This window comes from Confluentibacter citreus (assembly GCF_002807055.1).
In the GTDB taxonomy this organism is placed as follows: domain Bacteria; phylum Bacteroidota; class Bacteroidia; order Flavobacteriales; family Flavobacteriaceae; genus Confluentibacter; species Confluentibacter citreus.
On sequence record NZ_NIXN01000002.1, the window covers coordinates 346,028 to 403,698 of the forward strand.

At 34.5% G+C, this 57,671-nt stretch carries 47 protein-coding genes (2 of these 47 running past the window's edge); 30 read left to right on the forward strand and 17 right to left on the reverse strand.

The features are described 5' to 3' along the window. From CDH49_RS07295 to CDH49_RS07320, 6 genes are all read left to right on the forward strand, one after another. On the forward strand, positions 1-666 hold the 3' portion of the coding sequence (locus tag CDH49_RS07295) for an ABC transporter ATP-binding protein (protein WP_100614831.1). 129 nt of this gene lie to the left of the window's left edge; only the last 666 of its 795 coding nucleotides appear in the window; its start codon lies beyond the left edge, outside the window; the stop codon is at positions 664-666. 102 nt (positions 667-768) lie between these two features. Then, complete coding sequence (gene rmuC / locus CDH49_RS07300) at positions 769-2,091, forward strand: DNA recombination protein RmuC (protein ID WP_100614832.1); 1,323 nt, start codon at positions 769-771, stop codon at positions 2,089-2,091. A gap of 13 nt (positions 2,092-2,104) precedes the next feature. Continuing rightward, entirely contained in the window at positions 2,105-2,449 is a 345-nt protein-coding gene (locus CDH49_RS07305; protein ID WP_100614833.1) for a 6-phosphogluconate dehydrogenase, read from the forward strand. A gap of 101 nt (positions 2,450-2,550) precedes the next feature. Beyond that, on the forward strand, positions 2,551-3,162 hold the full coding sequence (locus CDH49_RS07310; RefSeq protein ID WP_100614834.1) for a transcriptional regulator: 612 nt from the start codon (positions 2,551-2,553) through the stop codon (positions 3,160-3,162). Continuing rightward, entirely contained in the window at positions 3,159-3,872 is a 714-nt protein-coding gene (locus CDH49_RS07315; protein WP_100614835.1) for a DUF3307 domain-containing protein, read from the forward strand. The genes CDH49_RS07310 and CDH49_RS07315 overlap by 4 nt, the downstream gene beginning before the upstream one ends. After that, entirely contained in the window at positions 3,865-4,404 is a 540-nt protein-coding gene (locus tag CDH49_RS07320) for an acyl-CoA thioesterase (RefSeq protein WP_100614836.1), read from the forward strand. The genes CDH49_RS07315 and CDH49_RS07320 overlap by 8 nt, the downstream gene beginning before the upstream one ends. A gap of 248 nt (positions 4,405-4,652) precedes the next feature. Here CDH49_RS07320 and carB read toward each other — a convergent pair whose 3' ends face one another. Both carB and rpmH read right to left on the reverse strand, forming a co-directional pair. Continuing rightward, the gene (carB, locus tag CDH49_RS07325; protein WP_100614837.1) at positions 4,653-7,505 is read right to left on the reverse strand and encodes a carbamoyl-phosphate synthase large subunit; all 2,853 of its coding nucleotides are present in this window, start codon (positions 7,503-7,505) and stop codon (positions 4,653-4,655) included. 112 nt (positions 7,506-7,617) lie between these two features. After that, complete coding sequence (gene rpmH, locus CDH49_RS07330; RefSeq protein WP_038527912.1) at positions 7,618-7,779, reverse strand: 50S ribosomal protein L34; 162 nt, start codon at positions 7,777-7,779, stop codon at positions 7,618-7,620. 250 nt (positions 7,780-8,029) lie between these two features. Between rpmH and CDH49_RS07335 the strand changes: the two genes are divergently transcribed. From CDH49_RS07335 to CDH49_RS07345, 3 genes are all read left to right on the forward strand, one after another. Then, positions 8,030-8,929: a DUF6263 family protein gene (locus CDH49_RS07335; RefSeq protein WP_100614838.1), complete on the forward strand. Its 900-nt coding sequence runs from the start codon at positions 8,030-8,032 to the stop codon at positions 8,927-8,929. Continuing rightward, entirely contained in the window at positions 8,919-9,494 is a 576-nt protein-coding gene (locus CDH49_RS07340; RefSeq protein WP_100614839.1) for a hypothetical protein, read from the forward strand. The genes CDH49_RS07335 and CDH49_RS07340 overlap by 11 nt, the downstream gene beginning before the upstream one ends. Before the next feature lie 248 nt (positions 9,495-9,742). Then, on the forward strand, positions 9,743-10,882 hold the full coding sequence (locus CDH49_RS07345) for a PepSY-associated TM helix domain-containing protein (RefSeq protein ID WP_100614840.1): 1,140 nt from the start codon (positions 9,743-9,745) through the stop codon (positions 10,880-10,882). A 66-nt stretch (positions 10,883-10,948) separates the two neighbouring features. On the opposite strand, the gene CDH49_RS07350 is transcribed toward CDH49_RS07345, so the two are convergent. The 3 genes from CDH49_RS07350 to CDH49_RS07360 are packed head-to-tail and all read right to left on the reverse strand — an operon-like array spanning position 10,949 to position 13,314. Beyond that, positions 10,949-11,620 carry an STING domain-containing protein gene (locus CDH49_RS07350; RefSeq protein ID WP_100614841.1) on the reverse strand — a complete coding sequence of 224 codons (672 nt, stop codon included), beginning with the start codon at positions 11,618-11,620 and terminating at the stop codon, positions 10,949-10,951. A 57-nt stretch (positions 11,621-11,677) separates the two neighbouring features. Beyond that, entirely contained in the window at positions 11,678-12,598 is a 921-nt protein-coding gene (locus CDH49_RS07355; protein WP_100614842.1) for a lytic transglycosylase domain-containing protein, read from the reverse strand. 50 nt (positions 12,599-12,648) lie between these two features. Further along, complete coding sequence (locus CDH49_RS07360) at positions 12,649-13,314, reverse strand: alpha/beta hydrolase family protein (RefSeq protein ID WP_100614843.1); 666 nt, start codon at positions 13,312-13,314, stop codon at positions 12,649-12,651. Between the two features lie 115 nt (positions 13,315-13,429). Here CDH49_RS07360 and CDH49_RS07365 point away from each other — a divergent pair, with 115 nt between their 5' ends. Beyond that, positions 13,430-13,726, forward strand: a complete 297-nt coding sequence (locus CDH49_RS07365; protein ID WP_100614844.1) for an N-acetyltransferase — start codon at positions 13,430-13,432, stop codon at positions 13,724-13,726. 58 nt (positions 13,727-13,784) lie between these two features. On the opposite strand, the gene mtaB is transcribed toward CDH49_RS07365, so the two are convergent. Then, positions 13,785-15,110 carry a tRNA (N(6)-L-threonylcarbamoyladenosine(37)-C(2))-methylthiotransferase MtaB gene (gene mtaB / locus CDH49_RS07370; protein WP_100614925.1) on the reverse strand — a complete coding sequence of 442 codons (1,326 nt, stop codon included), beginning with the start codon at positions 15,108-15,110 and terminating at the stop codon, positions 13,785-13,787. An 85-nt stretch (positions 15,111-15,195) separates the two neighbouring features. Between mtaB and CDH49_RS07375 the strand changes: the two genes are divergently transcribed. Further along, positions 15,196-16,815: an ABC transporter substrate-binding protein gene (locus CDH49_RS07375; RefSeq protein WP_100614845.1), complete on the forward strand. Its 1,620-nt coding sequence runs from the start codon at positions 15,196-15,198 to the stop codon at positions 16,813-16,815. A gap of 59 nt (positions 16,816-16,874) precedes the next feature. Here CDH49_RS07375 and CDH49_RS07380 read toward each other — a convergent pair whose 3' ends face one another. Both CDH49_RS07380 and CDH49_RS07385 read right to left on the reverse strand, forming a co-directional pair. After that, positions 16,875-18,050 carry a GlmU family protein gene (locus CDH49_RS07380; RefSeq protein ID WP_100614846.1) on the reverse strand — a complete coding sequence of 392 codons (1,176 nt, stop codon included), beginning with the start codon at positions 18,048-18,050 and terminating at the stop codon, positions 16,875-16,877. A gap of 146 nt (positions 18,051-18,196) precedes the next feature. Continuing rightward, a complete protein-coding gene (locus CDH49_RS07385; protein ID WP_100614847.1) occupies positions 18,197-18,448 on the reverse strand; it encodes a type B 50S ribosomal protein L31 in 252 nt (83 codons plus the stop codon). Between the two features lie 158 nt (positions 18,449-18,606). On the opposite strand from CDH49_RS07385, the gene CDH49_RS07390 reads away from it, so the two are divergent. The 7 genes from CDH49_RS07390 to CDH49_RS07420 all read left to right on the forward strand — a co-directional run bounded on the left by CDH49_RS07390 (position 18,607) and on the right by CDH49_RS07420 (position 25,662). Continuing rightward, a complete protein-coding gene (locus CDH49_RS07390) occupies positions 18,607-19,128 on the forward strand; it encodes a DUF4199 domain-containing protein (RefSeq protein ID WP_100614848.1) in 522 nt (173 codons plus the stop codon). Between the two features lie 50 nt (positions 19,129-19,178). After that, positions 19,179-20,129, forward strand: a complete 951-nt coding sequence (locus CDH49_RS07395) for a glycosyltransferase family 2 protein (protein ID WP_100614849.1) — start codon at positions 19,179-19,181, stop codon at positions 20,127-20,129. A gap of 150 nt (positions 20,130-20,279) precedes the next feature. Continuing rightward, positions 20,280-22,010 carry a phospho-sugar mutase gene (locus tag CDH49_RS07400; protein ID WP_193434719.1) on the forward strand — a complete coding sequence of 577 codons (1,731 nt, stop codon included), beginning with the start codon at positions 20,280-20,282 and terminating at the stop codon, positions 22,008-22,010. Further along, a complete protein-coding gene (locus CDH49_RS07405) occupies positions 22,010-23,845 on the forward strand; it encodes an ABC transporter ATP-binding protein (RefSeq protein ID WP_100614850.1) in 1,836 nt (611 codons plus the stop codon). The genes CDH49_RS07400 and CDH49_RS07405 overlap by 1 nt, the downstream gene beginning before the upstream one ends. 299 nt (positions 23,846-24,144) lie before the next feature. Next, positions 24,145-24,687: an RNA polymerase sigma factor gene (locus tag CDH49_RS07410; protein WP_100614851.1), complete on the forward strand. Its 543-nt coding sequence runs from the start codon at positions 24,145-24,147 to the stop codon at positions 24,685-24,687. 30 nt (positions 24,688-24,717) lie between these two features. Then, complete coding sequence (locus CDH49_RS07415; RefSeq protein WP_100614852.1) at positions 24,718-25,212, forward strand: hypothetical protein; 495 nt, start codon at positions 24,718-24,720, stop codon at positions 25,210-25,212. A gap of 12 nt (positions 25,213-25,224) precedes the next feature. Beyond that, complete coding sequence (locus CDH49_RS07420) at positions 25,225-25,662, forward strand: sensor of ECF-type sigma factor (RefSeq protein WP_100614853.1); 438 nt, start codon at positions 25,225-25,227, stop codon at positions 25,660-25,662. 38 nt (positions 25,663-25,700) lie between these two features. Here the strand turns inward: CDH49_RS07420 and CDH49_RS07425 are convergent, their stop codons facing one another. After that, the gene (locus CDH49_RS07425; RefSeq protein WP_317044385.1) at positions 25,701-26,627 is read right to left on the reverse strand and encodes a WD40/YVTN/BNR-like repeat-containing protein; all 927 of its coding nucleotides are present in this window, start codon (positions 26,625-26,627) and stop codon (positions 25,701-25,703) included. Between the two features lie 223 nt (positions 26,628-26,850). Here CDH49_RS07425 and CDH49_RS07430 point away from each other — a divergent pair, with 223 nt between their 5' ends. Continuing rightward, positions 26,851-28,065 carry an RsmB/NOP family class I SAM-dependent RNA methyltransferase gene (locus CDH49_RS07430; RefSeq protein ID WP_100614855.1) on the forward strand — a complete coding sequence of 405 codons (1,215 nt, stop codon included), beginning with the start codon at positions 26,851-26,853 and terminating at the stop codon, positions 28,063-28,065. 139 nt (positions 28,066-28,204) lie between these two features. Next, a complete protein-coding gene (purL, locus tag CDH49_RS07435) occupies positions 28,205-31,873 on the forward strand; it encodes a phosphoribosylformylglycinamidine synthase (protein WP_100614856.1) in 3,669 nt (1,222 codons plus the stop codon). A gap of 77 nt (positions 31,874-31,950) precedes the next feature. Here the strand turns inward: purL and ppdK are convergent, their stop codons facing one another. Beyond that, a complete protein-coding gene (ppdK, locus tag CDH49_RS07440; RefSeq protein WP_100614857.1) occupies positions 31,951-34,680 on the reverse strand; it encodes a pyruvate, phosphate dikinase in 2,730 nt (909 codons plus the stop codon). Between the two features lie 231 nt (positions 34,681-34,911). Here ppdK and CDH49_RS07445 point away from each other — a divergent pair, with 231 nt between their 5' ends. The 8 genes from CDH49_RS07445 (at position 34,912) to CDH49_RS07480 (ending at position 46,715) form a co-directional block, all read left to right on the forward strand. Further along, complete coding sequence (locus tag CDH49_RS07445) at positions 34,912-36,678, forward strand: AMP-dependent synthetase/ligase (RefSeq protein WP_100614858.1); 1,767 nt, start codon at positions 34,912-34,914, stop codon at positions 36,676-36,678. Between the two features lie 204 nt (positions 36,679-36,882). Beyond that, positions 36,883-37,320, forward strand: a complete 438-nt coding sequence (locus tag CDH49_RS07450; protein WP_100614859.1) for a MarR family winged helix-turn-helix transcriptional regulator — start codon at positions 36,883-36,885, stop codon at positions 37,318-37,320. A 23-nt stretch (positions 37,321-37,343) separates the two neighbouring features. Then, entirely contained in the window at positions 37,344-39,737 is a 2,394-nt protein-coding gene (locus CDH49_RS07455; RefSeq protein WP_100614860.1) for a 3-hydroxyacyl-CoA dehydrogenase/enoyl-CoA hydratase family protein, read from the forward strand. Positions 39,738-39,816: 79 nt separating this feature from the next. After that, a complete protein-coding gene (locus CDH49_RS07460) occupies positions 39,817-41,007 on the forward strand; it encodes an acetyl-CoA C-acyltransferase (RefSeq protein WP_100614861.1) in 1,191 nt (396 codons plus the stop codon). 227 nt (positions 41,008-41,234) lie between these two features. Next, positions 41,235-43,046, forward strand: coding sequence for an acyl-CoA dehydrogenase family protein (locus CDH49_RS07465; RefSeq protein WP_100614862.1), 1,812 nt, complete (start codon positions 41,235-41,237; stop codon positions 43,044-43,046). A 99-nt stretch (positions 43,047-43,145) separates the two neighbouring features. Beyond that, complete coding sequence (locus CDH49_RS07470) at positions 43,146-44,474, forward strand: M28 family peptidase (RefSeq protein ID WP_100614863.1); 1,329 nt, start codon at positions 43,146-43,148, stop codon at positions 44,472-44,474. 20 nt (positions 44,475-44,494) lie between these two features. Further along, positions 44,495-46,144: a M1 family metallopeptidase gene (locus tag CDH49_RS07475; RefSeq protein ID WP_100614864.1), complete on the forward strand. Its 1,650-nt coding sequence runs from the start codon at positions 44,495-44,497 to the stop codon at positions 46,142-46,144. A 4-nt stretch (positions 46,145-46,148) separates the two neighbouring features. Next, positions 46,149-46,715, forward strand: coding sequence for a YdeI/OmpD-associated family protein (locus CDH49_RS07480; RefSeq protein WP_100614865.1), 567 nt, complete (start codon positions 46,149-46,151; stop codon positions 46,713-46,715). Positions 46,716-46,732: 17 nt separating this feature from the next. On the opposite strand, the gene CDH49_RS07485 is transcribed toward CDH49_RS07480, so the two are convergent. The 7 genes from CDH49_RS07485 to CDH49_RS07515 form a co-directional block, all read right to left on the reverse strand. Further along, complete coding sequence (locus CDH49_RS07485) at positions 46,733-48,193, reverse strand: magnesium chelatase (protein ID WP_100614866.1); 1,461 nt, start codon at positions 48,191-48,193, stop codon at positions 46,733-46,735. Positions 48,194-48,280: 87 nt separating this feature from the next. Continuing rightward, a complete protein-coding gene (locus CDH49_RS07490) occupies positions 48,281-49,411 on the reverse strand; it encodes a vWA domain-containing protein (protein ID WP_100614867.1) in 1,131 nt (376 codons plus the stop codon). An 89-nt stretch (positions 49,412-49,500) separates the two neighbouring features. Next, positions 49,501-50,082 (reverse strand): Crp/Fnr family transcriptional regulator, encoded by a 582-nt coding sequence (locus tag CDH49_RS07495; RefSeq protein WP_317044386.1) that lies wholly within the window; start codon positions 50,080-50,082, stop codon positions 49,501-49,503. Positions 50,083-50,221: 139 nt separating this feature from the next. After that, positions 50,222-51,061 (reverse strand): universal stress protein, encoded by an 840-nt coding sequence (locus CDH49_RS07500; protein WP_100614869.1) that lies wholly within the window; start codon positions 51,059-51,061, stop codon positions 50,222-50,224. 87 nt (positions 51,062-51,148) lie between these two features. Further along, entirely contained in the window at positions 51,149-52,198 is a 1,050-nt protein-coding gene (locus tag CDH49_RS07505) for a response regulator (protein ID WP_100614870.1), read from the reverse strand. A 95-nt stretch (positions 52,199-52,293) separates the two neighbouring features. Further along, the gene (locus tag CDH49_RS07510) at positions 52,294-53,538 is read right to left on the reverse strand and encodes a PAS domain-containing sensor histidine kinase (protein ID WP_100614871.1); all 1,245 of its coding nucleotides are present in this window, start codon (positions 53,536-53,538) and stop codon (positions 52,294-52,296) included. A gap of 123 nt (positions 53,539-53,661) precedes the next feature. Beyond that, entirely contained in the window at positions 53,662-54,627 is a 966-nt protein-coding gene (locus CDH49_RS07515) for an App1 family protein (RefSeq protein WP_239970612.1), read from the reverse strand. A 62-nt stretch (positions 54,628-54,689) separates the two neighbouring features. Here CDH49_RS07515 and CDH49_RS07520 point away from each other — a divergent pair, with 62 nt between their 5' ends. Both CDH49_RS07520 and CDH49_RS07525 read left to right on the forward strand, forming a co-directional pair. Further along, positions 54,690-55,577, forward strand: a complete 888-nt coding sequence (locus tag CDH49_RS07520; RefSeq protein WP_100614872.1) for a diacylglycerol/lipid kinase family protein — start codon at positions 54,690-54,692, stop codon at positions 55,575-55,577. A 113-nt stretch (positions 55,578-55,690) separates the two neighbouring features. After that, positions 55,691-57,671, forward strand: partial view of a heavy metal translocating P-type ATPase gene (locus CDH49_RS07525; RefSeq protein WP_100614873.1) — the 5' portion only. It continues 395 nt past the right edge of the window; the window shows 1,981 of its 2,376 coding nt (coding positions 1-1,981); it begins with the start codon at positions 55,691-55,693; its stop codon lies off the right edge, out of view.

The window sequence follows — 57,671 nt, forward strand, 5'->3', positions numbered from 1 at the left end:
TTGGTTGGGGTGAATGGTGTTGGGAAATCGACGCTTTTAAGAACATTAACCAACGTTCAAAATGGTTTGGGTGGTGATATTTTTATTAATGACAAAAACATCAAGCACTATGCGGCACTCGATTTAGCTAAAGTATTAAGTCTGGTTTTGACCGAACAACTCATGTCTAAAAATTTGTCGGTTTTTGAAATTGTTGCGTTGGGCAGACAACCTTATACTAATTGGGTTGGTAATTTATCTGAAAACGATTTAACCATTATAAATACAGCTATCATACAAACCAATATATCCGACTTAAAACATAAAAGATGTTTTGAATTAAGCGATGGACAATTACAAAAAGTCATGATTGCTCGGGCATTGGCTCAAGATACCGATTTGATTATTTTAGATGAACCCACCACGCATTTAGATATTTACCACAAAGTATACACCTTAAAATTGCTGCAAAAATTAGCAAAGGAAACCAATAAAACCATCTTGTTTTCGTCGCACGAAATAGATTTAGCCATTCAATTATGTGACAAATTAATTGTTATGACGCCCAACCAAGTAGTATCTGATATGCCATGTAATTTAATTCTAAATGGTACTTTTAAATCTTTATTTCCAGAAGATTTAATTGCTTTTGATGAAAAAACGGGGAGTTTTCGGGTGAAGAAATGATTAAGTTTCAGTCGCAGTTTTCAGTTTTCTGTTAAAAACTTCAGGCTACTATATTCCTTCTTCAGCCTAAAAAATATATCTTTGGATAAACTCTTAATTTAAATGAACGACAACCTCATTCTTATTCTCTCCATTCTAATTTCTGGAGGCATTGGTGCTTATATTGGCATGACCATTACCAAACTTAAAAGCAAAAGCGAACAAAGCACTTTAGAGGAACGTCAAAACCAAATGACCAACATTATTAATGAGCTAAAACAAAATCTTAGTAAAATTGAAGACGAGCGTGAAATCATAAGAAAAGAAAAAGACTTTTTAAATGCGGAATTAACCAGAAAACAAGCTGATTTTGAAAATTTAAAGCTTAAAAATGAAGAGCAAAAAATAGAAGTTGAAAAGCTTCAAGAAAAATTCACAAAGGAATTTGAAAATCTCGCGAATAAGATTTTAGACGAAAATTCTAAAAAATTCACGGTTCAAAATAAAGATAATATAGATGCTATTTTAAAACCGCTGCAAGATAAAATCCAGAATTTCGAAAAAAGGGTTGAAGAAACCAATAAAGAAGACATTAATAGAAGTGCCGATTTACGAAGACAAATTATTGGTCTAAAAGAGCTTAATGAACAAATGACCAAAGAGACCACCAACCTTACAAAAGCATTAAAAGGCGATACAAAAATGCAAGGAAATTGGGGAGAGTTGGTGTTGGAAAGGGTTTTGGAACGAAGTGGTTTACGTAGGGATTTTGAGTATTTTGTTCAGCAAAGTTTTACAAATGATGATGGTAGAAGGGTGATGCCAGATATCATTGTGCATTTGCCAGGAGATAAAAAACTTGTTATAGATTCTAAAGTATCGCTTGTTTCCTATGAAAGATATATTAATGAAACGGATGATATTGAGCGTTTACCACATTTAAAAAGTCATGTATTATCTGTAAAAAAACGTGTGGTTGAACTTGGGGAAAAAAATTACCACCAACTGTATCAGATGGAAAGCCCAGATTTTGTGCTTCTCTTTATTCCCATAGAATCGGCATTTGCGATTGCTTCCATGGAATATCCTAGTTTATATGCAGATGCTTTTGAAAGAAACATCATCATTGTCACACCCACTACCTTATTGGCCGTATTAAAAACCATTGATACCATGTGGCAAAATGAAAAACAAAAAGCAAATGCCATTGAAATTGCCACACAAGCAGGGAAACTTTATGATTCTTTTGTGAATTTGACAGATGAGCTTATAAAAGTTGGAAACCAAATTGGTACCGTTCAAAAATCTTATGAAACGGCCATGATTAAATTAACCGGAAAAGGAAATCTAATCAAGCGTGTTGAAAATTTAAAAATTCTTGGCGCAAAAGCGAGCAAGGAACAAAACCAAAAACTTCTAAAACGTGCTGATGAAGATTCAGACTAAATTCAATAAATAAATGAAAATCATAACTAAAATCGGTATTGGCATTGGTATTATAATGATTCTATACGTCTGCTTTCTTTATTTTGCTAGCTATAGCAATGGCGTTAGAGCAGGTGAACTAATAAAATTCAGCCATAAAGGCGTCATGTTCAAAACTTGGGAAGGGGAAATAAGTCAAGGTGTTTCTGAATCCCAACGATTCGTATTTTCGGTTCAGGACAAAGAAAAACAAGTGATTGAAGATTTAAATAATTTTCAAGGCAAAATGGTGAAACTTCATTATTTTGAACGCTACAAAACATTATTTTGGCTGGGAGATACTAAATATTTTGTTACAAAGGTTGAAGTTCAACCTTAATATCAAAGTTATCATCTTAAAGTGTGATATATTTGTTTATCATGTAATTAAGTGATATATTTGTTTATCATGTAATTGAGTGATATTTTAATTTTAGTTAAATGACAAGCGTTATAACAGGAGATATTATAAATTCTAGAAAACAAAAAGAGCCTGAAGTGTGGATAAATAGCTTAAAAAAGGTATTATCTAAAATAAATGTTGAAACCAAATATTGGGAAATATACAGAGGTGACAGTTTTCAAATAGAAATAAAGGATTATTACACTAGCTTCATAGCTGCCATTTATATAAAAGCCGCTATTAAAATGATTAAAGGTTTAGATGTTCGGTTAGCAATTGGTGTAGGCAATAAAACGTATGACGGTAATGACGTTACAGAATCTAATGGTGATGCTTTTGTGTTTTCAGGAGAAATTATGGAAACCTTGAAAAAGGAAAAACAGAACTTACGAATTAAGACTAAGAATAGCGAAATTAATAGCGAGTTAAATTTATACTTTAAATTAGCATTGATTACCATGGATAATTGGAGCGTTAATTCAGCTGAAATTGTGAAATTAAGTATAGAAAACCCAAAGGCGTTACAAAGCGAATTAGGAAAACTAATAGGCATTAACCAAAATGCAATAAGCAATCGCCAAAAACGTGCCCATTTAGAAGAAATTTTAGAGTTGGACCTTATGTACAGACACAAAATAAGCTTATTATGATGATTTTAATAAAGCTATTGTTAGCTCATTTCATTGGCGATTTTTTTCTTCAACCTCAAAAATGGGTAGCGGAAAAAGAACAAAAAAAATTGAAATCGCCTAAACTTTATGTACATATATGCATTCATGTTTTAGTAACATTACTAATTCTTTGGGATATCTCTCTTTGGTCGATAGTTCTAATCATTGGTGTTTCTCATTTCATAATAGATGCCACCAAACTTATAATTCAAAAGGAAAGCACAAAACGTTTATGGTTTTTTATTGACCAGTTACTTCATATTATAGTGATTATTATTTGTTATTTTTCTTTTTCTGAAAACACCTTACATATTGAAAACATCATAACCGAAAATAATTTATTACTCGCAGTTTGCTTAGTGTTCCTAACCATTCCTGTGTCTATCATCATGAAAATTATTTTTGCGAAATGGAACATTGAAGAGTTAACAAAGGACAACCAATCCCTTGAAGATGCTGGGAAATATATTGGTATTTTAGAGCGTATTTTGGTTTTCATTTTCATCATATTTAACCATTGGGAAGCAGTAGGATTTTTAATAACGGCTAAATCCGTGTTTAGGTTTGGGGATTTAAAAGAGTCCAAACACAGAAAACTTACAGAATACATTTTAATAGGCACACTCATTAGTTTTGGTATTGCAATCATTACAGGAATTATTTATACTATTATTTATACACATGTTTAAAACCACCGAAGAATCTCAAGTTACCATAACCCAACTCATGTTGCCATCGCATTCCAATTTTAGCGGAAAAATCCATGGCGGTTTTATACTAAGTCTTATGGATCAAGTCGCATTTGCTTGTGCATCTAGACATTCCAGAAACTATTGCGTCACGGCATCTGTGAACAAAGTGGATTTTTTAAATCCCATTGAAGTTGGTGAATTGGTTACTCTTAAATCTTCTATAAATTATACTGGCAGAACCTCAATGGTTATAGGTGTGAGAGTAGAATCTGAAAACATTCAAACAGGAGAACGGAAACATTGCAACTCATCGTATTTTACCATGGTAGCTAAAGACGAAAATGGAAATAATGTCCCTGTTCCAGGTATTATTTTAGATACAAAAAATAAAGTTCGACGCTTTGCTAGAAGTATTGCCAGACAAGAGCAAGCCAAAAACAGGACTTCGGAATTTAGAACTTCAGATTTTAAAATGGAATTGTATTTAGATTCTTTAAAAGATCAAAATGCTAAAATTGAACTTATATGAAATTCTCCTTTGTGCATTTTGAAACTTTTATCGTAGTAATTAATGTCTGTTCGAGTGATTCGCCATAAGCGAATTGTATAGAGAACTATTCTAAAATTAAAATTTGATTCTCGATACAAATTTCACACATGAAAAATGTGTAATCCCGATAGCTATCGGGACACTCGAATTGACAAACTTTTACAATTTACAACGGGTTAAAATTTTTAATAGTTAATAAAAAAAATGCCGCAAAGAGCGGCATTTTTTTATTTATTAAGATACATTTTTCGTCTGGAGTATAACTCGTAAAACTCATCGTCTTTTAAGCTATCAATAAATAAGATGCTTTCACCTGTGCTTTTCATTTCTGGTCCCAATTTCTTATTGACATTATGAAATTTATCAAACGAAAATACAGGTTGCTTAATGGCATAACCTTGTAATTGTGGATTGAAATTAAAATCTTTTACTTTCTTTTCGCCTAACATGACTTTCGTAGCATAATTAACATAAGGCTCTCCATAAGCTTTTGCTATAAAAGGTACGGTACGGGATGCTCTTGGGTTGGCTTCAATAATATAAACCAAATCGTCTTTAATGGCAAACTGGATATTTATTAAACCAACGGTATTCAATGCTAAGGCAATTTTCTTAGTATGGTCTTTTATTTGTTGCATCACTAAATCACCTAAATTGAATGGTGGCAACATGGCATTACTATCACCAGAATGGATACCACATGGTTCAATATGTTCCATGATACCTATAATGTAAACATCTTCACCATCACAAATGGCATCAGCTTCTGCTTCAATCGCACCTTCTAAATAATGGTCTAATAGCAATTGATTTCCTGGCATTTGGCTCAACAAGTCCACCACATGCTTTTCAAGATCTTGTTTGTTAATGACAATCTTCATGCCTTGTCCGCCAAGAACATAAGAAGGTCTCACTAAAATCGGGAAATCCAACACATCAGCAATCGCTGCAGCCTCATCTGCTGTAGTCGCAATATCAAATTGAGGATATGGAATATCGTTTTCTTTCAATAAATTAGAAAAATGTCCTCTATCTTCAGCCAAATCTAAGGATTCATAACTGGTTCCTATGATTTTAACACCGTACTTGGTTAATTTTTCAGCCAGTTTTAAAGCGGTCTGTCCACCTAACTGAACAATAACACCTTCTGGTTTTTCATGTTTGATAATGTCATAGATATGTTCCCAAAACACCGGTTCGAAATATAGTTTATCGGCGATATCAAAATCCGTTGAAACCGTTTCAGGATTACAGTTAATCATGATGGTTTCGTAACCACACTCGGCTGCCGCTAAAACCCCGTGAACACAGCAATAATCAAATTCAATACCTTGCCCGATGCGATTTGGTCCCGAACCTAAAACAATAATTTTTTTCTTGTCAGTAACCACACTTTCATTATCAGCATAACGGTGTCCGTCAGCCGTTTCCATATCGCTTTCAAACGTTGAATAATAATATGGGGTATGTGCTTTAAATTCGGCTGCACAAGTATCAACTAATTTATAAACACGATTTACACCAAATTCTTCACGTTTGTTGTAAACCTGACTTTCCAAACATCCCAACATATGAGCAATTTGTCGGTCGCCATACCCTTTTTGTTTGGCTTCCAATAACAAATCTTTTTGAATGGTATCTATTTTATAAGTAGAAATTTCTTTTTGCAACAGGAACAATTCCTCATATTGCTTTAAAAACCACATATCTATTTTAGTGATTTCGTGAATTCTACTTAACGGAATTCCCATAGCAATGGCATCATAAATAATGAAAACGCGATCCCAAGATGCATTGGTAAGTTTTTCTATAATTTGATTATAATCTTTATTCTCTTTTCCATCAGCTCCTAATCCGTTTCGTTTAATTTCAAGAGATTGTGTTGCTTTATGAAGTGCTTCTTGGAAGGAACGTCCTATACCCATCACCTCACCAACGGATTTCATCTGAAGACCTAACGTTCTATCAGACCCTTCAAATTTATCGAAATTCCAACGTGGTATTTTTACAATGACATAATCCAAAGTCGGTTCAAATAATGCCGAAGTCGATTTTGTAATTTGGTTCTGAAGTTCATCTAAATGATAACCTAAGGCTAATTTTGCTGCAATTTTAGCAATAGGATATCCAGTAGCTTTACTCGCCAAGGCCGATGAACGTGATACACGAGGATTGATTTCAATAGCAATAATATCTTCCTTTTCATCTGGAGACACTGCAAACTGCACATTACAACCACCCGCAAAATCACCAATACTACGCATCATATGAATGGCCATATCACGCATTTTTTGATACGTTCTATCACTCAATGTCATAGCAGGAGCAACGGTAATGGAATCTCCTGTATGAATTCCAATGGGATCCATATTTTCAATAGAACAAATGATAACAACATTATCATTGGAGTCCCTAAGCAACTCCAATTCATATTCTTTCCAGCCAATTAAAGCCTTATCAATCATAACTTCATGAATTGGAGAAATCTCTAATCCACGCGTTAATAACTCATCAAAATCCTCCTCCTTATGAACAAAAGAAGCACCTGCGCCTCCTAGTGTAAAAGAAGCTCTAATTATTAAAGGGAACCCAAATTCTTGAGCAATTTCTTTACCTTTTAAGTAAGATGTTGCCGTGGCTTGTGGGGCCATTGGAATGCCTATTTTAAGCATCAATTCCCTAAATTTCTCTCTATCTTCCGTAATATTTATGGCATCTATATCAACACCAATAATAGCTACATTAAAATCTTTCCAGATACCTTTTTCATCAGCTTCAATACATAAATTTAAAGCTGTTTGTCCTCCCATGGTTGGTAAAACGGCATCAATTTGTGGATGTTCTTTTAGGATTTTAATAATTGATTTGGTTGTAAGTGGCAACAAATATACATGATCGGCCATCGTGGGATCGGTCATGATAGTTGCCGGATTGGAATTTATAAGTATGGTTTCAATTCCATCTTCCCTAAGTGATCTTAAAGCTTGGGTTCCAGAATAATCAAATTCGCATGCTTGTCCAATAACGATAGGGCCTGAACCAATAATTAAAATAGATTTAAGTTGTGAATTTTTTGGCATTTTTACTGTTTAAATAGTGTTTTTTAGTACGTTACAAAAATAGGCATTAGCAGATATAAAAAAAGGCGTTACACTTAAGTAACACCTTTTAAATATTAACACTTGTTAATCATTATTTTTTATGTCTAGACTCCGATGACACAGACAATTTTTTTCTGCCTTTAGCTCTTCTGCGAGCAAGCACTTTTCTTCCATTGGCAGATGCCATTCTTTCTCTAAAACCATGCTTGTTTCTTCTCTTTCTTTTTGATGGCTGAAATGTTCTTTTGCTCATTGTCTTATATCTTTAAAATCTGTATTGTATTTATCTACTTGGTGTTTCTCCAAAACTGGGGGCAAATATACAAAGAGTTTTTACTTTGACAAACCTTATTGAAAAATATTTTTTTATTGTTGAATTTTATAATTTCAACATGAAATACACCTATTTTATTTATGTTATTTGACTCATTTTTGTTAAAAAGCTATGTAGTTCTTTCCATAAAAATTTAGTTTCTTTGTACTCCTAAAGCAAAATCAAATCAATGTCTATTTTTTTTAGAGGAATAACGCTAATTACAGCCTTATTCTCTCAAGTTATATCTGCTCAAAATATCTTGGAATACCATTTAAAGGTTGGCGATAGCATGGCCGTCTTTCAAAAAGCGACCCAAGATATAATCCAAGAGTTGGATGGGACAAAACACGAACTGAAAAATGTCATTGAAGCTGATTACACCTTTATTGTTTCCCAAAAAACCGATAGCACATATACCATTAATTTTAATTTTGAACGATTTAAAATGGTAACGACCTCCAATCTATACGGGGAGGTTATTAATATTGACACCAAAAACAGTGTTTCTAAAGACGATATACAAGCTCAGGTATTTTTAGGAATGATTGGAGCAAAATTGAAAATGGAATTATTTAAAAACGGTAAAATAAAATCGGTTTCTGGTACGGATAAAATGATTGCTAGAATGATAGAGAAAGTTGGAATATCTGATGAATTAACAAAGCAAGTCATGATGGAAAGCATGAAAAAAGAATTTGGCAATAAAAGCTTGGCTCAGAGTTTTGAACAAATGACCTTTATATACCCCAATAAAAAAGTGAAGATGGGTGATACGTGGGTAAACAATTACAAAGGCCCTTTAAATGCTAAAAATACTTGGAAGCTAGATACTATAACTGAAAAAACGCTGGAATTGAGTGCCGATAGCCATATAACCATGGCCACCAAAGAAGATAATGTATCCATGACATTAACAGGTAAACAACAAACGAAATTAACCGCTAGCAAAACGTCTGGATTTATTAAAGATATGGTTGTAAAACAAACTGCCAAAGGTGTTTCCGTAATGGCGCAAATGGAAGATACAGACATACCAACAACCATAACATCAACCACAACTTATAAAACAATTAAACATGTACAATAAAATCATAAAGCTCATTATTGTAGCTGCTATTAATGCGTATGCAGTATATCAATTTACAGAAAACAATATTGGTAATGGCATCATGCTTATATTATTATCATTAATTTTTGTGTTTTTATATTTTAAAAATGAATTTATCCTTTTAGCATTTTTAAGATTGCGTAAACAAGATTTCCCAGGTGCCAAAAAATGGCTGGACAAGATTAAAAATCCAGAATCTGCACTTGTAAAAAAACAACAAGGCTACTATAATTATTTACATGGCATTATGGTATCCCAAACCAATATGAACGAAGCCGAAAAATATTTTAAGAAAGCTGTAGAATTGGGATTATCCATGAACCATGATTTAGCTATGGCAAAATTAAATTTAGCGGGCATTGCATTTTCTAAGCGCAGAAAAATGGAAGCTGAAAAATTGCTTTCGGAAGCTCAAAAACTGGATAAACAAGGCATGCTGACCGACCAGATAAAAATGATGAAAGATAATATGAAACGTGCTCAAATGCCAAACCAACATTTTGGTACTGGTGGTTCTATTAGAGCGCAAAAACGTAGAGTATAATAAACTTTTTCTTCTAATTTTTTAAAAATCATATTTTGTAAATATGATTTTTTTTATGCTCATAATATGTTATCATATAATTCACTCTTTGTAATACCCTTAACTCTATCTTTTTCATTTTAATTAGGAATAATAATTATTTATAATTAATCTAAATAAACTTTGTAAATTTAATTCTGAGTCATACATTTGCTGCCGTTATTTATATAAACACAAGATAACAAGTTATATAAAACCACATCATTTATATGAAGAAGAAAAACTATAGCATCAGAAAACTTATAAACGATATACATTTGTGGCTAGGCCTAGGTAGTGGCATCATCCTTTTTTTAGTGTGCCTAAGCGGTACCATATTGGCATTTGAAGAAGAAATTAAATCATTTTTTTCTAATGAAATAAGTGTGGAATCAACTTCACAAAAAACAACTGTTGCAAGTTTAACCCAAACATTACAAGAATCAAACAACGGTTTTGTAACTGGCTTCACTATCCCGTCAGATCTCCATGAACCTTATGTTTTTTCAGTTAAAAAAGATTTGAAGGAACGTCGAGGATCTCAAGTATTGGTCAATCCTTATACCTCAAGCATTCACAAAATCGAAAAAACAAGTGCCGACGATTTTATGCTTATAGTTTTTAGGCTTCACCGGTGGCTACTTTTAGACACCAATATTGGAAGACCCATTGTTGGAATTGCCACGATCATATTTTTACTATTGTCAATTTCTGGGTTTGTGCTGTGGTTTCCTAAAAAAGTTAAATGGAAAAATATAAAACAAGGATTTAAAATTAAAACCAATGCCAATTGGAAACGGATAAATCACGATTTACATAATACACTCGGTTTTTATGCATGTATTTTTCTGGTTATCATGTGCATAACAGGCTTGTGCTGGTCTTTTGAAGGCTATAAAAAAGGATTGGGCAATTTAATAGGTGCCGAAATTTTCAATAGGTCCGCACCAACATTTGAAGTGGGCACACCGCTGGAAGAAGAAATAGTTTCGATTGATGAAGCAATATCGATTGCCAATGAAGCATTAAACTATAACGGCAAACTTACCGTATCGTTCCCTAATGAAAATTCCAATTATTATGTATTCAGAAAGACCAATGACGCCAATTGGTCGCCCATAACAACTGATAATTTATACATGGATGCTTCAGGAAAAATTTTGGCTGTAGAATGGTTTCAAGAAAAACCTTTAAACGTACAGTTCGCTTCATTGATAAAACCACTTCATACGGGAGAAATCTTCGGTACATTCTCTAAAATCATATATTTTATAACTTGTTTAATTGCTACAAGCCTACCTATAACCGGTACTCTTATTTGGTGGAACAAACTAAAAAAGAAACGAAAAAAAGCTTTAAGCGTCAATTGAAATAATAAAATTCAAAGTCCCAACAAGACGATTCATTGCATCGTTTTATTGGGACTTTTATTTAAATTATACTTTAAGAAAGTTTAATTTGCTATTTGAAATTTCACTTGAATATTCAATTCGTAATTGGTCTATTTTTTCGTGGAAAAAAGAATAAATTCTTTTAGAATTTTTTTCAGCTTTGGCTACATCCGTAAAATCTTCTTTCATATATCTGGATATAGAAAACAATGTTCTGGGAAACTCATAAATAACAAGTTTGTTATCTTCAACATTGGCACGAATCCAAAATGGTTCGCTTGAGGTTTGTTCCCGAACATAGACAATATCCGAAGTCATTTCTACTTTTTCACTATAAGCGTTGAGTGATGCTAAACTGACTGGCATGCCAATTTCCACCCGTATGGCGTCAGATGTAAATGTTTTAATACTACCATCTGGAAATGAAAAATGAATGGGTGTTTTTGTTTTAAGCAACTTGCCTAGCCTTCCAGTAAAATTCATAAAATAGCCTGTTGCAAGAATTTCAGCTAAAGATTTTTTGTATGCTTTTACATTTTCGTAATAAAAAACCATCGCCAAAATGATGGATAAAATTATGCCTATAATAATGGCAATCCATATATTAGGAAAAAACTCTGGAGCAATGCCTTGTATATAACTACCGTAAGTTCCAGCTGTTGGAACCACCGAATAAAATAAGTCCTTAATTGGAAAAAATTTAAAACTTAATTTCATTAATAATTATTACCTGTTTCTCAAATCAGGATAACCATCTGTTCATTCAAAAAAAAATTAATTATAATATCCTTTTTCTGGAATATCAATAATATATGTTTTTCTGGTTTTATTGACAAGATGTCTATCCCTAAGCCAAGGATTATGTAGTTTTAACACTTTGTAATTGATACCATATTTTTCAGCAAACTTGGTAAAATCCGTTACGGTAGTATCTACTTTAACCTGATATGTTGGAATCGTGTTGTACAAATCTTTTTCCCTGAAATTAAAGCCATATTTATCTGGATTCGATAAAATTTCCTTGAGCGCAACAATCCTAAAAACATAGCGCCCTGTTTCTTCGCCTAAAAGCAAATCATAATAACTTTTCACATTTTGCTCTTTCATTCGTCTTGTAACTCCTGCGTTACCGGCATTATAAGCTGCGGCAGCTAAGGTCCATGAGCCCAAATCTTGTTTAGATTTTTTTAAATATTTACAAGCAACTTCGGTGGCCTTTTCAAGGTTGTAGCGTTCATCTACATTATCATTAACCTCTAATCCATTCTCTCTACCTGTAGCTGGCATGATTTGCCAAACGCCTGTAGCGCCTGCTGGGGACACCACATTTGTCAATCCACTTTCAATCACCGCCAAATATTTAAAATCTTCAGGAATACCATGTTTTTCTAAAATAGGCTCAATGATGGGAAAGTATTTTTTAGCCCGCTTAAACATTAACAATGCGTTAGACTGCCAATATGTGTTTACCAACAATTCTCTATCCATGCGCTCATACGTATCTGGATCTTTCAGTGGCATAGGCTCTCCAGCAAAATTTAATTCATCTGGAATTTGCAGTGCATATACGTTATAATCGTTGATGAGTTTTTTCTCGAAATTCTCATCGGTTGGTGCATCTTGTAGGGCATATATAAAGAGGGCTGACAAACTTAATAATCCCACCAAAGCCAACGTTCTTTCAATAATCTTCATAGCTAATAAGTTTTGTTTAAAGATAAAAAAAATAATTATAAGTTTTAATTCTAGTTTCCCAAAATTATGGATGGTAAATGTTCATTAAACCATTTGTATTTATTAAGAATCATGATATGCGATCCATTTTTAATGGTTATACAATCCCTGATATTCTTAATTGGAAATACCGTGTCATTCTCCCCATGTATATGAACAATATTAGGAATAGGTACTTCTTGATTCCAACAAATCATGTTTTTAATAGCCCAATTTAAATAATGGCTATCATTAACAGATAAATACATTTTATACAACTCCAAACGCTTTGTTACATTAGTTCCAAAGGCATATTTAGCAAACAAATCTATATTACTCACCAATTGGGTTGGTAATAATTTGTAAGCCATGGTCATTTTTGCAAGTTGCATGTGTTTTGGCAATTCATTTAATGATTTAACGCTAGAAATGATAATTAATTTTCTAACCTGTACATGTTTGCTCATTTCTTGAACGATAACACCCCCAAAAGACACCCCGATCAACACCACATTTTCATGTTTAATATTCTTTGACAAACGCAACGCATAGTCTGTAATAGTCTCGTTATCAATTGGTAACAACCACTCTAAATAATGAATTTGAAATTGGTTTTCTGGCAACTTAATATATTCAAAAATTTTAGGACTGGCAGCCAAACCTGGCATTAAATAGACATGTATTATAGGTTGATACATAAGGTTTTAACAGATGGAACCCTTTTTATTAAGGATTTTTTGTTGTATATTTGCATAGCAAAGCTACAAAATAGTCTTCCATTATTTAGATTCCATTTAATTAAAAACATATACCATGATTGATGTTGCTGAACTAATAGACAATGATTTCTTACGCCAATATGAAATCAAAATTGATGACCACCTCGCTAAAATTGAGTATTCTTTGCAAGACCGAAAGATTTTTTTAACAAAACTCATCATTCCAGACGCTATTAAAGACGACGAGTTTAAAAGAGAGTTTTTATGTGCTGTTTTTGAACAAATTGAAGAACGCAATTTAAGTGTTGTACCAACAAGTCCAGAAATTGCCAAGTTTGTAAGAAGCAATAGAAAGTACAAACGCATGCTTCCGGTGGGAGTTATTATTTAGAATCTCAAAAAAAACAAAACAAAACATCCAAAGTTAACTAACTTTGGATGTTTTGTTTTTATATGGCTAGCTCTTTCACGAAATCGAATCGAACCAAGCCGTCATCATCAATTTTAGTCAGTTCAATATCATGCAAGGTATTTACTAACTCTGGATTCCAAGGCGCTTTTACCTTTACATAATTTTCAGTAAAACCATGTATGTAGCCTTCTTTATTTTCGCCTTCAAACAATACTGTTCTTTTAGTTCCTAGCTGACTTTCGTAAAAAGCCCGTCGTTTTTTAACCGATAAACCTCGTAGCATTTTACTGCGTTTGTTTCTAACATCCATCGGCACCACACCCTCCATATCTGCAGCTTCAGTATTATCCCGTTCCGAATAGGTAAACACGTGTAAATAAGAAACATCCAAATCATTTAAAAAATGATAGGTTTCTAGAAAATGTTCGTCCGTTTCCCCAGGAAATCCTACTATGACATCCACACCAATACAGGCATGTGGCATCACATCTTTTATTTTAGACACTCTATCTATATACAATTCTCGCAGATAACGACGTTTCATTTTTTTAAGAATGTCGTTACTACCCGATTGCAATGGTATATGAAAATGAGGCACAAAAGCTCTAGATTTAGACACCAAATCAATCGTTTCGTTTTTTAAAAGATTGGGCTCAATGGATGAAATTCGTAGTCGCTCAATACCTTCAACTTTATCCAATTCTGTAACCAAATCCAAAAAAGTATGTTCATGCTTTTTATTAACGAATTCACCTTTCCCATAATCACCAATGTTAACACCTGTCAACACGATCTCTTTTATATTCTGTTTAGAAATCTCTCTGGCATTTTTAAGCACATTGGCCATCGTATCACTTCGTGAAATACCACGTGCCAACGGAATGGTACAATAGGTACATTTATAATCGCAGCCATCTTGAACCTTTAAAAATGCACGCGTTCTGTCTCCTATGGAATAACTCCCAACATAAAAATCGGCTTCTTCAATTTCGCAAGAATGCACTTCGCCAAAGTCGTTTTTGGACAAATCGTTTATATAATCGGTTATTTTAAACTTTTCGGTAGCGCCCAACACCAAATCAACACCATGAACATCGGCTAATTCCTGTGGTTTTAATTGAGCATAACAGCCAACGGCAGCAACAAAAGCTTTCGGATTGGCTTTTTGAGCTTGTTTTACGATGGTTTTAAAACGCTTATCTGCATTTTCGGTTACCGAACAGGTGTTAATCACATAAATATCGGCATGTTCTGAAAAATCAACACGGTCAAACTCCTCATCCGTAAAACTTCTGGCAATTGTCGAGGTTTCCGAAAAATTAAGTTTACAACCTAATGTATAAAATGCGACTTTTTTTCTCATTAATTCTTTAGTCATTTCCGCAAAGGCATAATCTCATTATATTTACCTTTGCTAAAAGAATGCAAATTTACAACTAATAAGTTATATGATAAAACTTCCATTAAAACAAATAACCAACTATTTATCAATTAGTTGTGTCGTTTTACTATTTTGTTCTTGTGGAGGCAATTCAAATTCAAATACAGACGCAGTCGTTTTTCGTTATAACGAACATAAAAATATTGGCTCGTTAGATCCTGCATTTTCAAAAGACATATCAGATATATGGGCAACTAATCAATTGTTTAACGGATTGGTTCAAATGGATGGAAATTTAAAAATCCAACCTAGTATAGCTAAAAGTTGGACGATTTCTGAAGATGCTTTAACATACACATTTTCATTGCGTGATGATGTGTTTTTCCATAAACATGAACTTTTCGGAAAAGATTCCACTAGAACAGTAAAAGCTTCGGATTTTGAGTATAGTTTAAATAGATTAATCGATAAAAAAGTAGCATCTCCTGGCGGTTGGGTATTGGGTAAAGTAGAACATTTTAAGGCTGTAAACGATACACTTTTTGAAATTAAGCTACAACAACCATTCCCTGCGTTTTTAGGATTGTTGACCATGAAATATTGCTCGGTGGTTCCAAAAGAAATTGTTGAATTTTATGGTAGCGATTTTAGATCACATCCTATTGGCACAGGACCTTTTAAATTTAAACGATGGGAGGAAAATCTGAAATTAGTGTTTAGAAAAAATCCGAATTACTTCGAAAAAGATAGTCTAGGCAATAATTTACCTTATTTAGAAGCCGTTGCCATCACGTTTTTACCTGATAAACAAAGTGAGTTTTTACAGTTTACGCAAGGAAACCTCGATTTTATGATCGCATTGGACGCTTCTTATAAAGATGAAATTTTAACCGCAAGTGGCAAGCTCCGCGATGAATATTCTGAAGATGTTGATATGGTTCGTGGTCCCTATTTAAACACCGAATATCTAGCGTTTTATATGGATTCAGACATTCCTGAGATACAATCTGAACTCATTAGAAAAGCCATTAATTATGGTTTTGATAGAAAAAAAATGATGATTTATTTGCGTAATGGTATCGGAATTCCTGCTGAAGGTGGTTTTATACCCAAAGGGCTACCAAGCTATCATGAGACGCTCGGATTTAGTTATAAACCCGACATCGCAAAACAATTGGTTGAACAATTTAAAAAAGACAGTGGTAATAAAAGCCCTGAAATTTCGATTACAACTACCGGCAATTATTTAAGTTTTTCTGAATACATTCAACGTGAACTTCAAAAAATCGGACTCATTGTAAACATTGACGTCATTCCGGGATCTGCTTTAAAAGATGCGAAAGCCAACGGTAAATTAGATATTTTTAGAGCCAGTTGGGTGGCCGATTATCCAGATGCCGAAAATTATTTGTCGCTTTTTTATAGTAAAAATTTTGCCCCTAACGGACCCAATTATACACATTTTAAAAGTGAGTTATTTGACACATGGTATGAAGAAGCCTTTACAGAAACCAATGATGAAAAAAGAAATTTGCTGTACACAAAAATGGATTCATTAATTATGAAACAAGCCCCTATAGTGCCTCTTTTTTATGATGAAATCGTGCGTTTTACCAGAAAAAACGTAAAAGGATTAGGAGTTAACCCTGTGTATGTTTTGGAATTGAAAAGGGTTAAAAAATATTAGTCTTTAAAAAATATCGGCATTGGTTAACCCTATTTGAAATTGAATTTATCAAAAGTTATCTATTCCTTGCTATATTTTTTGGTTTCTTCGAAGACGTGTTCTAAAATGGCTTCATCCTGTTCGGTAAATTCTACATGGCGTCTGTCCATAATTTTTTTGGCAACTTCAAAAGCCTTTTGGGTTAAATAGGTTGTAAATCCGCTACTTCCACCCCAACTGAAACTTGGCACAAAATTTCTAGGAAATCCACTTCCAAAAATATTGGCACTGACACCAACAACGGTTCCTGTATTAAACATGGTATTAATGCCGCATTTACTGTGATCTCCCATCATGAGCCCACAAAATTGCAGTCCAGTTTTAGCAAAACTTTCAGTTTGGTAATCCCACAGTTTTACTTCTTCATAATTATTTTTTAAATTAGAGGTGTTTGTATCAGCGCCCAAATTACACCACTCCCCTAAAACCGAATTTCCTAAAAATCCATCATGCCCTTTATTTGAATAGGCAAATAACACGGAATTATTAACCTCACCTCCTATTTTGCAGAAAGGTCCAATGGTGGTAGGCCCATAAATCTTGGCTCCCAATTTCACAACACTTCCCTCACACAAAGCAAAAGGACCACGAATAATAGAACCCTCCATAATTTCAGTATCCTTCCCAATATAGATAGGTCCCGTACTGGCGTTAAGTGTTACAAACTCCAATTTGGCACCGTCTTCAATAAAAATATTCTCTGGATCTATCACATTATTAGTTGGAGGTATGGGTCTAGACTTCCTGCCTTCTGTTAATAGATTAAAATCCTCTTGGAGCGCCTCCCCGTTTTTACAAAAAATATCCCAAGTATGTTCTATTTTTAGAATATCATCATGGTATTCTAAAGCTTCATAAGTTTCAAAATTAACATCTTCCTGAGTGTCTTTTGTGAAAAAAGCAATCACGTCTTCACCTTTAAAAATCGCTTGATTCTCTCTTAAATTCTTAATCATTTCAACCAACTCTAGATTTGGAAGATAAGACGCATGTATCATAATGTTTTCATCCATTTCAACCATAGGATATTTATCAGACAGATAATCTTCCGTTAATGTCGTCGTGGTCGAATCTAAATAAGTTTCCCATTTTTCCCTAATGGTTAAAATACCTGTTCTAATATCCGCAACAGGCCTTGTAAATGTAAATGGCAACAGATTATTACGCGAAGGGCCGTCAAAAAGAATGTAGTTCATAATTAAATTAGAGGTAAAAGTTAAGAGTTAAAAGTGGTTTCCTTGAAACTTAACCGTAGTTAACCATTCAAAAATAGGCTAATTACTTAAAATAAAAAAGCCTTTCAGAATTGAAAGGCTTAATAAATTTATAGTATGAAACTAGTTTATTTGCTAAACTTAGAATATTTGTTTTTAAACTTGTCAATACGACCAGCAGTATCTACCAATTTAGATTTACCAGTGTAAAAAGGATGAGATGTTCTAGAAATCTCCATTTTAATAACTGGATATTCAACACCGTCAACTTCAATGGTTTCATTTGTGTTAGCAGTAGATTTTGTTAAAAACACGTCATCATTAGACATATCTTTGAATGCTACTATTCTATAATTCTCTGGGTGTATACCTTTTCTCATCGCTAAATGCTTTTATTCTTTTCAATTTTGGAAGTGCAAATTTAGATAATTTTTATAAATTCACAATACTTTTTAGAAATTTTTATTATCTAACCTTTTGTAACGTTTTATTATATTTGAATACTAACTAAATATCTAACTTAAACCATCAATAAACTATGGACTCTGAAATTAAATCTCCCGGTAAATTTGCAGTTAATTACGGCATAATATTAGGACTTATTTTGGTTATTATTTACGCCTTGATGTATGCCACTAACATGCTGATAGAAGGCACACAATGGCCAATGGTTCTTTTTTATGTCATATTCCCAACGTTCTTGATTTATGCTATAAGTCAGTTCAAAAAAGCCAACAACAACCTATTAACCTTATCTGATGCTTTGAAAGTTGGTGTGGCTGCTGCTGTAATAAGTGGATTGGTTTATGCTATTTTTTCTATCATATTATTTTATGTAATCGATCCAGGGTTAATGGATAAAATGATGGAAGTTGCAAGAGAAAAACTTTATGAGAATCCGAATATGACCAGCGAAATGGTTGAAACAAGCATGGCAATGATGGAGCAATTTTCTGGCCCCTTATTTGGATCTGCTGTATGGATTGCCTTAAGTGCACTGTTTGGATTAATATATTCTCTCATTGGCGGGATGGTTATGAAAAAAGAATCAGAAGAATAGCATAGATAATTTCCGTATTTTTGAAAGATTAAATTATTGAAGATTTCAAAATGAATATATCTGTAGTTATTCCACTACTCAACGAACAAGATTCTTTAAATGAACTGCATGATTGGATTGCAAAAGTGATGCAAGCCAATCATTATTCATACGAAATTATTTTTATAGATGATGGCAGCACGGATGAATCATGGCGTGTTATTACGCAATTATCAGCTAATAACAAACATGTAAAAGGCATTCGCTTTTTTAAGAATTTTGGTAAATCACAAGCACTTCATGCTGGTTTTGAAATCGCTCAAGGAGACGTTATCATCACTATGGATGCCGATTTACAAGACAACCCTGAAGAAATTCCAGACCTTTACAATATGATTATGTCTGATGGTTTCGACTTGGTTTCTGGTTGGAAAAAGAAACGTTACGATTCCATACTTTCTAAAAATTTGCCTTCCAAATTATTTAATTGGGCCGCTAGACAAACATCTGGTGTTAAATTAAATGATTTTAATTGTGGCCTAAAAGCTTATAAAAATGACCTTGTAAAAAACATTGATGTTAACGGAGAAATGCACCGTTACATTCCTGTTTTGGCCAAAAATGCTGGCTTTATTAAGATTGCCGAAAAGGTAGTTGTACACCAAGCCAGAAAATATGGTGAAACTAAATTTGGCATGGATCGTTTTATCCATGGCTTTTTAGATTTAATAACCATTTGGTTTTTATCCCGCTTTGGCAAACGCCCCATGCATTTATTTGGTGCTTTAGGCGCTATCATGCTTATTATTGGTTTTGGTTTTTCATTATATCTGGGTATTGATAAAATATTTTTGAACCCAACGGGCAGATTAATAACACAAAGGCCGCAATTTTATATTGCTCTTTCAACTATGATTATTGGTACCCAATTTTTTGTAGCTGGTTTTTTAGGGGAAATCATCCTTCGCACCAAACAAGACAAAAAACGATATGCCATTAAAGAATACCTTAATTTGAATTAAGAATATTAAATTGTTATATTGTTTCTATAATTCAAATTATATATTAAGTCCCAAATATGCTTTATAAAAACCTAAAACTAACCTCTTAATTATATATTTTTGTAATGTTCCAAATCACTATAATCATTAATAATTTTAAACACCACAACCATGATTTACATTGAGCCAAAAATTCTAGATAGAATAAACAAATGGTTAACACCATCTTTTGATAAAGAAACTCAAGATTTCATTAAAGACAGCATTGCTCACAACCCTAAAGACATTCAAGAGAGTTTTTATAAAGATTTAGAGTTTGGAACTGGTGGCATGCGTGGTGTTATGGGCGTTGGAACAAACAGAATCAATAAATACACCCTTGGGAAAAGCACGCAAGGTTTAAGTGATTATTTACATACATGTTTCCCTAATGAAACCCCAAAAGCTGTCATTGCTTTTGATTGCAGACATAATAGTAAAACCTTGGCTAAAGTGGTTGCCGATGTGTTTTCGGCAAACAATATAGAAGTGTATTTATTTGAAGATTTACGGGCAACCCCAGAATTATCATTTGCCGTGAAACATTTAAACTGCCATTGCGGCATTGTTTTAACGGCGTCCCACAATCCTCCTGAATATAATGGTTATAAAGTATATTGGCAAGATGGTGGTCAATTAGTGCCACCACATGATGAAGCCGTAATTAGAGTTATTGATAAAGTTGAGTATTCAAATATAAAATTCCAACCTAATACTAGTTTAATTCATTATATAGGCAAAGATGTAGATAATGTTTTTATCGATGCTTCAGTAAAAAACGGTTGTGTTGGGGCTTCTCAAGAAGCTAAGGATAATTTAAAAATTGTGTTTACGTCACTTCACGGAACATCCATCACTGCCGTACCAGAAACCTTAAAACGTGCTGGTTATAAACATGTACATATAGTAAAGGAACAAGAAGTGCCTGATGGGGATTTCCCAACAGTGGCTTCGCCAAACCCAGAAGAACCAGCAGCCTTAAAAATGGCATTGGAACTTGCTGATAAAGTGGGTGCTGATATCGTTATTGGAACCGACCCAGATTGTGACAGATTAGGTGTTGCAGTCAGAAATTCTGAAAATAAATTACAATTATTGAATGGCAATCAAACCATGTTAATGATGACCGATTTTTTATTGAAAAAATGGAAATCGGAAGGTAAAATTAAAGGAAAGGAATTTATTGCATCTACCATCGTTTCTACGCCTATGTTGACTAATCTAGCAACTGCTTATGGTGTTGACAGTAAAATTGTTCTGACTGGTTTTAAATGGATTGCTAAATTAATCCATGATTTTCCAGAACTTGATTTTATTGGTGGTGGCGAAGAAAGTTTTGGCTACATGGTAGGCGATTTTGTTCGTGATAAAGATGCTGTAACGTCAACGCTTTTGGCTTGTGAAATTGCGGCCATATCAAAAGCAAATGGTAGTTCGTTTTACAATGAATTATTACAATTGTATGTAGAACATGGTTATTTCAAAGAAAAATTAGTGTCATTAACAAAAAAAGGAATTGAAGGGGCTCAAGAAATTAATCAAATGATGATTGATGCTCGTGAAAATCCATTTAAAATTGTTAATGGTTCTAAAGTAGTTAAAATTGATGACTATGAGTTATCCATATCAAAAAACATGATAACTGGTAAAGAAAACATCCTAGACATACCCAAATCAAACGTTTTAATTTATCATACCGAAGATGGTAGCCAAATAGCTTTGCGTCCTAGCGGTACAGAGCCGAAAATTAAATTTTATATCAGCGTCAATACAAAACTGGAGTCCGTTTCAAAATTCAAGGAAACTGAAGCTGCGCTTGACGCAAAAATTGATGCTATTTTAAAAGACATGAAGCTTAGTTAATGAATCACTTTAGGAATATATTACGGTACGCCATACCTTATAAACGATTTGCAATTGGACACATTATTTCTAATGTGTTTTTTGCTTTATTTGGCACCCTATCGTTTGTGGCTTTAAAACCCATGCTGGATGTCATTTTTGGAAAAGACAAAGAAGTCCCTTCCGTGAAACCTGTTTACGAAGGATTATTAAAAGTTGGTAATTTTATTGAAGATTATTTGTCTTTTTACATGAATCAATTTACTGGAGGAGACAAGTCTAAAGCATTAATATTTGTGATATGCTTAATCATTCTCATGTTTTTATTGAAAAATTTAGCAGGTTATTTAGCAAATTATTTTTTGGTTTTTTTAAGAAACGGAGTCATTAGAGATCTTAGAAATGCTGTCTATAAAAAAACCGTAGAATTACCACTTTCTTATTTTTCAGAACAAAGAAAAGGCGATATTATGGCTCGTGTTACAAATGATGTCTCCATGTTGGAATATTCTTTTTTACCTGTTCTAGAACTTATCATACGTGAGCCATTAACTATCATTTTCACAATAATTGCGATGCTTTATTTAAGTCCGCAATTAACCCTATTCGTTTTTATTTTTATTCCTATCTCTGGAATCATAATTTCTTATGTTGGCAAAAGCTTAAAAAGAAAATCTGATCGTGTTCAGAAAGAACAAGGAGTTATATTATCCACTTTGGAAGAAACACTTACTGGTCTTCGCATTATTAAAGGATTTAATGCCGAAGGAAAATTTAACGATAAATTTCAGGAATCCACAACTCGATTTTATCATTTCTCCAATAAATTATTGAACCGCCAAAATTTAGCATCACCTACCAGTGAATTATTAGGTATTATGGTTATATCCGTTCTTTTATGGTATGGAGGAAATTTAGTTTTAAGCGACTCAAACACGTCTGGGTTAGATGGAAGCTCATTCTTAATTTACATGGGCTTAGCTTACAATATATTAACTCCAGCAAAAGCTATTTCAAGAGGATTATACAATATAAAACAAGGTGGAGCTGCGGCAGAACGTATTCAAGAAATTATTGATACACCAAACCCATTAAAAGACAAAATAAATGCTGTTATAAAAACAGGATTTGATTCTGAAATAGTATTTGAAAATATCTCATTCAAATATCAAGACGAATACGTTTTAAAGAATTTTTCATTAACCATTCCCAAAGGAAAAACTGTTGCATTGGTTGGACAATCTGGTAGTGGTAAATCGACCATAGCCAATCTCATCACCCGGTTTTATGATGTGAATGAAGGTCGGATTTTAATTGATGGCATCGATATTCGAGATTTAACAACCATGTCTTTACGCAGCCAACTTGGCATCGTTACCCAAGACGCCATTCTTTTTAATGAAAGTATTAAAAACAATTTAAAAATCGGAAATGATAACGCATCCGATGAAGAGGTTATTGAAGCTTTAAAAATTGCCAATGCTTGGGAATTTGTTAAAGATTTACCCAATGGAATAGAAACAAATATTGGCGATTCAGGAAATAAGTTGTCTGGTGGTCAAAAACAACGATTGAGTATTGCTAGAGCCGTTCTTAAAAGTCCACCAATTATGGTTTTAGACGAAGCAACTTCTGCCTTGGATACCGAAAGTGAGCGTTTAGTTCAGATTGCGCTTGAAAATATGATGAAAAACAGAACATCCATTGTTATTGCACATAGATTATCTACCATACAAAATGCCGATGAAATTATTGTACTTAATAAAGGTGAGATTGTAGAAAAAGGCAAGCACAACCAACTCATAGCCAATAATGGTGTTTATAAAAAATTGGTAGATATGCAAAGTTTCGACTAACAAGGAGACTGTATAAAATAAAAAAGGATAGAGACTTGGGGGGTTCTATCCTTTTTTTTTTCGTTCATTGCTAGATTTGGGGACCACTAACAATATTAAGTAGGTTTCTGGAGCAAACTTAAAACAAAAAAAAATAGTTTACAAGAAAAATTGCATTTAATCGTGTTAAATAAGCATTTCGTCGATTATTTTATATGCAAATATTTGATTATCAATTAATTAATCTTTTGATAAAAAATTAGAAATTATCAGGTTAAACTTTTAGTATATTTATCGGTCTAACTTGAATACTATATTTTGTGACCGACGAAGCACAACTGCTTGAAGATTTAAAATCTGAAAAACATAAAGAACAGGCTTTTAGAACCTTAATGACACTTTATAAAGAGCGTTTATATTGGCATATTCGTAATATTGTGAAGTCTCATGATGATGCCGACGATGTACTTCAAAACACGTTCATCAAAATTTATAGTAACATACATAGCTTTAAAGGAGATAGTAAATTGTTTTCTTGGATATACCGTATTGCAACAAACGAATCCATAACCCTACTTAACAAAAACGCCAAACAACTTTTAATATCAAACGAAGAATTACAAGATTCAACAATAACCAATCTGGCAACAGATGTATATTTCGATGGCAATGAGATGCAATTAAAATTACAAGAAGCCATTTCAAAACTACCGCAAAAACAACAACTGGTATTTAATATGAAATACTTTCAAGATTTAAAATACAAGGACATGGCAGATATTTTAGAAACTAGTGAAGGTGCTTTAAAAGCCTCTTATCATTTAGCCGTAAAAAAAATTGAAGCATATTTAACTAAAAATTAAACCTTTATATAAAAACCAAGTCTAAGGGTTATGAGTGACAAATTAAAAAATATCAAAAACGCAGGATTTAAAGTACCTAACAATTATTTTGAAGGTATAGAAGATGCTGTTTTAAGTCAAATGAAACTTAAAAACATAGAGGGTTCTGGATTTAAAGTTCCTGATGGTTATTTCGAATCTTTGGGAGATACTGTATTAAATAAAATCTCTAAAAACGAGAATACCAAAGTCATCAACTTATTTACCAGAAGAAACTTACTTTATGTTTCCAGTATTGCTGCAACCATATTGTTGTTATTTAATTTATCTGTTTTTAACAAAAAAAGTGTCTCTTTTGAAACTTTAGAAACTGCATCTCTTGAAAGCTATATTATGAATGAATATATAGACTCCTACGATATGGCATCACTTTTGACTAATGAAGACATTGTGGAAGAAAACTTTATAGAGCATAATTTCTCTGAAGAAAACATGGAAAACTATATTTTAAACAATATTGATATTGAAGATTACTTTTCAGAATAAAAATAAATAAAAATGAAAACCATTATCATCACTTTAGCCTTGTGCTTTTCACTAAGCATATTTGCTCAAGAAAATAAAATTAAAAGCCTTAAAATTGCTTTTATAACCGAAAAACTGAATTTAACCGAAAAAGAAGCGCAACAATTTTGGCCTGTGTATAATGCTTATGACGACACCGTTAGCAACCTTAAATTTAACGAGTTTCGAAAAGTAGTTCATGAAATTAGACAAAATTATGCTTCCATTTCTGATGACAAAGCAAATGAACTTTTAAATAAAGCTGTAGAAATAGAAGGTAAAATCCATGCTGAAGACGTTAAATTAATAAAGAAACTCCGAAGCATCATTCCAGCAAAAAAGATTTTAGCTTTAAAAAATGCCGAAGAAGACTTTAACAGGAAAATGCTCGAAGAATTTAATAAACGACGCAGGGAAAATAGTAACAGATAAAAAAAAGGGAAGTTCAAGCTTCCCTTTTTTATTTGAACTTATTCTCTAAAAGCAACTTTAGAAATTCTTTTGGAACCTGCTGCATAACCCACACCATCGTTTAAAAACCGAAGCGCATGAAAAGGTTCGTCACTTAAATGTTTCCATGTTAATCCAGAATCGTTACTAAAATCAATGCCTTTTAATCCAACCGCCACCAATTCCTTTCCATTTGAGTTAGGAATAAATTGTACACAACTACTATATCCTGGATCTTTATTTTCAGCAACTAATTGCCATGTTTTTCCACCATCCGTTGTTAGCATTTTATTGGCAGTATTAGCATCTGGATTGGTATAATCACCACCAATAGCATATCCATTAAGTTCATCATAAAAATCAATAGAATATATGCCTTCAGTGTCTTTGGCCTTTACAATAGGTGTTTTTACAACATCCCAAGTTAATCCTTTGTCATCAGACATATAAATATTCCCAGCTGTTGTTCCTATCCATATTTTGTTACCTATAATTTTAATATTGGTATTACTAGCAGCAAAGGCACCTTCACCCTCTTCTGCCTTTGGAAGATTAGCACATGCTATTTTATTCCAAGTATTCCCACCATCTCTAGTAATAATAATGGATAAACATCCGTTCATGCTATCCCCAACTGCAATACCTTCGTTATCATTCCAAAATAACATGGCATCATAAAAAACACCCGTAGCATGTTCTTCATAAACCAATTCCATTTTTCCCTTATCTCCTGTTTTGTATAACAAGGCTGGATTCTCAATACTCAACATGAAAAAATCGGTTGCAGTATGTGCAATGGCTCTAAACTCTAAATTTAAAGTATCATAGGTTTGAACAGATGTTTGCCACATGTCTTTTCTAGGATTATACAATCCAAAGACACCTTCGTTGGCTGCAAAGGCCAAACTACCATCATTTAAAATATCAATGGCTCTAATACTTAACAAGGAGTCCGAATAAATCGTTTCAATGCTTACGTGATTAAAGTTTCGCGGTATAAATGTGTCCTTCCCTCCGCAGGAAAACAAAAACGCTAGACATAAACAAAAAACCCAAAGCTGTTTCATAAATTTCAATTGTGTATAAAAATATAAAAGCTAAACGAATAAAGACCCAAACGATTCAACAAATCAACATATTAATGTAACTTTGCAGCCTTATTTACAAACCATGCGATTACACAGAAATTTATGCTTTTCGGTTATTGACGGATTAACTTTGATATTCAATGAAGGTCATTATGCCGATAAAGTGATTCAACAATTATTAAAACGCGATAAACGTTGGGGTGCACGCGACCGTGCCTTTGTTGCAGAAACCACCTATGATATTGTACGTTGGAAACGTTTATATGCCGAAATTGCTGAAGTTAAAGAACCTTTTGATAGGGATAATCTATGGCGCATGTTTGCCGTTTGGGCAACCTTAAAAGGCATTAAATTACCCGATTGGAAATATTTTGAAGAGACACCAACACGCAAAATAAAAGGCCGTTTTGATGAACTTTCAAAAATTAGAAAATTCAAAGAATCCATTCCCGATTGGATAGATGAATTGGGGGCAAAAGAACTTGGTGACAAAGTTTGGAGCAAAGAAATGGAGGCCCTAAACGAACAAGCCGATGTTATTTTAAGAGTCAACACCCTAAAAACAACCAAAGAAAAATTACAGGAAGAATTATTTGACTTAGGATTTGAAACAGAAATCCTTCCAGACTATCCACACGCCTTAAAGCTAAAAGAACGCGCCAATGTATTTACTACGGATGCCTTTAGCAATGGCTTGTTTGAAGTACAGGATGCCTCTTCGCAATTAGTCGCTGAATTTCTAAACGTACAACCGGGTATGCGTGTGGTAGATGCTTGTGCAGGTGCAGGCGGGAAAACATTGCATATTGCGTCTTTAATGGAAAATAAAGGACAAATTATAGCTCTGGATATATATGAAAATAAACTCCACGAATTAAAACGTCGTGCCAAACGAAACAGTGCCCACAATATTGAAACCAGAGCCATTGATTCTACCAAGGTCATTAAAAAATTATATGATAAAGCTGACCGAGTGCTGATTGATGCCCCATGTTCTGGATTGGGAGTTTTACGCAGAAATCCGGATGCCAAATGGAAATTACAACCCGATTTTATTGAAAAAATAAAAACAACCCAGCAAGAGATTTTACAACAATATTCCAGAATAGTAAAAGTGGGCGGACAATTAGTGTACGCAACCTGTTCTATTTTACCTTCTGAAAACCAAGAACAAGTGAAGACCTTTTTAAAATCGGAAGCCGGAAAAAGCTTTACACTTTTAAAAGACAAAAAAGTATTATCACATCAATCGGGTTTTGATGGATTTTATATGGCTTTGTTGGAGAGGAAAGAATAATATTAAAACCAACTTAAAGTCGTTTTTTTAGTTGATAACAACGTGAATAACTCTAAATTTTCAATGGCATATTTACACCAAATTAGACTTAAAAAAAGTAAATTTGCACTTTGTTAAACGCAACACAAACTGATACATAATGATTCATTTCTTTGGAAACGTAACCGGCAATATATTTGCTGTTCAAACAACAAAAGAATTATCAACCGAAACCATAACGAAATTAGTGTGGTTATTTGGCAACCAGCCAAAAATAGAACAAGCATCTCTAGATGCTTTTTTTGTTGGCCCTAGAGCCGCTATGATAACTCCGTGGAGCACCAATGCTGTGGAAATTACCCAAAACATGGGGATTTCTGATATCATTCGTATTGAGGAATTTCAAGCCGTTTCCAAAGATTTTAAGGATTACGACCCCATGATTTCTGAGAAATTCAACGGATTAAACCAAGAATCATTTACTATAAATATTAAGCCTGAACCTATTCTAAATATTCAGGATATTGCGGCATACAACAAAAAAGAGGGCCTATCATTAAGCGATGAAGAAGTCAGTTATTTGGAAGGTGTGTCTAAGAAAATCGGTCGCCCATTAACGGATTCTGAAGTTTTTGGTTTTTCACAAGTGAACTCAGAACATTGCCGCCATAAAATTTTCAACGGCACCTTTGTGATTGATGGTGAAGAAAAACCAACATCACTTTTCAAATTAATCAGAAAAACATCTGAAACACACCCCAACTCCATTGTTTCAGCATATAAAGATAATGTGGCATTTATTGATGGACCAAAAGTGGAGCAATTTGCACCAAAGTCTGCCGACAAACCAGATTTTTATGAAGTAAAGGATTTTGAGTCTGTGATTTCCTTAAAAGCAGAAACCCATAACTTCCCAACAACGGTAGAGCCTTTTAATGGAGCAGCAACAGGTGCTGGCGGTGAAATCCGTGATAGATTGGCTGGTGGAAAAGGCTCCTTGCCTCTTGCAGGTACAGCGGTTTATATGACGTCATATTCTAGATTGGAAAAAAATCGCCCATGGGAAAAAGCCTTTCCTGAACGCAAATGGCTGTACCAAAACCCCATGGATATTTTAATAAAAGCTAGTAATGGCGCCTCGGATTTTGGTAACAAATTTGGACAACCACTCATTTGTGGTTCGGTTTTAACCTTTGAACATGAAGAGGAAGCAAGAAAACTTGGTTTCGATAAAGTGATTATGCAAGCCGGTGGTATCGGTTACGGTAAAAAAGACCAAGCTTTAAAAAGCGAACCACAAACGGGCGATAAAATAGTCATTCTAGGTGGCGAAAACTACCGCATTGGTATGGGCGGTGCTGCCGTTTCTAGTGCTGATACAGGGGCTTTTGCTTCTGGAATTGAGTTAAATGCGGTGCAACGTTCCAATCCAGAAATGCAAAAACGTGCTGCAAACGCTATTCGTGGGATGGTTGAAAGTGATGAAAATTTCATCGTTTCCATTCATGATCACGGTGCTGGAGGTCATTTAAATTGTTTAAGTGAATTGGTAGAAGCTACCGGTGGGAACATCGATTTAGATGCCTTGCCTGTTGGTGACCCGACACTTTCCGATAAAGAAATTATCGGTAACGAATCTCAAGAACGTATGGGCTTGGTGATTGATAAAGACCATATTGATATATTACAACGTATTGCCGATAGGGAACGTTCGCCTATGTACACTGTTGGTGATGTGACTGGTGATGATCGTTTTACATTTGAATCTAAGACCAATGGCCACAAGCCTATGGATTTAGCTATGGAAGATATGTTTGGTAGTTCGCCAAAAACCATCATGACCGATAAAACAGTTGAAAGAAACTACGATGAAGTTACCTATGATTCCAATAAGTTTCATGATTATTTAGAGCAAGTTTTACAATTGGAAGCTGTGGCATCTAAAGATTGGTTAACCAATAAAGTGGATCGTTGTGTTGGTGGCAAAGTGGCTAAACAACAATGTGCTGGGCCTTTACAATTACCTTTAAATAACGTGGGTGTTATGGCTCTTGACTATAAAGGGAAAGAAGGTATTGCGACTTCGATTGGACACTCGCCTATTTCGGGATTGATTGATCCAACAGCAGGCAGTAGAAATGCCATCACAGAAGCCTTAACCAATATTATTTGGGCACCGTTAAAAGACGAATTGAAATCCGTTTCCCTATCCGCAAACTGGATGTGGCCGTGTAAAAACGAAGGTGAAGATGCCCGTTTGTATGAAGCCGTTAAAGCCGTTTCGGAATTTGCAATTGATTTAGGCATTAATGTTCCGACAGGAAAAGATTCCTTATCCATGAAGCAAAAATATCCTAATGAGGATGTGATTGCTCCTGGAACAGTGATTATTTCCGCAGCTGGAAACTGTAACGATATTACTAAAGTGGTTGAGCCTGTTTTAAAAAGAAATGCAGGCAGTATTTATTATATTAATATTTCTCAAGACGATTTTAAATTAGGCGGAAGCTCGTTTGCTCAAATATTAAACAAAATAGGCAATGATGCGCCCACTGTAAAAAGTGCTGCTTATGTTAAAAATATATTCAATACCATTCAGAAATTAATAAAAGATAATCAAATTGTTGCAGGACATGACGTTGCTTCGGGTGGATTGATTACCACGCTTTTAGAATTATGCTTTGCGGATACTAAGCTTGGAGCTGAATTAAATCTTTCTGCTTTATCTGAAAAAGATTCCATTAAACTGTTATTTTCAGAAAATGCTGGTATTGTTATTCAATCTAAAGACGCTTCCATTGAATCCGTTTTAAAATCTGCTAAAATTGAGTTTTTAAACATTGGAAAAGTTACTGAAATCAACCAATTAAGTATCAAAAACAATGCTGATACTTTCAACTTAAACATTTCAGAATTACGTGATGTTTGGTATAAAACATCATTCCTTTTAGACCAAAAACAAACCGCTAATAATTTAGCTCAAGTGCGATTTGATAATTATAAAAATCAACCACTCCACTATACATTTCCTAAACATTTTACAGGCCTCACCCCCAACCCCTCTCCAAAGGAAAGGGGAGCGCGTCCCAAAGCCGCCATCCTCCGTGAAAAAGGAAGCAATTCTGAACGCGAAATGGCAAATGCCATGTATTTAGCTGGCTTTGATGTAAAAGACGTGCACATGACTGATTTAATTTCTGGTCGTGAAACCTTGGAAGACATTCAGTTTTTAGGAGCTGTTGGAGGCTTTTCAAATTCCGATGTTCTTGGTTCTGCCAAAGGTTGGGCAGGTGCTATTAAATACAACGACAAAGCAAATAAAGTCATTCAGGATTTCTTCAAAAGAGAAGATACGTTGTCTGTTGGTATTTGTAACGGTTGTCAGTTGTGGATGGAATTAGACTTGATTAATCCGGAACACGAGATTCACGGAAAAATGCATCATAACGAATCGCATAAACACGAAAGTGGGTTTACTTCTGTAAAAATCCAAGAAAATAATTCCGTGATGCTTTCAACGCTTGCAGGTTCTACTTTAGGGGTTTGGATTTCACATGGCGAAGGAAAGTTTAAATTACCTTATTCCGAAGACAAATACAATATTGTTGCCAAATATGGTTATGGCGAATATCCACATAACCCAAATGGCTCCGATTTTAATACGGCCATAATGTGTGATAAAACAGGCAGACATTTAGTAACCATGCCACATATTGAACGCTCCACATTTCAATGGAATTGGGCATATTACCCAGAAAACAGAAACGACGAGGTATCTCCTTGGCTAGAAGCTTTTGTGAATGCCAGAAAATGGATTGAAAACAAATAATAAATAATCTTGTTTTAAAAAAGCCCAGATAATTTATAATTACCTGGGCTTTTTAATTATGAAAAAAAATATTAATACTACCTGGTTTCTTTAATTACAGCCTGTGCTGAAACCAATCTCGCTATGGGAACTCTAAAAGGAGAACAACTCACATAATTCATACCTGTTTTATAGCAGAATTCAATGGAACTTGGTTCCCCGCCATGTTCCCCACAAATACCAACTTTTAAATTTGGCTTAACACGTCTTCCTCTTTCGGTTGACATTTTAATCAATTCACCAACACCTTCTTGATCCAAAACTTCAAAAGGATCTACTTTCAAAATGCCTTTTTCGATATAAATTGGCAGGAATTTACCAGCATCATCACGGGAATAACCGAAAGTCATCTGAGTTAAATCATTCGTGCCAAATGAAAAGAAATCAGCTTTTTGGGCAATCTTATCTGCCACCAATGCTGCTCGTGGGATTTCAATCATGGTTCCAATTAAATAATCTATGGTGTCATTTCTTTCTTCAAAAACAGTTTTTGCAGTGTTCCTGATTATTTGTTCTTGCATTTCAAATTCTTTAAGCGTACCTACTAATGGCACCATAATTTCTGGCTTACTAATAATCCCTTTGGCTTTTAGGTTTAACGTGGCTTCAATGATGGCACGTGTTTGCATTTCGGTAATCTCTGGATAGGTATTTCCTAACCTACAGCCTCGATGTCCTAGCATGGGATTAAACTCTTCCAGTTCAGCCACTTTATTCTTCACTGCCATTAATGAAATATGCATTTCATCTGCAAGTTCTTTTTGAGTTGCTAATTGATGAGGAACAAACTCATGTAAAGGGGGATCCAACAGACGAATAGTCACCGGAAAACCTTCCATCGCTTCAAAAATCCCTTCAAAGTCGGAGCGTTGCATAGGCAACAATCCATTCAATGCTTGTTTTCTACCTTTTACGGTATCTGCCAAAATCATTTCACGCATAGCTTTGATTCTATCAATTTCAAAGAACATATGCTCCGTTCTCGTTAAACCAATGCCTTGGGCACCAAAACCTCTGGCTATTCTAGCGTCATTAGGTGTATCTGCATTGGTTCTTACTTGCATTATGGCATATTTATCTGTCAACTTCATGATTTCAGCAAATTCACCCGTCAATTCTGGCTCAACGGTAGCTACTTTACCTTCAATAATATTGCCCGTAGAACCATTCAAGGAAATCCAGTCACCTTCATGGTATTCATGCTCACCGACAGTTAGTGTCCTGTCTTTATAATTTATTTTTAAAGCACCTGCACCAGAGATACAACATTTGCCCATCCCTCTTGCTACCACGGCTGCATGTGATGTCATACCTCCTCTAGCCGTTAAGATCCCTTTGGCAATATTCATTCCCTCAAGATCTTCAGGTGACGTTTCAATACGCACTAGTATGCTATTTTTGAACTTATTGGCTTCATCAGCAAAAAATACAATTTTACCAGTAGCTGCACCTGGAGATGCTGGCAAACCTTGAGCAATTACATGAGCGCTCTTTAAGGCTTCCGGATCAAAAATAGGATGTAATAACTCATCTAATTTGTTAGGTTCAATTCTCAACAAAGCTTCTTCCTCAGTTATCAAACCTTCTTGTAATAAGTCCACCGCAATTTTAACCATCGCAGCCCCAGTACGCTTACCATTTCTTGTTTGAAGAATCCAAAGTTTTCCATCTTGGATGGTAAACTCCATATCTTGCATATCCCGGTAATGCTTTTCCAATATGTGTTCGTAACCAACTAATTCATTATAATTCCCAGGCATCAATTCTTCAAGTGATGGATAATCTTTGGCTCTCACCTCTTCATCAATTCTAGCCAATTCTGCCCATCGTAAAGACCCTAATTTCGTGATTTGTTGAGGGGTTCTAATGCCCGCTACTACATCTTCTCCTTGAGCATTTACCAAATATTCACCATTAAAAACATTTTCACCCGTACCAGCATCTCTTGTAAAACAAACACCTGTGGCCGAATTATCGCCCATATTACCATACACCATAGCCTGAACATTCACTGCCGTTCCCCAATCTTCTGGGTAACCATGCATTTTCCTGTAGTACATGGCACGCTCTCCATTCCAACTATTAAAAACAGCTATAATGGCTCCCCATAATTGTTCCCAAGGGTCAGTTGGAAAGTTACGACCTGTTTGCTTTTTAACGGCATCTTTAAAATCATAAACCAAATCCTTTAAATCTTGTACCGAAAATTCGGTATCCAAACGAATCCCTCTCTTTTCTTTAAGGTGATCCATTATTTCTTCGAAGGGATCCATGCTTTCCTTAGATTCTGGTTTCATTCCTAAAACCACACCGCCATACATTTGAATAAAACGGCGATACGAGTCCCAAGCAAAATGTTCATTATCCGCTTTTTTAGCTAGGCCAATAACAACCTCATCGTTTATGCCAAGGTTTAAAACGGTATCCATCATGCCCGGCATTGAAACCCGGGCTCCAGAACGTACCGATACCAACAAGGGATTGTTCATATCTCCAAACCTTGCTCCCATTAATGACTCAATATTCGCTATAGATTCTTCAACTTCCAATTTTAAATTATTGATAACAACTTCTTCTCCCAATAAATTATATTCGGTACAAACATCGGTTGTGATTGTAAAACCTGGAGGCACAGGAATTCCAATAGAACTCATTTCTGCTAAATTGGCACCTTTGCCTCCTAGCAGATTTTTCATTTTACTATTACCATCGGCAGATTTGTTTCCAAATCTAAAAACTCTGGTCTTTGCTTTTTCCAATAGTTCCATAATCTATACTTTTTTATTAATTCATAATTCAAATTATAACTCTAAAGTTACATCTCTGAAACTTGAAATTCAATGACTTAAATCATGTTATTAGTAACATTCATTTTAGGTTTAAATAGAAAACAACATTTAAAATTTATAAGCAAGCAAGAAAATTGCTTTTAATTTGCTAATTTGAAAATCGTTTTTAATTTCATACTTTGCATTACAAGAACTTATATATATAACTAAATGGCAGAAATTAATAGGATTTTTGATTTCCCTTATTATCAGTTAAAGACTTATAATTTGGAAAAAGCATTCAGCACAAAATACGATGGTGAGTGGCAATCTGTGTCCACACAAGAGTTTATAAATCAAGCCAATGCCATTAGCCGAGGGTTATTACGTTTGGGTGTAAAACCAAACGATAAGATTGCTATAATTTCTTCTTCAAATAGAACCGAATGGAATATTCTAGATATTGGTGTCCTTCAAATAGGCGCTCAAAATGCGCCCATCTATCCTACAATCTCTTCTGAAGATTATGAATATATTTTAAATCATTCCGAAGCTATTTATTGTTTTGTTTCAGATAATGAGGTTTTACAAAAGCTAAACGTCATTAAAAACAATACAAAACTTAAAAATATCTACACATTCGATCGTATTGAAAATGAAAATCATTGGACCGAAATTTTAAAATTAGGAGAAGACGCCAGCAACCAAAATGAGGTAGAATTAAGGAAAAATAGTGTATTACCTCATGATTTAGCAACTTTAATCTATACCTCTGGAACTACAGGAAAACCAAAAGGAGTTATGCTTTCACATAATAACTTAGTTTCAAATGTATTGGATAGCGAAAAGCGCGTGCCTTTTCATTATGGAAAATCCAAAGCTTTAAGCTTTCTTCCTGTTTGTCATGTTTTTGAACGTATGATTCTTTATTTATATCTATACTGTGGTGTTGAGATTTACTTTGCAGAATCCATCGAGAAAATGGGTGACAATGTAAAAGAAGTGAAGCCAAATGTAATGACCGGTGTTCCCAGATTATATGAAAAAGTGTATGATAAAATTGTTTCCAAAGGAAACGACCAAAAAGGAATAAAAAAGATGCTTTTCTTTTGGGCGCTTAACTTGGGTTTAAAATACGAACCCTATGGAAAGAATGGTTTTTGGTACGAATTACAATTAAAAATAGCTAGAGCATTGATATTTAAAAAATGGCAAGAAGCGCTTGGTGGCAAACTGGATATCATGGTTTCTGGTAGTGCCGCGTTACAACCAAGACTTACAAGAGTTTTTGCAGCAGCCAAATTACCCATTATGGAAGGATATGGCTTAACGGAAACCTCTCCCGTTATATCTGTAAACGATGTTAGACATGGTGGTTTTAGAATAGGCACTGTAGGCAAAATTATTGATAATGTAAGTGTTAAAATTGCTGAAGATGGTGAAATTCTTGTTAAAGGCCCCAATGTGATGCTTGGGTATTTTAAAGATCCTGAAAAAACGGATGAAGTCTTAATTGATGGTTATTTCCATACTGGGGATATTGGAGAAATAGACCCTGATGGTTTTTTAAAAATTACCGATAGAAAAAAAGAAATGTTCAAAACCTCTGGTGGCAAATACATAGCACCATCTATTATTGAAAATCAATTAAAACAATCTCGGTTTATAGAACAAGTTATGGTTGTAGGTGATGGCGAAAAAATGCCTGCTGCTTTAATTCAAATCAATTTTGATTTTGTTAAAAAATGGGGTAAAATACATGGTATTGATTTTTCTACTGACTTGAGTATTAGTAACAATCCAAAAGTCATTGAAAGAATTCAGAAAGAAATAGATGAAGCCAACAAAAAATTTGGACAATGGGAACAAATCAAAAAATTTGAATTAACTCCTGATATTTGGTCTATTGATGCTGGGCACTTAACACCTACCATGAAAATGAAGCGAAAGGACATCAAGGCAAAATACATAGATCTTTATAATAAGATATATCAATAAATCATTTTCTCAACCACTCAACAACAATGAGTGGTTTTTTTTTAACTTTATTTTATTTCAACATATTATGCATGCATAATATGTTTTTGTATATTTGAAATAACGAACCAGATATTAATGAATAATGGATATGGAAAAAATCTTTACATACCATTATTAAAAGATATGATAGCTGATTTATAAAAAACCAACCATCATAAGCAGATGAAAGACAAAACGATCGATTATGTATTAAGAACCACGTGGTTAACAGTTCAAAAAATGTATAATGAAGAAGCTTCAAAAATTGGCAGCACTATGGCAACTGGCTTTACACTTTTAAGCATCGACCCAGAAAAAGGAACACCTTCAACAGCATTAGGCCCTAAAATGGGCATGGAAGCCACCAGTTTGTCCAGAATATTAAAAACTATGGAACAAAATGGCTTAATAGAACGCCAACCAAATCCTGAAGATGGAAGGGGTGTCATCATCACCTTAACAGATTTTGGAAGAGAAAAAAGAGCTTTTTCAAGAGAAAAGGTACTTGCATTTAACGAGGCCATTAAAAACAATGTTTCAGAAGAAAAATTAAAACATTTTTATGAAGTATCGGAACTGATAAACCATCTAGTTTCAAATAAAAAAATATACAATCAATAAAAAGGTTATAGTACAACTAAATTATGAGTAAACGTTTAATTAATAAAGTTGCAGTTATTGGATCCGGTATTATGGGAAGTGGCATAGCATGTCATTTTGCCAATATTGGAGTGGGAGTGTTACTTTTAGATATTGTTCCCAGAGAACTTAACGATGCAGAAAAATCAAAAGGTCTAACACTTGAAAGCAAAGCTGTTAGAAACCGTTTGGTCAATGATTCCCTTACCAATGCCTTAAAATCGAAGCCTTCTCCTATTTATCACGAAAAATTTGCCAGTAGAATTACAACAGGAAATCTAGAAGATGATATTTCTAAAGTGTCTGAAGCTGATTGGATTATTGAAGTGGTTGTAGAACGTCTGGACATTAAAAAGAAAGTCTTTGAAACCCTTGATAAACATAGAAAACCTGGAACCTTAATTACATCTAACACCTCTGGAATACCGATTCATTTTATGAGTGAAGGCAGAAGTGAGGATTTTCAAAAACATTTTTGTGGGACACATTTTTTTAATCCGGCACGTTATTTAAAATTATTTGAAATCATTCCCGGACCTAAAACATCTCCAGAAGTTTTAAGTTTTTTGAACAATTACGGCGAACAATTTCTAGGAAAAACTTCAGTCATTGCTAAAGATACACCAGCTTTTATAGGAAACCGAATAGGTATTTTTGGTATTATGAGTTTGTTTCATCAAGTCAAAGAACTTGGTTTGACTGTTGAGGATGTCGATAAATTAACAGGTCCTGTTATTGGCAGACCAAAATCCGCTACATTTAGAACCGTCGATGTTGTTGGATTGGATACCTTAGTTCATGTTGCTAATGGCATTTACGAAAACTGTCCTAATGACGAAGCTCATGGGCTTTTTAAACTTCCAGATTTTATAAGCAAAATGATGGAAAACAAATGGTTGGGAAGTAAAACGGGACAAGGATTTTACAAAAAAGAAAGTAATAGCATTTTAGCATTAGACTTAAATACTCTAGACTACAAACCTTCAAAAAAATCAAATTTTCCCACTTTAGAACAAACTAAAACCATCGATAAAGTTATTGATCGTTTTAAAATATTAGTTTCAGGAAAAGACAAAGCAGGTGATTTCTACCGAAAGAATTTTGCTTCAATGTTCGCTTATGTTTCTAACAGAATTTCTGAAATCACAGACGAATTATACAAGATTGATGATGCCATGAAAGCTGGTTTTGGTTGGGAACACGGCCCATTCCAAATATGGGATGCCATTGGTGTTGTAAAAGGCATTGAAATAATGAAAGCTGAAGGTTTAGAACCTGCTGCTTGGGTCAATGAGATGCTTTCATCGGGCAATAAATCGTTTTATTCTATAAAAGAAGGAGCTACTTATTATTACGATATTCCTAAGAAAACCCAAGAAAAAATTCCAGGACAGGATGCTTTCATCATTCTGGATAATATTAGAAAATCCAATGAAGTATTTAAAAACTCTGGTGTGGTTGTAGAAGATTTAGGTGATGGTATTTTAAATTGTGAATTCCAATCTAAAATGAATACAATTGGTGGCGATGTGCTGGCCGGACTTAATAAAGCCATTGATTTAGCCGAAAAAGATTTTCAAGGCTTGGTGGTTGGTAATCAAGCAGCCAATTTCTCTGTTGGCGCTAATATAGGCATGATTTTTATGATGGCGGTAGAACAGGAATATGACGAACTTAATGGAGCCATTAAATATTTTCAAGATACCATGATGCGCATGCGATACTCCTCAATCCCGACCATTTCTGCTCCCCATGGTATGTGTTTGGGTGGCGGCTGTGAATTATCCATGCACGCTGATAAAGTAGTTGCTGCAGCGGAAACTTATATTGGTTTGGTAGAATTTGGGGTTGGCGTTATTCCTGGAGGTGGTGGTTCTAAGGAACTGACTTTAAGAGCTCAGGATACGTTTAGAAAAGGTGATGTGGAATTGAACACCTTACAAGATTATTTCCTAACCATCGGCATGGCAAAAGTATCAACTTCTGCCTATGAGGCTTTTGATTTGGGAATCCTTCAACATGGGAAAGATATTGTCGTCGTTAACAAAGACAGACAAATAGCAACCGCTAAATCCTATGCAAAATTAATGGCTGAAACGGGCTACACTCAACCTATCAAAAGAAAAGATATTAAAGTTTTGGGAAAACAAGCTCTTGGGATGTTTTTAGTAGGAACGGATTCTATGGAAGCGTCCAATTTTATAAGTGAACATGACCATAAAATTGCTAACAAACTAGCGTATGTCATGGCAGGTGGCGATTTATCGGAACCAACTTTAGTTAGCGAACAGTATTTATTGGATTTAGAACGTGAAGCCTTTTTAAGTTTATGTACAGAGCGTAAAACCTTAGAACGTATTCAACACATGTTAAAAACTGGGAAACCATTACGTAACTAGACCTTTTAGATGGTTAGATTTCTAGAATTTTAGAAATCTAACTAGTCTATAGATCTAAGGAGTCTAAAAATCTAAAAAAATGAAACAAGCATATATAGTAAAAGCATACAGAACGGCCGTTGGCAAAGCGCCAAAGGGTGTGTTCCGTTTTAAAAGAGCGGATGAATTGGGTGCGGAAACCATCCAGCACATGATGAAAGAATTACCCAATTTAGATATTAAACGTATTGATGATGTGATTGTTGGAAACGCCATGCCAGAAGGCGCACAAGGTTTAAACATGGCTCGATTTATATCGCTTATTGGTTTAAATTCTGTAGATGTTCCCGGAGTGACCGTCAATCGCTTTTGCTCATCAGGAATCGAAACTATTGCCATTGCGGTTGCTAAAATTCAATCAGGCATGGCAAATTGTATCATTGCTGGAGGCTCTGAAAGCATGAGTTCTGTGCCTATGACAGGTTTTAAACCCGAATTAAATTATAATACCGTAAAAGCTGGGCACGAAGATTATTATTGGGGTATGGGGAATACGGCGGAAGCTGTTGCCAACCAATTTAACGTATCTCGTGAAGACCAAGATGAATTTGCCTATAATTCACATATGAAAGCCTTAAAAGCTCAAGCTGAAAATCGTTTTCAAGATCAGATTGTTCCCATTGAAGTGGAAGAAACGTATTTAGATGACCATGGTAAAAAAGCAATAAAAAAATACACCGTAACAAAAGACGAAGGTCCAAGGGCTGGCACGAGTATAGAGGCGTTAGCAAAATTACGTCCTGTTTTTGCTGCCAATGGCTCCGTTACCGCTGGGAATTCGTCACAAATGAGTGATGGTGCTGCCTTTGTAATGGTCATGGGTGAAGATATGGTTAAAGAATTAAATTTGGAACCCATCGCCAGATTGGTCAGTTATGCTGCTGTGGGCGTAGAACCTCGCATTATGGGCATTGGTCCTGTAAAGGCCATTCCTAAAGCATTACAACAAGCAGGATTAAAACTAGATCATTTGAGTTTGATAGAATTAAATGAAGCTTTTGCTTCCCAATCCATAGCGGTTATAAGAGAATTACACCTTAATAAAGATATTGTGAATGTGAATGGTGGTGCTATTGCATTAGGCCATCCGTTGGGTTGTACAGGAACCAAACTATCCGTACAATTATTTGATGAAATGCGTAAACGAACTATGGTTGGTAAATATGGAGCAGTAACGATGTGTGTTGGGACTGGGCAAGGTGCTTGTGGGATATTTGAATTTCTTGGTTAAGACAAAAGATAATAGAAACTAGACAATAGAATATAGAAATTTATCGGTGGGATTGAGAAAGCGTCATAATTACAAGAATCTAAAAATTTGGAATTAAACTATTTCTGAAGAAGAATTAAAACAATTAGAGTAAAAATAAAAGAAATACAAAAAATAATTCAAGTATCAAATCGAGACAAAATCATCTGTCTTAGATCTTGGTTCTTGAATCTATAAATCTAAAAAAAATGGAAACAACAGAAGAAAACATTTTACGTGGTGGTCAATTCTTGGTTAAAGAAACAAACTGTGAGGATATATTCATTCCAGAAGATTTTTCGGAAGAACAAAAAATGATGAAAGACGCTGTTACGGAATTTGTGGACAGAGAAATTTGGCCAAACAAACCACGCTTTGAAGCAAAAGATTATGCCTTAACAGAATCTTGCATGAAAAAAGCTGCGGAAATGGGATTTTTAGGTGTTTCCGTCCCAGAAGAATACGGTGGCATGGGCATGGGATTTGTGGATACGATGCTCGTTTGCGACTATATTTCAGGTGCCACGGGGTCATTCAGTACTGCTTTCGGTGCACACACAGGTATTGGAACCTTACCCATTTTATTATACGGAACAGAAGAACAAAAGCAGAAATATATCCCTAAACTCGCTTCAGGGGAATGGTTTGGTTCGTATTGCTTAACCGAGCCAAGTGCTGGTAGTGATGCCAACTCCGGAAAAACAAAAGCAGTGTTATCGGATGACGGAAAATCATATAAAATCACTGGTCAGAAAATGTGGATTTCAAATGCTGGTTTTTGTAGTTTGATGATTGTTTTTGCCCGTATTGAAGATGACAAAAACATCACAGGTTTTATTGTTGAATATGACCCGAAGAATCCAAACGGCATTACCATGGGTGAAGAAGAACACAAATTAGGGATTCGTGCCTCTTCAACCAGACAAGTATTCTATAATGAAACCGTTGTCCCAGTTGAAAATATGCTTTCCAGCAGAGGAAATGGCTTTAAAATAGCAATGAATGCTTTAAATGTCGGCAGAATAAAACTAGCCGCTGCTTGTTTGGATGCGCAGCGCCGTGTGATTACCGAATCCGTAAAATATGCCAATGATCGTGTGCAGTTTAATACACCAATTTCCAGTTTTGGTGCCATTCAACAAAAGATTGCTGAAATGGCAACCAATTGTTGGGTTGGTGAAGCAGCGAGTTACCGAGCCGCTAAAAATATCGAAGACCGTATTGAACTTCGTAAAAACAATGAAAAAGACACACATCAAGAAGCGGAATTAAAAGGTGTGGAGGAATATGCTATTGAATGTTCCATTTTAAAAGTAGCGGTATCTGAATTTACCCAAAAATGTACCGATGAAGGCATTCAAATTTTTGGTGGTATGGGATTTTCCGAAGAAACGCCTATTGAATCTGCTTGGAGAGATGCCCGCATCGCTCGGATTTATGAAGGTACCAACGAAATAAATAGAATGTTATCTATTGGTATGCTGATTAAAAAAGCCATGCGAGGTCATGTGGATTTATTAGGACCCGCTACCGAAGTGGCAAACGAATTAACTGGCATCCCTTCATTTGAAACACCAGATTTTTCAGAATTGTTTTCCGAAGAAAAAAGCATTATTAAAAATCTTAAAAAATTATTTTTGATGGTTGCTGGTGCTGCTTTACAAAAATATGGTGAAGACATAGAAAAACATCAACAATTAATGCTTGCTTCATCTGATATATTAATCCAAGTTTATTTAGCGGAATCCGCTATCCTAAGAGCTGAAAAATTAGCTAAAAAAGAAGGCGAAGAAGCCGTAAAAGAACAAATAGCTATGGCTAAATTAAACTTATTTCATGCCATAGATGTTATTGAAACGGCTGGTAAACACTCCATTATTTCATTCTCTACGGGAGACGAACAACGTATGATGCTTATGGGTTTAAAACGTTATATGAAATACGTTAACATGCCCAACATTATTGAATTAAGAAACATTATTGCCGATAAGGTCATTAAAGAGAATAAATATTGCTTTTGAGCAAAATACAATATTTTAGTAACTGAATCCAATTATTAAATCGCTTTGAATTAATTTTCAAGGCGATTTTATTTTCATTATTTTTAAAATAAAATTTCCATGAAAATTCCATTCCTAAGCTTCTTTCTTTTAATAACTACCATTTCCTTATCTCAAACAGACCAAAAAATATATGATATCATTGATGCCGTTTCTGCTGAAAGAATTGAAAAGGACATTCATACATTAGCGAATTTTGGCACACGAAACACCTTCAGTGACACCTTATCAAATACACGAGGTATTGGAGCTGCCAGACGTTGGATAAAACAAGAATTTGAAACCATTTCCAGAAGTTGCGATAATTGCTTAGATGTATTTTATCAAAAGGATTTTGTGACTAAAAATGGCAATAACCGTGTGCCTCATGATGCTTGGGTCGTCAATGTAGTCGCTATTCAAACAGGCACCAAATACCCAAACCGTTATATAATTATGAGTGGCGATATAGATTCCCGTGCCAGTGATACTATGGATTTTACCACGGATGCACCAGGAGCAAACGATAATGCTTCTGGTATGGCTGGAACTATAGAAACTGCTAGAGTTTTATCAAAATATAAATTTGAAAACAGTATTATATACGTCGGTCTCTCAGGAGAGGAACAAGGATTATTTGGTGGAGCTGGTTTAGCCAACTATGCCAAAGAACATGATTGGGACATTATCGGGGTTTTAAATAATGATATGATTGGAAACATTCAAGGCTTGGATGGCGTTGTTGATAACAGAACCTTCAGAATTTTTTCAGAACCTGTTCCGCCAACAGAAACAGAACGTGAACGCCAATTAAGACGCTTTTATGGTGGGGAAATTGATGGCATTTCAAGACAACTAGCCCGATATGTTCACAAAACCACAAAAACGTATATGCCAGAAATGAACCCTATGATGGTTTATAGATTGGATAGATTTGGTCGTGGCGGACATCATCGTCCGTTTAATGATTTAGGTTTTGCGGGTATCCGGATTATGGAAGCACATGAAAACTACAACCAACAGCATCAGGATATTAGAGAAGAAAATGGTATTAAATATGGCGATGTTATTGAACACGTCAATTTTGATTATGCCAAGAAACTAACCGCTGTAAACGCCATTAACTTAGCAAGTTTAGCGTCCGCCCCACCACCACCAAAAAAGGTGTCTATTGGTGGTGCCGTAGAACCTTCGGCAACATTTAAATGGGAAAAAGTAACTGGTGCCGTTGGCTATAAAATTTATTGGAGGGATACCACCTCGCCTACTTGGGATTATAGTAGATATGTGGGTGATATTTCAGAATTCACATTAGATGGTATTGTTGTTGATAACTACTTTTTCGGAATAGCATCTGTTGGAGAAAACGGATTTGAAAGTGTTGTAGTTTTCCCAAATACTGTATTTTAGTCCTTTAATTTTTAAAAAATATGCTGAATCGTTTATTAGTAATATCAAGTATTATTTTATTGTTTTCAACAGTAAAACTGCAAGCCCAAGATTTATTAAATAAAAAAGAGGCCTTTACAAGGCAGGATACTTTAAGAGGTAGCATCACACCAGAGCGTGCTTGGTGGGATTTAACCTATTATCATTTAGAGGTAAAAGTGGAGCCAGATAATAAATTCATTTCTGGTAAAAATACCATTCAATATAAAGTTTTGGAAAATAATACCGTTATGCAAATTGATTTGCAAGCACCTATGGTGATTACAAAAATCACTCAAAATGGTAAAGCATTACAAGTTAAAGATGATGGAAATGCCCATTTCGTGACATTGATTGACAAACAAAATATTGGAGAGATAAATAGTCTGGAAGTCAGTTTTGAAGGTCATCCCCAAGAGGCTATCAACGCACCTTGGGACGGCGGTTTTTCTTGGAAAAAAGACAATAATGGCAACCATTTTGTTGCTACTTCCAATCAAGGTTTGGGAGCCAGTGTTTGGTGGCCTTGTAAAGACCATATGTACGATGAAGTAGATAGCATGCTCATTAGCGTCAATGTACCTAAAGACTTGATGGACGTTTCCAATGGGAGACTTAGAAGTGTTGAGCAATTTGGTGACACAAAAACGTACCACTGGATTGTAAAAAGTCCAATCAACAATTATGGTGTAAACATCAACATAGGTGATTATGCTAATTTTTCGGAAATTTATGATGGTGAAGCTGGAAATTTAGATATGGATTATTATGTCTTGCGTGATAATCTTGATAAAGCCAAACAACATTTTAAAGATGCTCCAAAAATGATGAAAGCTTTTGAGCATTGGTTTGGACCTTACCCCTTTTACAAAGACAGTTTTAAACTTGTAGAAGTCCCTTATTTAGGTATGGAACATCAAAGTTCAGTAACCTATGGCAACAAATACTTGAAAGGCTATTTAGGTAGAGATAGATCGAATACAGGTTGGGGACTCATGTTTGATTACATCATTATACATGAAGCCGGCCACGAATGGTTCGCCAATAACATAACGGTTAAAGATGTTGCCGATTTATGGGTTCAAGAAGGATTTACCTGTTACTCCGAAAGTTTATTTTTGGATTACTATCATGGTAAAAAAGCGGCTTCAGAATATGTTATTGGTTTACGAAGAGGTATTAATAACGATAAACCTTTAATTGGCACATATCATGTTAATAAGGAAGGTTCTAGTGATATGTATGACAAGGGAGCTAACTTGCTGCATACCTTAAGACAGTTAATTGAAGATGATGAAAAATGGCGCCAAATTTTACGCGGACTCAATAGAACATTTTATCATCAAACTGTAACGACCCAACAAATTGAAAATTATATTAGCGAACAATCCGGCATTGATTTAACCGAATTTTTCAATCAGTATTTAAGAACTACCAAAGTGCCAACTCTTGAATATAGCATAGAGAATAATCAATTAAAGTACCGTTGGACAAGTATTGTGGAAAAATTTGATATGCCCGTTAAAGTCAACATTAACGATAAAGAACAATGGATTTATCCTAAAGCAGAATGGAAAACCATCACTTTAGAAACCGGAAACGCTTCTCTCGAAGTTGATCCCAATTTTTATGTAGAAAGCAAAAAGTTATAAGTTTTTGGAATTATCTGAACATTATTTTAAAACGGATACCGAATGGCGGGAGTGGTTACATGAAAATCACACAACATGTAAAGGCGTTTATCTCATTTTTTATAAAGTAGCACACGAAAATGATAGTATGCGTTGGGAAGAGGCCGTTAAAATTGCCTTATGTTATGGTTGGATTGATTCTACAGTAAAAAGTTTAGGTGATGGAAAACGCAAACAATATTTTACTCCTAGAAACAATAAAAGTGTTTGGAGTGCCTTAAACAAAAAGTATATTGAAGAGTTAATTTCAAATAACTTAATGCATGAAAGCGGTCTAGCCAAAATTGAAATCGCTAAACAAAATGGTAGTTGGACTACTTTAGATGCTGTTGAAAATGGCACGATACCAGACGATTTGCAAATAGAGTTTGATAAAAATCCGCTCGCTTATACCAATTACCAAAACTTTGCCCCTTCATACAGAAAAAGCTACTTATATTGGCTAAATCAAGCAAAAAGGGAAGAAACCAGAAAAAAGCGCATAATAGAAATCATTCAATTATGCGCTAATAATATTAAAAGTAGATTATAAATACTAAGCTCTATATTTTAAATACCGCTTATAAAACTGCCATAAGGATCCTTAAACTGTGTGCCTTCTGCAAACCTGAATTTGCTGAGCAATTTGAATTCCACCAAAGCCCAAAGCACAAACTCTTTCTCAAAATACAAATCATCTTTTTCTAAATCTGGTTGGTACTCATTTAATAATTCATCTAAAGGCGATATGGCATCCAACATCATTTTGTATTCTTTATCATTAATATCATCCAATAATTCAAAACCCTCTTTCTGATTGAAAAACCAAGATACAATATCATCATATGGACTTTCCTCCGTTTGCTTTTTTAGCTTACCAATCTTAGGAAAAAATTCTTCAAACAAGGTTTTAACAGCTTCACCTATTAAATTATAGGCCACGACTGCGGCGCCTTCTTGTTCACCTTCATAAACCAATTCTACTTTACCTATAATGGATGGAATGATACCCACAAAATCACTTAAACGCACCGTAGTTGTTTCGTCTCCCGATTTCAACGCACGTAATTCCGCAGTACTTAATAAGTTTTCGAATGCCGTAATACTTAATCTAGCACTGACACCACTTTTGGAATCTATAAAATCACTTTCCCTGGCCTCGAACACAATTTGTTCCAACAAATCTTTGGCTAAATCTGGCACTTTAATGGATTGTTTCTGACTTTCCAAAACCTTTGCCTCTTGTTCTGTAATCAATCTTGCTGTTTCTATATCTGCTGGATAATGGGTTAAAATTTGAGACCCAATTCTATCTTTTAACGGCGTGACAATACTTCCTCTATTGGTATAATCTTCGGGATTTGCTGTAAACAGAAACTGAATATCCAAAGGCAACCTCAACTTAAACCCTCTAATTTGCACATCGCCTTCTTGTAAAATATTAAACAAAGCCACTTGAATTCTAGCCTGCAAATCTGGTAATTCATTAATAACAAAAATGCAACGATTGGCCCTTGGAATCATCCCATAATGAATCACGCGGTCATCGGCATAACTTAATTTTAAGTTAGCTGCTTTTATGGGGTCTACATCACCAATAATATCCGCGACCGTAACATCAGGCGTTGCTAATTTTTCGGCAAAACGCTCACTTCTGTGCAACCAAGAAATGGGCGTATCATCACCCTTTTCCTTTAGTAATTCTTTGGCATATCTGGATATGGGTTGAAATGGGTCATCATTAATTTCTGAACCTTCCACAAACGGAATATATTCATCCAATAAATTAAGCATCAACCGTGCTAAACGTGTCTTTGCTTGTCCGCGTAAACCCAATAAATTAATATTATGACGAGATAAAATAGCGCGCTCCAACTCTGGAATCACCGTATTTTCATAACCATGAACACCTTCAAAAGTGGTTTCTTTGTTCTTTATTTTCTGAATGAGATTATCTCTCAATTCATCTTTAATGGATTTGCTTTTATATCCTGAAGCCTTTAGGTCTCCAAATGTTTTTATATTTTTCATTTTATTGCTTTTGGCTGTTTGCTTTTGGCTTTTAGCACAATTATACTCCAGCTAAAGGCTAGTGCCTAAGGGCTAACAGCTAATTAATTATCCTCTAATTCTTTTTTTCCTATTGGTTTCGTAATCCTCAAAAATCATTTCCCCCAAGCCTTTTAATCCAGTATAGAATGCTTTTCCTTGATTGGCATAGGTAAATTCACGAACAAACCGCATTAAATACTCATCTTGTGCAATCATGAACGTAGTTATGGGAATATGCAAGCGTCTGGCTTGTTGCGCCATCGCATAACACTTATTGGTTATAAATGGATTTAATCCAACACTATCCTTATAATATTGTCCGTCAGGCATACGCACACAACTGGGTTTTCCATCAGTAATCATAAAAATTTGTTTATTGGTATTTCGCTTTCTACGAAGTAAGTCCATTGCCAGCTGCAAACCCGCTACCGTATTAGTATGATAAGGCCCTACTTTTAAATAAGGCAACTCTTTAATTTCAATTTGCCAAGCATCGTTGCCAAACACCAAAATATCCAAAGTGTCTTTTGGATAACGGGTGGTGATTAATTCTGCCAATGCCATGGCCACTTTTTTTGCTGGTGTGATTCTATCTTCACCGTACAGTATCATGCTGTGACTAATGTCAATCATCAATACGGTACTCATTTGGGATTTGTGAAGTGTTTCTTCAACAACCAAATCCTCTTCAGAGAGACTGAAGTTTCCTATACCATGATTAATCTGGGCATTTTTTAAACTTTCGGTAACGGAAACTTTATCTAAACTATCACCAAATTGATAGTTCCTAAAATCACCTGTATGTTCATCGCCAATACCCGGACTTTTACTTTTATGATTCCCCTGTCCACTGCGTTTTATGTTTCCAAAAATTTGGTCTAAGGCCTGTTGACGAATGGCCCGTTCGGTTTTTGCGGTAATGGACGTACCGCCACTATTACCATCAGGATCAATTTCTTCCCTTATGTAACCTTTCTTTTTAAGGTCTTCTATAAAATCGTCTATGGTATATTCAGAAGTGGTTAACTTGTATTCTTTATCCAATTCCCGCAACCAATCAATAGCTTCATCAAAGTCGCCCGATGTATGCGTAATAAGCTCTTTAAAAATTTCGAAGAGTGTATCGAAAGGAGATTTGTTTGGAGCTTCATATTTTTTAAATACAAAACCTTTTCTAGACGTATTTTTATTTACCATAGCAGCATAAAAATACGGTATTTAAAGCCAAAAAAAGCTAAGGAAGTATTAAATTTTTCTATAACAAACTAGAGAAATACTTATGGTTGTTATTCTACACGTTTTAATCCTTCAATATTATTAATCTTGATACGCTTGCCAATGGTAACTATTAAGCCTTCTTTTTTAAATTGAGAAAGTACCCTAATAGCGGATTCTACAGCGGTGCCTACTATATTAGCAAAATCTTCGCGAGACAGCAGGACACTTAAAGTACCATCGGGGTTTGTTCCAAAGTTTTCATGAATATAAATAATGGTTTCAGCAAGACGCTGCCTCACTGTTTTTTGTGCCATATTCACAATGATATCATCTGCTTCCTTTAAATCGTGAGCCATTTCCTTTAAAACATCAAATGAAAATTTTGAGTTATTAAGCAAATCATTAACAATTTCATTTTTCGGAATAAAACACAGTTCCATATCATTTAGAGCAGTTGCTTGTAAGTTGGCGGTTTCGCCCGTAATGAGGGAACGTTGCCCTAATAAATCGCCTTTTACTACAATTTTAACAATTTGATCTTTCCCGTTGGAACTTAATTTTGAGAGCTTGCAAATACCATCTTTTACACAATATACGCCGTTTATAGAATCTCCTTCCTCGAATATAACATCGCCTTTTTTAATAATCATGGATGTTTTGCAACTAGAAATCCTAACAAGTTCTTCTTTACTTAAAGATTTAAGCGCGTTAAATTGTTTGATTATGCATTGTTCACACTTGCCCATGCTATTTAATTAAGTTTTGAAAATTCAGTCTTTCCTAAACATCTTAATGTAAAATTAGAAAAGGCACGTTTTTATAATAACTGATTTCATTTGATGTGGGATGAAACAGTATTTTTTGAAAATAATTTAGATTTTTAGCTAACATGGTTATTAAATTAATGCTTCTGTCGTCAACAAATTGTTGTACAGCATCTTCCAAATGTGTGTTTGTTAAAAAATGGAAACTATGGTTGTGATTCGTAAAATAGTCATCTAAATAGTCTTTGTTTTTTTGTTGATCATCATTCAGTTCTACTCCATTTCTATTAACATGCAACACGTTAACCGAGGCATTGTTTGTTTCAACAATATCAATGATAGGCTGTAATATTTCGGGGCGGTAAAAAATGGAAAAATCGGTTGGAAATGCAATCTCTTTAGGTGCTTTGTATTTGGCATTTTCTGGAATAACCATTGTAGCACATTTTACCTTTGTAATAACATTGCCGGCATTACTGCCTATGGGTAACTTTTTTAAATCGGTTGTCCCCTTAGTCCCCATGACAATAAGGTGAATCTTTTTTTGCGCTACCTGTTCCCTTATGGAGTGGATCAAATAATTACTATCTGAAACGGCAAAAAACCTATGAAGAGGATTTTTAGGAAAGCTTTCGTATATGCGCTTTATAATGTCTTGTAAACATTTCTTGGAGGGCAATGTTAATGTCTCAATACTAATATCTTGGTTGTGAATAGGTAATATACCAGATTCTACTAAATTATGTTTAGTAGTAACATGCAACAAATAAAAATTACATGATGATTTACTAAAAAAATGAAGCGCGTATTCGATAGCATTCCATGAATTTTCAGAAAAATCTGTTGGTATTAAAATATTCTTCATGCCTATAATCTTGTAGGAACAAAATTAACGGCATGGCACTTAATGAAATATGATTAAAATCATAATTCCATCTTAATTTCAGTGAAATCAGTTTATTTGCTTAAGTTTATGAATATCTAAAATTTTAATATTTCTCCCTTCAATCTCAATAATACCCATATCCTTAAAACTAGAAAGTGTTCTAATCAAACTTTCCAATGCGATACCAGCGACACTGGCTAAATCGTTTCGGGAGATTCTGATAGCATCTTCGGGTTTACGATTGAGTTTTTCTGCAAATTTTAATATGGTAGTTGCGGTTCGTTTTTTAACCGAACTATAGGCCATTTGTAATAATTGGTCCTTTACCATGGTAAGATCTTCCGTGAGTAACTGTATAAGTTCTAAAGTTACTTTATGGTTACTGTTAAGCACCTCTTTGAGTTCGTTTTTTGAAATCCCAATTAAAACGGCATCTTGTATCGCGGTAGCGGTTTCTTGATAAGGGGTGTTTTGTGTAAACGAGGTGTAGCCAAACAAATCATCTTCTTTATATAATGCAGTTGTGAGGTCTTTTCCTTGGTCGTCTAGTTTATGGCATTTTATTAAACCTTTGGAAATTAAATAGATATAATTAGAATTTTGCCCTTCACCATAAATCTCTTCACCTTGCGTAAAGTTTAAGGTGTCGCCATGATCATCAAAAAAGTTTTTAAGATCGTTAAGGGTTCTAAGTTCTTCTTCTTCAGGTGCTGTCTGTTCTTCTACATCATTTGCCTCTTTTATGATAGCTGCTTTAGCCAAACGGCTTTCTATGGCACTTATAAGTTCTTCTTCCTCAAATGGTTTTGTGATATAATCATCAGCTCCTAAGTCCATACCCTTTCTAACATCCTTACGCTCTGTTTTTGCCGATAAGAATATGAAAGGAATATGCTTGGTTTTTTCATTTCCTGCCAAGCCTTCCAAAACGCCATACCCATCAAGTTCGGGCATCATGATGTCACAAATAATAATATCTGGTAAATTATCTTTTGCCATTTCCAAACCAATTTTACCGTTTGGAGCTGTAATAACATTATAATCGGATAGTTCTAATAATTCTGATGTATTTTCCCTTAAAATAACATCGTCTTCTATCAGTAATATGTTTTTCATAAGTAGTAAATATTTGCTTTTTCTAAAAAGGACATATGGTATCGCTTTGTTTTTATTAGTGGATGCTCAAGCATATTTTTCCTTAATATCTATATTTATTGTTTAACTGTATTTGGCAACGTAATTACAAATTCGCTTCCTTTATTTTCTTCACTCCAAAAACTTATAGTACCTCCAAGATTTTCCAAATGGCTTTTCACAATATTCAACCCAATACCGGTACCTTGGGTAAGAAGTGCATTTTCTGCCCTAAAATAACGATTAAATATATTTTTTTGATCGTTAAGCGGAATACCTATGCCATTATCCTTAATCTTAAATGTGGTAGTTTTATCATTTTGCTTGATTTGAATATCCACTAAGGTATTTTCGGAGGAATATTTAATAGCATTATGCACTAAGTTGGACAATGCCAGCTCTACGATTTTTTCATCTTGAAACATGGAATAATCATCAATGTTCTCTGGATATTTTATTTCCTGACCTTCTTTTAAAAGCATATTGGCATTATATACGACTTCATTAACGACTTTGCTTACTTTAAACGTGCAAAACTTATAATTAATTTTGCCTGTATCTAATTTTTCAATGGACAAAAAGTCGTTCAAAATATTATTAAGGTAATGCACTTTGTCTGAAATGGTTTTTACATGCTTATCCCTTTTTTCTTGTTGTTCTGTCAACTTATATTTACCCAACAGCATGGCCGAGGTTAAAATACCACTCAAGGGTGTTTTAAATTCATGGGACACCAATGATAAAAACTTTGTTTTCAATTCATTAAGTTCCTTTTCTTTTTTAAGGGCACTTTTTGTTTTATTTTGGGCCTCAATGCGTTTTTTGATTTCGGCATCGCGTTCTGAATTTACTGTTTTCAACTCTTCAACAGTATCACTTAAGGCTTTTGTACGCTCATTAACCTTTCTTTCTAATTCATTATTTAGTTCCTGAAGTTCAAGTTCTTGTTGCTTTCGTATAGAGATGTCTATAACCAATGCCATTACAAACGATTCCTTATTAATTTCTAAAGGATTCAAACCAGCTTCTACAGGAAATGTGTTGCCATTTTTATGCGCACCAAATAAATCACGCCCACGTCCCATTTGCCTGCTTTCCTTATGCTTCATAAACCCTTCTACATGGGCGCCATGGCCAGAATGATATTTTTGAGGAATCAAAACATTAAGATGTTGACCAACAAGTTCATCTTTTTTATAACCAAACATGCGCTCAGCAGAAGCATTGGTTTCAACAATTTCTTGTTTACTATTTACTACAATAACACCTTCTGATACGGCTTCAAAAAGTACATTAAAAATATCTTTTTCGTTCTGATACATTAATTGTATATCCTTTAAATTTTTTAATAAACCAAAATTAATTAAAATAATAGATGCTTGAAATTAAGGTTTGGTTAAAAATCACAAAACTCTCATTCATCGAATAAAAACAAATTTACGTTTTTAAATAATACCTATCATTTTAGAATGTGCTATAGCCTGATGACTAAATTTAAAATAACAAACCGCCACACCTAAACTCTCAATATTGTTGAGGATTCTTTCAACTTTGGTTTTTGATTTCGATGTCTTTCTTATATAAACAGCTTTAATATTTTTTGGAAATATCTTACTAATTTGTTCATAAATATAGGGATCGCTTTGACTATCATCGCCAAGAAGCACATACTGTAAGTGTGGATAAAATGAAATGATTTCTTTAATCTTAACAAATTTATGATTGTGGCTACCTCGCCCCGTAAAGAGGAAATCTGAAATTCCTGCCTTAATATCACTTAGTTTGATAACCGCTTTTGGCAGTTCATGCAATCGTGCAAAAGAATCAATAAACTCATATAAGTTCCATTCACTGCTAGACACATAAAAAAAGGAGTTGGAAGCTACTTCATTGGTTTGCCCTGCTATACTTAAGGCTTTGTAATGTTGTACGACGTCTTCAAAAATTTTTCTGTTATTAATATTTCTAAATAAAAGCACATATAGTTTTTTAAAAAAACTTCTGCTATGCGACATAAGAAAGGTATCATCTATATCCGAAATAATGCCAAGTTTACTTTTAAATGGCTTTAAAATCTCACCAACATTCACAATGCCAAAATTATGAAGCTTACAAATCACTTCATAAGGATGCCACCCACTTTCTAAGGGCTCGTTAAATGGCACCGTAAATCTAAAAAAACCATCGTTTAACGTTTTAGTGGTTATCTCAAGGTTTTTAAATTTCAAGGTCACAACAGCATTGGGATAGGGTTTTATCCTGAACATATGCACAATGGAAACCGCATGCCTAATACCCTTATTATCAAGTCGGTATTTATCTGGAGCCCATGACTGAAATACATGTCCAGAGACAAGAAGTTCCCCATCATTTACATAACCTCTGTACAATTTTAAATCAAGTTTTACCAAATCAGAATTTATTTACTTAATTGACCGACAAATTACTTAATTTTAAACAATTATAAAGGTTTATGAAATCAAAAATAAAATTGCTACTGGTAATCAATCCCATTTCAGGAGGTTCGGAAAAAGAGGACATTACTAAAGACATACAACATATAGTTCTAAACCAGCATGCTACATTAGAAACTTACAAAACCACGGGCGAAAACGATGAAAAACATATTAAAGACATCGTAGAAAAAAAATCCATTGATAGGATTTTAGTCGCCGGTGGAGACGGTACTATACAGCTCGTGGCAAAAGCTGTTTTGGAATTAGACATTCCCTTAGGTATTATTCCTGCTGGGTCTGCTAATGGATTGGCATCTAATTTCAATTTACCTGATAGCCTCGAAGACCAAGTTAAGATTGTCTTAGGCGATGAGTTTATTAATATGGATGTTATTTCAGTAAACAATCATCTTTGCCTTCATATTGCTGATATTGGTATTAATGCCCTTTTGATTAAAAACTACGAAAACTCCTCGCTGAGGGGAAAATTAGGGTATGCGCTTCAAACCATTCCCACGCTTGTAGAATCGGATTTGCCCTATCGTTTTTCCATAGAAATAAACGGAGAAGAATTACAAAAAGCTGGTATTATGGTAGCCATTGCAAACGCCAACCAATTTGGCACTGGAGCTGTCATCAATCCCGAAGGCAAAATGAATGATGGCATTTTTGAAGTATTGCTTTTTAAAAAAATGGATGTTTTCGATATTTTAAATACCTTAAGCGAAACGTCTGTAAGAGATCCTGCATTTGTAGAATCCTTCGCTACCAAAAAAGTAACTATACACTGCAAGAAAAAAATACCGCTTCAAGTGGATGGTGAATTTATTGGCGAAGTGGAAACTATTGTGGCAACGATACTTCCTTCAAAAATAAAAATCATGTTGCCAAGCAAAACTGTTTAAATTGATTTGGAAATAACATTTGTTCTTTCATTATCTTAAAACATGACGAATATCATATTTTAAAGAAACTTCAATTTTGAAATTTGCCCTAGGTATAAATTGAGCAAATAATAATGAACCAACACGCATGTTTTCACTGTGGCTTAGACGCCTCAACAACGCATATTGTTTATGACGAAAAATCATTTTGTTGTCAAGGTTGTAAAACAGTGTACCAAATTTTTTCTGAAAACGATTTAACCTGCTACTACGATTTACAAACCGCTCCAGGTGCCACACCCAAAGACATTGAGGGCAAGTACAACTTTTTAGAAAACACCAAAATAATAGAACAATTACTGGAATTTAATGATGATTCTACCCAAATTGTTTCACTTTATATACCACACATCCACTGTAGTTCGTGTATTTGGATTTTAGAGAACCTCAACAAATTACATCCGTCCATAAGTGCCTCAACAGTAAATTTTGGCAAAAAAACCGTTCGGGTAACTTTTAATGCCGAAATACTCTCATTAAAAAACTTGGTAACCCTATTAAGTAGTATTGGTTACGAGCCCTTTATAAGTTTAGACGATTATAGTGTGGGCAAAAAACACATTGATAGGTCTTTAATTTACAAATTGGGTATTGCTGGTTTTGCCTTTGGAAACGTCATGTTTTTATCATTCCCAGAATATTTTGAAGTTGGCGAATTCTGGCTCGAGCAATTTAAACCTCTATTTAGGTGGTTGATGTTTGCGTTTTCCGTTCCTGTTATATTTTATTCAGCACAAGATTATTTTATTTCGGCCTATAAAGGACTTCGGTCTAAGATTCTAAATATTGATGTGCCCATCGCTTTGGGTGCTGCTGTTTTATTTATTCGAAGTACCGTCGAAATCATGTTTGATATTGGTTCTGGCTTTTTCGATAGTCTAACTGGTCTTATTTTCTTTTTATTGCTTGGGAAATTCTTCCAGCAAAAAACCTATGCCTTTTTATCGTTTGAACGCGATTATAAATCTTATTTCCCTATCGGAATCACCAAAATAACTCCTGACGGAAAAGAAGAATCCGTCCAAGTATATGATATTGAAAAAGGTGACCGGCTTTTAATTAGAAATGAAGAACTCATCCCTGTGGATTGTATTTTAATAAAAGGGAATGCGCGGATTGATTATAGTTTTGTAACAGGCGAATCCAAAACGGTCAGTAAACAATCAGGGGACAAACTATTCGCGGGCGGCAAGCAATTGAATGGCACTATAGAAGTGGATGTTTTAAAATCGGTTGAGCAAAGCTATCTAACCCAACTTTGGAGCAACGATGTGTTTAAAAAGGACAAATCGTTAGCCTTCACCAATATTACCAATCAAATAAGTAAACGTTTTACCATTAGCCTTTTAATAATCGCTGTAATAGCGACGACATTTTGGTTGATAGTAGATTCAAGCAAAGCCATAAACGTTTTTACATCCGTATTAATTATTGCCTGTCCATGTGCTCTGGCATTAGCTGCTCCTTTTACGTTTGGTAATGTGCTTCGCATTTTGGGCAAGAAAAAATTCTACTTAAAAAATGCCAGTGTTATTGAACAATTGGCTAAAATAGACACCATTATTTTCGATAAAACAGGTACCATTACCGCCAATAAAGAAACATCCATTGCTTATGAAGGCATCTCGCTTTCTAAAGATGAAGAAGTGTTGTTAAAAAGCACGTTGAGAGGTTCCAACCATCCGTTAAGCAGATCGTTATACCACCTTTTAAACGAACATAACATTCTCACTTTAGATAGGTATGAAGAATATTTGGGAAAAGGCATTGAAGCGCAATACAAACAAGATTCCATAAAAATTGGCTCTGCTCCTTTTGTTGGCTACGCGTCTGAAACCGCCACTTTAAACACAGCTGTTCACATAAGTAGCAACAACAAGTATAAAGGAAAATTTACTTTTTACAATGCCTATCGAAAAGGTTTGTCACAGTTATTCAACAAACTAAAGCAAGATTATGATTTGGTGATTCTTTCAGGAGACAACGAAGGCGAAAAAGACAATCTTACCAAATTACTTCCCACAAAAACCAAGCTATTGTTCAATCAAAAACCAG

Bases quoted from the DNA above. Each gene is read 5' to 3' on its own strand.
- rmuC (WP_100614832.1), top strand. From the start codon at position 769: ATGAACGACAACCTCATTCTTATTCTCTCCATTCTAATTTCTGGAGGC.
- CDH49_RS07305 (WP_100614833.1), top strand. From the start codon at position 2,105: ATGAAAATCATAACTAAAATCGGTATTGGCATTGGTATTATAATGATT.
- CDH49_RS07310 (WP_100614834.1), top strand. From the start codon at position 2,551: ATGACAAGCGTTATAACAGGAGATATTATAAATTCTAGAAAACAAAAA.
- CDH49_RS07315 (WP_100614835.1), top strand. From the start codon at position 3,159: ATGATGATTTTAATAAAGCTATTGTTAGCTCATTTCATTGGCGATTTT.
- CDH49_RS07320 (WP_100614836.1), top strand. From the start codon at position 3,865: ATGTTTAAAACCACCGAAGAATCTCAAGTTACCATAACCCAACTCATG.
- carB (WP_100614837.1), bottom strand. From the start codon at position 7,505: ATGCCAAAAAATTCACAACTTAAATCTATTTTAATTATTGGTTCAGGC.
- rpmH (WP_038527912.1), bottom strand. From the start codon at position 7,779: ATGAGCAAAAGAACATTTCAGCCATCAAAAAGAAAGAGAAGAAACAAG.
- CDH49_RS07335 (WP_100614838.1), top strand. From the start codon at position 8,030: ATGTCTATTTTTTTTAGAGGAATAACGCTAATTACAGCCTTATTCTCT.
- CDH49_RS07340 (WP_100614839.1), top strand. From the start codon at position 8,919: ATGTACAATAAAATCATAAAGCTCATTATTGTAGCTGCTATTAATGCG.
- CDH49_RS07345 (WP_100614840.1), top strand. From the start codon at position 9,743: ATGAAGAAGAAAAACTATAGCATCAGAAAACTTATAAACGATATACAT.
- CDH49_RS07350 (WP_100614841.1), bottom strand. From the start codon at position 11,620: ATGAAATTAAGTTTTAAATTTTTTCCAATTAAGGACTTATTTTATTCG.
- CDH49_RS07355 (WP_100614842.1), bottom strand. From the start codon at position 12,598: ATGAAGATTATTGAAAGAACGTTGGCTTTGGTGGGATTATTAAGTTTG.
- CDH49_RS07360 (WP_100614843.1), bottom strand. From the start codon at position 13,314: ATGTATCAACCTATAATACATGTCTATTTAATGCCAGGTTTGGCTGCC.
- CDH49_RS07365 (WP_100614844.1), top strand. From the start codon at position 13,430: ATGATTGATGTTGCTGAACTAATAGACAATGATTTCTTACGCCAATAT.
- mtaB (WP_100614925.1), bottom strand. From the start codon at position 15,110: ATGAGAAAAAAAGTCGCATTTTATACATTAGGTTGTAAACTTAATTTT.
- CDH49_RS07375 (WP_100614845.1), top strand. From the start codon at position 15,196: ATGATAAAACTTCCATTAAAACAAATAACCAACTATTTATCAATTAGT.
- CDH49_RS07380 (WP_100614846.1), bottom strand. From the start codon at position 18,050: ATGAACTACATTCTTTTTGACGGCCCTTCGCGTAATAATCTGTTGCCA.
- CDH49_RS07385 (WP_100614847.1), bottom strand. From the start codon at position 18,448: ATGAGAAAAGGTATACACCCAGAGAATTATAGAATAGTAGCATTCAAA.
- CDH49_RS07390 (WP_100614848.1), top strand. From the start codon at position 18,607: ATGGACTCTGAAATTAAATCTCCCGGTAAATTTGCAGTTAATTACGGC.
- CDH49_RS07395 (WP_100614849.1), top strand. From the start codon at position 19,179: ATGAATATATCTGTAGTTATTCCACTACTCAACGAACAAGATTCTTTA.
- CDH49_RS07400 (WP_193434719.1), top strand. From the start codon at position 20,280: ATGATTTACATTGAGCCAAAAATTCTAGATAGAATAAACAAATGGTTA.
- CDH49_RS07405 (WP_100614850.1), top strand. From the start codon at position 22,010: ATGAATCACTTTAGGAATATATTACGGTACGCCATACCTTATAAACGA.
- CDH49_RS07415 (WP_100614852.1), top strand. From the start codon at position 24,718: ATGAGTGACAAATTAAAAAATATCAAAAACGCAGGATTTAAAGTACCT.
- CDH49_RS07420 (WP_100614853.1), top strand. From the start codon at position 25,225: ATGAAAACCATTATCATCACTTTAGCCTTGTGCTTTTCACTAAGCATA.
- CDH49_RS07430 (WP_100614855.1), top strand. From the start codon at position 26,851: ATGCGATTACACAGAAATTTATGCTTTTCGGTTATTGACGGATTAACT.
- purL (WP_100614856.1), top strand. From the start codon at position 28,205: ATGATTCATTTCTTTGGAAACGTAACCGGCAATATATTTGCTGTTCAA.
- ppdK (WP_100614857.1), bottom strand. From the start codon at position 34,680: ATGGAACTATTGGAAAAAGCAAAGACCAGAGTTTTTAGATTTGGAAAC.
- CDH49_RS07445 (WP_100614858.1), top strand. From the start codon at position 34,912: ATGGCAGAAATTAATAGGATTTTTGATTTCCCTTATTATCAGTTAAAG.
- CDH49_RS07450 (WP_100614859.1), top strand. From the start codon at position 36,883: ATGAAAGACAAAACGATCGATTATGTATTAAGAACCACGTGGTTAACA.
- CDH49_RS07455 (WP_100614860.1), top strand. From the start codon at position 37,344: ATGAGTAAACGTTTAATTAATAAAGTTGCAGTTATTGGATCCGGTATT.
- CDH49_RS07460 (WP_100614861.1), top strand. From the start codon at position 39,817: ATGAAACAAGCATATATAGTAAAAGCATACAGAACGGCCGTTGGCAAA.
- CDH49_RS07465 (WP_100614862.1), top strand. From the start codon at position 41,235: ATGGAAACAACAGAAGAAAACATTTTACGTGGTGGTCAATTCTTGGTT.
- CDH49_RS07470 (WP_100614863.1), top strand. From the start codon at position 43,146: ATGAAAATTCCATTCCTAAGCTTCTTTCTTTTAATAACTACCATTTCC.
- CDH49_RS07475 (WP_100614864.1), top strand. From the start codon at position 44,495: ATGCTGAATCGTTTATTAGTAATATCAAGTATTATTTTATTGTTTTCA.
- CDH49_RS07485 (WP_100614866.1), bottom strand. From the start codon at position 48,193: ATGAAAAATATAAAAACATTTGGAGACCTAAAGGCTTCAGGATATAAA.
- CDH49_RS07490 (WP_100614867.1), bottom strand. From the start codon at position 49,411: ATGGTAAATAAAAATACGTCTAGAAAAGGTTTTGTATTTAAAAAATAT.
- CDH49_RS07495 (WP_317044386.1), bottom strand. From the start codon at position 50,082: ATGATTATTAAAAAAGGCGATGTTATATTCGAGGAAGGAGATTCTATA.
- CDH49_RS07500 (WP_100614869.1), bottom strand. From the start codon at position 51,061: ATGAAGAATATTTTAATACCAACAGATTTTTCTGAAAATTCATGGAAT.
- CDH49_RS07505 (WP_100614870.1), bottom strand. From the start codon at position 52,198: ATGAAAAACATATTACTGATAGAAGACGATGTTATTTTAAGGGAAAAT.
- CDH49_RS07510 (WP_100614871.1), bottom strand. From the start codon at position 53,538: ATGTATCAGAACGAAAAAGATATTTTTAATGTACTTTTTGAAGCCGTA.
- CDH49_RS07520 (WP_100614872.1), top strand. From the start codon at position 54,690: ATGAAATCAAAAATAAAATTGCTACTGGTAATCAATCCCATTTCAGGA.